Consider the following 55,538-nt stretch of genomic DNA (forward strand, 5'->3'; position numbering starts at 1 on the left):
GTATGACACGTCGACGCACGACTCGGTCACGCTGGGCGGCGCGGACGCGACCACGCCGGTGGCCTTGCACAACGTGGCGGCGGGCGCAGTCTCGGCGACGAGCTTCGACGCGGTGAACGGCTCCCAGTTGTACAACCTGGCCAGCTCGACGGCGGATTCGTTCGGCGGCGGCTCGACGGTGAACAGCGATGGCTCGATCTCGAACCCGACGTATAACGTGGGTGGAGACACCTACAACAGCGTAGGTGGTGCGATTACGAACCTCGATGGCCGCGTGACACAGAACACGACCGACATCACGAACCTGCAAGGCGACGTCACGAACATCAATGGCCAGCTGGCCGATGCAGTGATGTACGACACGTCGAAGCACAGCGCGGTCACGCTGGGCGGCACGGATGCGACCACGCCGGTGGCGCTGCACAACGTGGCAGCGGGTCAAGTCTCGGCGACGAGCTTCGACGCGGTGAACGGTGCGCAGCTATACGAGACGGTGACGTACGACACGTCGACGCACGACTCGGTGACGCTGGGCGGCGCGGTCCATGCTCCCGTCGTGCTGACGAACGTGGCGAATGCTGCGCTGAACGCCACGAGCCTCGAGGCGGTGAACGGCTCGCAGCTCTACGCACTGGGCGCGAAGACCGATGCGGCGGGCAACATCACCAACGCGTTCGTCGCGTATGACGACACGTCGCTCAATACGGTCACGTTCGGCGGCTCGGGTCATGCGCCGGTCGTTTTGCACAACGTGGCGAACGGCGTGGATGCGAACGATGCGGTGAACGTTGCCCAGCTCGAAGCGATGGGAGCGAAGATCGATCCGTCGGGCAACATCTCGAACGCGTTTGTCGCCTACGACGACACATCGCTGAACTCGGTTACGCTTGGCGGGTCGCTGGATCACACGCCGGTTGCGCTGCACAACGTAGCGAACGGTGTCGTTGCGGCAAGCAGTACGGACGCCGTGAACGGCGGCCAGCTCTACGGTGTTGCATCGAGCACGGCCAGCGCGCTGGGCGGTGGTTCGACGGTCAACCCCGATGGCTCGATCTCGGCACCGACGTACGTCGTGGGGGGCAACACTTACAACGACGTGGGTGGCGCGATCTCGAACATCGATGGCCGCGTAACGAACATCGAGCAGACGGTGACCAACATCTCTGGCCAGGTGGCGAACGCGGTCCAGTACGACTCGTCGGCACACGACAAGGTCACGCTGGGCGGCACGGATTCGACGACGCCGGTCAAGCTGACCAACCTGCAGGACGCTGAACTCTCGGCGTCGAGCACGGACGCCGTCACGGGCTCGCAGTTGTACGCCACGAACGTCGTGGTCTCGAACCTGAATCAGCAGATTCAGAACATCAGCGTCAACGGTACTGAGTATCTGTCGACCAATACGACGAGCGGCGCGGCTTCGGCCACGGGCGCCAGCTCGATCGCGGCAGGCGGCGGTGCGATTGCCTCGGGTCCGAACGCGACGGCGATTGGCGACTCGGCGAAGGCCACGGGCAACAACTCGGTAGCGCTCGGTGCAAATTCGATCGCGGACGAGGACAACACCGTGTCCGTGGGCTCCCAAGGCAACGAGCGTCGGATCGCCCATGTCGCGAATGGCGTCAACGCTACCGATGCGGTGAACATGGGGCAGCTGCAGAGCGGCTTGAATGGGCTCCAGAGCAACGTCAACTCGGTGGCGCGCAACGCCTACGGCGGTATCGCGGCGGCAACCGCGCTGACAATGATCCCGGAAGTCGATCAGGGCAAGACCGTCGCGGTCGGTATCGGCACAGCCAACTTCCAGGGCTATCAAGCAGTGGCGCTCGGCGCATCGGCGCGCATCACACAGAACCTCAAGGTGAAAGTGGGCGGCGGTTATGCATCGGCAGGCGGTGCCACGGTCGGCGGCGGTATGTCGTACCAGTGGTAAGCGTCTGAGGCTCAATCGGTTGCGGTCTGGGCCGAAATGCAGAGCGGACTCCCTCGGGAGTCCGCTTGTTTTGTTGGGCACCTTCTGGTCCGCCGTTAGCCAATCGGGTCCAGCCTTCTTCGCGCGATGATTTCCTTCGCATCTGCGAGTTTCTCAGCCAGCTCCGGACCGCGCTGCAGCGCCACCCCCACCGCGAGTATGTCGCCGATCGCGAGATGCGACGTCCGCGACGTCATCGGCGAGAAGACGTCGGTGTCTTCGTCGACATTCGCGTGCAGGCCGACGCTCGCCAGGCGCGCGAGCGGCGACGTGCCATGCGTGATGGCGATTACCTTTGCGCCGCGATCGAGCGCCGTGCGCGCGGCATCCACGATGTCGCGCGTGCGCCCCGTGTTCGAGATCGCCACCACGACATCGCCGGGGCCGAGCAGCGCCGCCGACATCAGAAACGTTTGTGGGTCCGAATACGCGACGCTAGGCATGCCGAGGCGAAAGAACTTGTGCTGCATGTCCTGTGCAGCGATGCCCGAGCCACCCGCACCATAGAACTCGATACGCGCCGCGTGCGCGAGCAGGCCAATCGCCGCGGCGAGCGAGTCCGTCGAGAGATTGTTGCGCACCTGCAGGAGCGCGCCAATGGTGCGGTCGAGCACCTTGGCCGCGACGCCCGGTACCGGCTCGTCCGGGCTCACATCGCGGTAGACGGCCGGATGTTCTGAGGGCAGATCCGCGGCAACGGCCTGCGCGAGGCGAATCTTGAACTCCCGGAATCCGGAAAATCCCAACGCATGGCAAAACCGCGCGATGGTCGGCTGGCTCACGCCTGCGCGCTCGGCAACCTCGGTCATCGACAGATCGAGCACCTCGCGAGGCGCCTGAATCACGTAATCGGCGAGCTTGCGCTCCGAAGGGCGCAACTGCTCGCGCATGGCTTTCATCTGGGACAGCAGCATCAAGAAACTCGCACTATGCTGAAAGATCCGTGGACTATAACGGATCGGACGGTGTGTACAAAAACTACAGGATCGACGTTTGCTCCTTTTCAGTTCCTGTGCGCATCAACGCGCAAGGCCTGTAAATAGTGAGACTAGGCGGTCGTTTACCGTCGCGCTCCCAGGGTCTTACCGGGATTGTCGTCGTGTAGTTTTTCTACTAACATCGCGCCATCGCTGTCTGGTGCGCCCAAGGGCGCACCAGATCTGGCCCCGAGCGTCCCCGCCGTGACAAGAAGGAAGGAGATTCGATGGTTTCCCTGCATTCTCAATTGATGAAGGTCACGCAGCGCGTGATCGAGCGCAGCAAGCCCACGCGCGAGGCCTATCTGGCGCGCATCGCGGCGGCTCAGGACCGGTTCCCGGCGCGCGGCGCGCTCTCATGCGCGAATCTTGCCCACGGTTTCGCCGGCCTCGAGGGGCGCGACAAGATCTCGATCAAGTCGATTCGCGAGCCCAATATCGGCATCGTCTCGGCATACAACGAGATGCTCTCGGCTCACGCGCCTTACAAGGATTTCCCCGACATCATCAAGAAGGCGGCCCGCGAAGGCGGCGGCGTCGCGCAGTTCGCGGGCGGCGTGCCGGCGATGTGCGATGGCGTCACGCAAGGCAACGCCGGCATGGAGCTGTCGCTCTTTTCGCGTGAAGTGATCGCGATGAGCACGGCCGTCGCGCTCACGCACAACATGTTCGATGCGGCGCTGTGCCTCGGCGTGTGCGACAAGATCGTCCCGGGCCTCCTGATCGGCGCGCTGCAATTCGGCCACCTGCCGACCATTTTCGTGCCCGCCGGCCCGATGACGAGCGGCATCACGAACGACGACAAGGCCAAGGTGCGCCAGCAGTTCGCCACGGGCCAGTGCGACCGCGCGGCGCTGCTCGAATCGGAGGCCGCCGCGTATCACGGCCACGGCACCTGCACGTTCTACGGCACGGCCAACAGCAACCAGATGCTCATGGAGATCATGGGCCTGCATCTGCCGGGTTCGGCCTTCATCCATCCGCATACGCCGTTGCGCGACGAACTCACCGCTGCGGCGGCGCGCCGCGTGCTCGAGCTCACCGTCGAGCGCGGCCACTACACGCCGATCGGCCACGTGGTCGACGAGAAGGCCGTGATCAACGGTATCGTCGCGCTGATGGCGACGGGCGGCTCGACCAACCACACGCTGCACCTCGTGGCGATGGCACGGGCGGCGGGCATCATCATCGACTGGAACGACTTCGACGTGCTGTCGGACGCCGTGCCGCTGCTCGCGCGCGTCTATCCGAACGGCAAGGCCGACGTGAATCATTTCCATGCGGCGGGCGGCATCGCCTTCCTCGTGCGCGAACTGCTCGACGGCGGGTTGCTGCACGAAGACGTGAATACCGTCGCGGGTCGTGGGCTGCGTCACTACACCGAGGAGCCGAAGCTCATCGACGGCAAGCTCACCTGGGTGCCGGCGGTCGAGAAGAGCGCCGACGAGAGCGTGCTGCGTCCGCTGCCGACGCCGTTCCAGCCGGACGGCGGGCTGCGCCTGATGCAGGGGCGTCTGGGCCGCGGCGTCATCAAGGTTTCCGCGGTCGCGCCGGAGCGCCGCAAGGTGCGTGCGCCCGCCATCGTGTTCGATTCGCAGGAAGCCGTGCAGGAAGCGTTCGACCGCGGTGAACTCGAGCGCGATTTCGTGGCCGTCGTGCGCTTCCAGGGCGCGCGCGCGAATGGCATGCCGGAGCTGCACCGCCTCACGCCGTTGCTCGGCGTGCTGCAGGACAAGGGCTTTCACGTGGCGCTCGTGACTGACGGACGCATGTCGGGCGCGTCGGGCAAGGTGCCCGCAGTCATCCACGTTTCGCCGGAAACGCTGCTGCACGGCCCGATCGGCAAGGTGCGCGACGGCGATACGATCGTGATCGACGCGGTGGAAGGCGTGCTCGACATCGAAGTCGATGCTGCCGAGTGGGACGCCCGTCCGGTCGCGCAGCCCGCGCATCAGGAACTCAATGAAGTGGGCTTTGGCCGCGAGCTGTTCGGCGTGTTCCGCGCCACCGCCGCGCCGGCGGAGCTGGGCGCCACGGTGTTCGGTCCGCTCGTGGGCGAGCAGGCCGCGCCCGCACCGGCTGTTGCAACTGCGCATGCGCCGGCCCACGCCGCGAACTCAATTCATCATCAAGGAGCCTGAACATGGCAAATCGCACAGTCGCCGACATCGTTCGCCTCGGTCCCGTCATCCCGGTGCTCGCGTTCGATACGCCGGAGCAGGGCGAGCACGTTTCCCGCGCGCTCCATGCGGGCGGCGTGAAGGTGCTCGAAATCACGCTGCGCACGAAGGCCGGCCTCGAAGCGATCGAGCGCGCCGCGAAGATCGCGCCGGACATCGTCGTGGGCGTGGGTACGATCACGAAGCCTGAGCACTGCGCGCTCGCGAAGCAGGCCGGCGCACAGTTCGGCGTTTCGCCGGGCCTCACGCGCGAGATCCATCAGGCTTCGCTCGACGCGGGCCTGCCGCTGCTGCCGGGCGTGATGACGCCGACCGACATCATCGTCGCGATGGAACTGGGCTACGAGATCGTCAAGTTCTTCCCGGCGGTTCCGGCCGGTGGCCTGAACATGCTGCAGGCCTTCCACGGCCCGTTCCCGACGCTGAAGTTCTGCCCGACGGGCGGTATCAGCGCCGAATCCGCGCCGACCTTCCTCGCGTTGCCCAACGTGGTCTGCGTGGGCGGTTCGTGGCTCACGCCGAAGGCCGCCATCGCCGCGCAGAACTGGGACGAAGTCACGCGCCTTGCGCACGCCGCGAGCGAGCTGTCGCGTCCGGTGCGCTAAAAGAACGCGTCTCTTTGATGCGCTGACGCGCGCCGCATGCTGCGGCGCAACGAAGACCGGAATGCCGCGCCCCTTCGGTACGAGGGGCGTGCAACGAGCCGCGCGAACGGCGCCTTTCAGGCGCGCGCTTTGCGCGGCTCGCGTGTCTTTCAAGCACGCTGCGCCAAAAGTCGTTATAAGCTCTACAATCCCCGGCCCGGCGACGGCCGGCTTTTGTCCCGCGCGCGCCGCTGCGGCGCTCATCCGTCGCCGCACAGGGCAAAAGGACTTCGAACAACTACCTGGAGAGGAGCCTCATGGGAGTGGCCCACGGCAGCATGCTGCTGATTTACGCGCTCGTCGCGATCGCCGCGCTGATCCTGCTGATCACGCGCTTCAAGGTTTATCCGTTTCTCGTCCTGATCATCGTTTCGCTGCTGCTCGGCCTCGCCGTCGGCATGCCGATGGATCAGATCGTCAAGTCGTTCGAAACCGGCAACGGCAACACGCTCGGCCACATCGCCATCGTGGTGGGCCTCGGCACGATGCTCGGCAAGATGATGGCGGAGTCGGGCGGCGCCGAGCGCGTTGCCACGACGCTCATTCGCTGGTTCGGCGAGAAGAACATTCACTGGGCCATGATGGTCGTTGCGATCATCGTCGGCCTGCCGGTGTTCTTCGAAGTCGGCTTCGTGTTGCTCATTCCGATCGCGTTCAACGTCGCCAAGCGCACCGGCAAGTCGCTGCTGCTGATCGGCCTGCCGATGGTGGCGGGCCTTTCGGTCGTGCACGGGCTGATTCCACCGCACCCGGCCGCGCTCCTCGCCGTGCAGGCGTATCACGCCGACATCGGCAAGACCATCGCTTACGGCCTGATGGTGGGCGTGCCCACGGCGATCATCGCCGGGCCGCTTTTCGCGCTCTTCATTCACCGCTACATCAAGCTGCCCGAGAGCAATCCGCTTTCCGAGCAGTTCGTGAGCAAGGCCGACCCCAAGCCCGATAGCGAGCTGCCGGGCTTCGGCGTCACGCTCTTCACGATCCTGCTGCCCGTGATCCTCATGCTGATCGGCAGCTGGGCCGATCTCGTGTTCGAGCCGAAAACGTTGCCCAACAACTTGTTGCACTTTATCGGCACCTCGGACGTCGCGCTGCTGATCGCCGTGCTGGTAAGCTTCTGGACCTTCGGCGCGCAACGCGGCTTCACGCGCGAGCAGATCCAGAAGTTCTGCGGCGACTGTCTCGCGCCGATCGCGGGCATCACGCTGATCGTGGGCGCGGGCGGCGGCTTTGGCCGCGTGCTGATGGACAGCGGCGTGTCGAAGCAGATCGTCGAGCTGGCGCAGAACGAACATCTGTCGCCGCTGCTGCTCGGCTGGCTCGTCGCCGCGCTGATCCGTCTCGCCACGGGCTCGGCCACGGTCGCCATGACCACGGCCTGCGGCATCGTCGCGCCGATCGCGTCGGCCAGCGCCATGACCGTGAAGCCGGAGCTGCTGGTGCTCGCCACGGGCTCGGGCTCGCTGATCTTCTCGCACGTCAACGACGGCGGATTCTGGCTGATCAAGGAGTATTTCGGCATGAGCGTCGTGCAGACGTTCAAGACATGGTCACTACTGGAGACCATTATTTCGCTGCTGGGCCTCGGGCTTACCTTCGCCCTCGCAGCGGTGGTGTAACGCGCAACTATGTTGCATGGGACCGGAGTCAGCGCTAAAGCGCTCACTCCGTTCGACAGGAGCAGTAAATGATTTTGATAGCGATGGGCGTGTCGGGCGCAGGCAAGACACGCATCGGCGAATTGCTCGCCGAGCGCCTCAAGTGCACCTTCACCGACGGCGACGCCTTCCACAGCGAAGCCAACAAGAAGAAGATGCACGACGGCATTCCCCTCACCGACGACGACCGCTGGCCGTGGCTGCGTACGATTCGTGCGGCGATCGAGGAGAAGCAGCGCGCCCACGAAACGGCCGTGTTCACCTGCTCGTCGCTCAAGCGCTCGTATCGCGACGTCTTGCGCGGCAACGACCATGACGTGTGCTTCGTCTACCTGAAGGGCTCGTTCGAAGTGCTGCACGAGCGCCTCGCTTCGCGTACCGGACACTTCTTCGACCCGTCGCTGCTGCAAAGCCAGCTCGACACGCTCGAAGAGCCGGGCGCGGACGAGGCGATCGAGGTCAGCATCGAGCTCACGCCCGAGCAGATCGTCGACGAGGTGATGAAGCAGATGCAAACGCGCGGCAATCAGGCATCCTGATCTCGCGGCTATGTACGATCACGCGATCGTGCGGCGGTAAACGAAAAAGCGCTCGATTCGATCGAGCGCTTTTTTTATGGCCCTGCGATGTCGCGATTACGAAATGCGCTTCGCCAGTTCCGCCGCCTTGCCGACGTACGACGCAGGCGTCATCTCCAGCAGACGCTTCTTCGCGTCCTCAGGAATCGCCAGACCGTTCACGAACGTCTGCAGCGCTTCGCGCGTAATGCCCTTGCCGCGCGTGAGTTCCTTCAACTGCTCGTACGGGTTCTCGATGCCGTAGCGGCGCATGACCGTCTGCACCGGCTCGGCCAGCACTTCCCACGTGGCGTCGAGGTCGTCGTTCAGGCGCTGCGGGTTCACTTCGAGCTTGTCCAGACCGCGGATCAGCGCGTCGTACGCGAGCAGCGAATAGCCGAATGCGACGCCGATGTTGCGCAGCACCGTCGAGTCGGTGAGGTCGCGCTGCCAGCGCGAGACGGGCAGCTTGTCGGCGAGGTGGCGCAGCGTGGCGTTCGCGAGGCCGAGGTTGCCTTCCGAGTTTTCGAAGTCGATCGGGTTGACCTTGTGCGGCATGGTCGACGAGCCGATTTCGCCGGCCTTCGTCTTCTGCTTGAAGTAGCCGAGCGAGATATAGCCCCAGACGTCGCGGTCGAGGTCGAGCAGGATCGTGTTCGCGCGCGCGACGGCGTCGAACAGTTCCGCCATGTAGTCGTGCGGCTCGATCTGGATCGTGTACGGGTTGAACGTGAGCTTCAGGCGCTGCTCGACGACTTCCTTCGAGAAGGCTTCCCAGTCGAATTCCGGATACGCCGAGAGATGCGCGTTGAAGTTGCCGACCGCGCCATTCATCTTGCCGAGCAGTTCGACCTTCTCGATGCGCTGGATCGCACGCGCGAGACGCGCCGCGACGTTGGCGATTTCCTTGCCGAGCGTCGTGGGACTGGCCGGCTGGCCGTGCGTGCGCGAGAGCATCGGCTGCTCGGCGTGCGTGTGCGCAAGCGCGACGAGACGCTGATGCACCGAGCGCAGCGCCGGCAGGATCACGTGCTCGCGTGCGCCCGCGAGCATCAGGCCGTGCGACGTGTTGTTGATGTCTTCCGAGGTGCAGGCGAAGTGGATGAACTCGCTTGCGCGCTCCAGTTCCGGCTGACCCTTCACCGACTCCTTGAGCCAGTACTCCACGGCCTTCACGTCGTGGTTCGTCACGCGCTCGATGTCCTTGATGCGCGCGGCGTCGTGCGCCGTGAAGTTTTCGGCGAGCTTGAGCAGGAATTGCTCCGAGGCTGCCGAAAAACGCGGCACTTCTGCGAAACCGGCTTGCGAGAGCGCGATCAGCCAGTGGATTTCCACGGTCACGCGGTTGCGCATGAACGCGGCTTCCGAGAGCCAGTCGCGCAGCGCTTCGGTTTTCGAGGCGTAGCGGCCGTCGAGCGGGGAGAGCGCGTTGAGCGCGAAGAGGGTATCGGGACGAGTGTCGGACATGATGGGGACGTAACGTGGCGCGTTACGCTCAGTTGGCAGTCGGTTGCAGTCGGATTCGAGACCGCGGGAACCCGAGATTTTATCACCTTGCCGACAGTGGCCGAGGCCGACGCTGTCAGCAACGGCAAAGCGCCGGCATGGGACGCACCCCGAGGGGTTCAGTCGTATCGGCCTGTTAACGAGATGGCACGTTTTGAGACGGATATAGAGTGCGCTCACGTCAAAAGTTTGCGCTTAATCAAATACCTGCCGCCATGACTCCCGATGCTCCCATTCTCGCTACCGGCGAGGCCGCTGACCTGGTCGAAGCCGGCCTGGCTTGCCACCGCGCGGGCCGGATCGACGACGCCCACGCTTACTATCAGTCCGCGCTCGCTGCGCACCCCGAAGATCCCGGCGCACTGCACTATCTGGGCGTGATCGCGCTCGGCCGCGGCCAACTGCGGGAAGCCGGCGCGCTGATGGATCGCGCGCTCGCGCAGAAGCCTGACAGCGCCGCATATCTGGCCAACCGTGGCGTGGTCGCGCACCGCCTTGGCGACCATGCAGGCGCCGCCGTCTTGCAGCGCAAGGCGCTGGCGCTCGCCCCCGGCTTCGCGAACGCGCACAACAATCTCGGCAATGCGCTGATGGAACTCGGCGATCTCGCGGGCGCGGCGCAGCATTATCGGCATGCGCGTTCGCTGGAGCCGCAATCCGCCCACTTCGCGTTCAACCTCGGGCGCGCGCTGGAAGCCACCGACGAAAAAGACGCCGCACTCGCGCAGTTGCGCACCGCCGCCGCGCTCGATCCCCGCGATCCGAAGACGTTAATCCACATGGGCCGGCTGCTACGCTCAATGGAGAAGCACGCCGAAGCGGCCGCCTGCTTCGAGGTCGTGATCGCGCGCGAGCCCGACAACGCGCTCGCGCTCTTCGAACTCGGCTATGCCTACGACGCGATGCACCGCTACGAAGCGGCAATCCCGCTTTACCGGCGTGCCGCGGAACTCAAGCCCGATGGGGCGGGCATCATCAACAATCTGGCCTTCGCGCTGACCGCGCTGGCGCGCTACGACGAAGCGGAGATCGGCTTTCGCCGCGCACTGGCGCTGAACCCCGACTTGCCGGAATCGCGCTTTCAACTCGGCATGCTGATGCTGCGGCGCGAAGACTACCCCGGCGGCTGGCCGCTCTTCGAGAGCCGCAAGCTCACCTCGACCGCGAGAGCCAACTACCGCAAGCTGCCGTGCCCGGAGTGGCAGGGCGAGCCGCTGCGAGGCAAGCGTTTCCTGATCTGCCGCGAGCAGGGCATGGGCGATCAGATCCAGTTCCTGCGCTATGCGAGCCTGCTGGCGCAGATGGGCGCGCGGGTTCACGCGTGGGTCGCGCCGGAACTGGCATCGCTCGCGGCGACGGTGCCGGGCGTCGCACGCGTGCTCGACGCCGCGCCGAGCGACGGCGCCATCGCCTCGCAATACGACTACTGGTGCGACGTAATGAGCCTGCCGCTGAGGTTTCCCGGCCGGCCGATCTACGCCGACACGCCATACATGCGCGCCGATCCTGTGCCGGCCGCCGCCTGGCGCGCCCGCGTGAACGCGCTGGCCGGCGCCGCGCAGCGCCGTATCGGGCTCGTCTGGGCGGGCAACCCGCGCCATCAATTCGACGCTTTCCGTTCCGTGCCGCTCAAGTCGCTTCTGCCGCTGGCCGCGCTCACCGGCAACGCCTGGTTCGCGCTCCAGAAAGGCCCTGCGGCCGCGCAACTGGAGGCGATCGCGGGTCGCTGGCCGATGGATGCGCCAGGCGACGATCTGCACGACTTCGCGGCCACGGCGGCGCTCATCGAGACGCTCGATCTCGTCGTCACGGTAGATACGTCGGTCGCGCACCTCGCCGGCGCGCTCGGCAAGCCCGTTTGGGTGCTGCTCGCCGCGCAGCCCGACTGGCGCTGGGGCAAGGATCGCGCCGATTCGGTCTGGTATCCGTCGGCGCGCGTGTTTCGCCAGTCCACGCTCGGCGACTGGCGCGGCGTGGTCGCCGAACTGGAAGCCGCGCTTTCCGGGGCTTCCCGCTAAGGCGCCCGCCCGGCGCGCCGCGCGAAATTCGCCTGTGGGCGCCCAGGCGTGCGCCCGCGGGCCTAGAATGCGGACTTCTCATCCGCTCGCTGGCCCCGCATGGAACTCAAATGGCTCGAAGACTTCGTTTCGCTCGCGGAGACGCATAGTTTCAGTCGCTCGGCCGAACTGCGCCACGTGACGCAGCCGGCTTTCTCGCGCCGCATCCAGGCGCTCGAAGCATGGCTTGGCACCGAGCTGATCGATCGTTCGGTTTATCCAACGCGCCTCACGGCTGCGGGCCAGGTCTTCTACGAGCAGGCGCTCGCGATGCTTTCGCAGTTTCACGAGGCGCGCACCCTGTTGCGCGGCCACACGGCCACGCCCGCGGCGACGATCGAGTTCGCGGTGCCGCACACGCTTTCGCTCACGTACTTTCCGCGCTGGCTGCAGCGCATCGAGGCGAAGCTCGGCCGCATCCACACGCGCCTGCGCGCGCTGAACGTGCACGACGCCGTGCTGTCACTCGTGGAAGGCGGATGCGACCTCGTGATGGGCTATCACCACCCGAGCCACCCCGTCACGCTCGACCCCGCGCGCTACGACACGCTGACGCTCGGCATCGAGTCGATCAGCCCGTACTCGGCGCCGCAGCGCGCGGGGCGTGCGCGTTACACGCTGCCCGGCACGCCCGATGCGCCCGCACCGTATCTCTCCTATACGCCGAACGCGTATCTCGGCCGCATGACCGAGGTGATCGTTGCCAACGCACCGGCGCGGCTCTATCTGGACCGCGTGTACGAAACGGACATGGCGGAAGGCCTCAAGGCGATGACGCTGGCGGGTCACGGCATCGCCTTCTTGCCGCACAGCGCGGTGGAAGACGCCGTGGCCCAGGGCGAACTGATCCGCCTCGACCGCGGCACGCGCGGCGTGCCGGAGGGCCAGTTCACGCTCGACATGGAGATCCGGCTCTATCGCGACAAGCTCGCGACGCAGGGCGACGATGCGCGCCAGGCGCTCGTGCGCGAACTGTGGGAGGCGGTCAGCGAGGAACTTGCGCAGGGCAGGCGCTGACGAAGCGCAAGCTGCACACACACAACAGCCACGCAAACAGTCTGGCTATTTCAGTCTGTAAGGCCTCAACACTAGCCGCGCGACACGTTTTTTCGACTTCGGGGATGTTATGCACGAAAAGCATAACGGGATGATCAAACGGCATTGGATTTCAAGTGGGCGTTTTCTGACAATGGCACCACTTGTTCGATCGGAGCGTTCATGTCATCCCAACTGCAGTCGGTTCCTTCCTATCTCCACGCCGACGATCTCGGCCCCTGGGGCAACTATCTTCGTCAGGTCGACCGCGTGGCGCCGTATCTCGGCTCGCTCTCGCGCTGGCTCGAAACGCTCAAGCGTCCGAAGCGTATCCTGATCGTCGACTGCCCCATCGAACTCGATAACGGCACCGTTGCGCACTTCGAAGGCTATCGTGTCCAGCACAACGTTTCGCGTGGTCCCGGCAAGGGCGGCGTGCGTTATCACCAGGACGTTACGCTCTCCGAAGTAATGGCGCTGTCCGCGTGGATGTCGGTGAAGAACGCTGCAGTGAACGTGCCGTACGGCGGCGCGAAGGGCGGTATCCGCGTCGATCCGCGCACGCTGTCGCGTGGCGAGCTCGAGCGCGTGACGCGTCGCTACACCAGCGAAATCGGCATCATCATCGGACCGAACACCGACATTCCTGCGCCGGACGTCAACACGAACGAGCAGATCATGGCGTGGATGATGGACACCTACTCGATGAACCAGGGCCAGACGGCCACGGGCGTCGTGACGGGCAAGCCCATCTCGCTCGGCGGCTCGCTCGGCCGTCGCGAAGCCACGGGCCGCGGCGTGTTCGTGGTCGGCTGCGAGGCTGCGCGCCGCACGGGTCTTTCGATTGACGGCGCACGCATTGCCGTGCAGGGCTTCGGCAACGTGGGCGGCATTGCCGCGCGCCTGTTCCAGGAAGCCGGCTCGAAGATCGTCGCAGTGCAGGACCATACCGGCTCGCTCTACAACTCGAGCGGCATGAGCGCGGAAGCGCTGCTCGAGCACGTTGCCAAGACGGGCGGCGTGGCAGGCTTTGCGGGCGCCGAAGTCATGGCGAACGACGAATTCTGGACCGTCGAAACCGACATCCTCATTCCGGCCGCGCTGGAAAACCAGATCACCGAGAAGAACGCGGGCAAGATCCGCACGAAGATCATCGTGGAAGGTGCGAACGGCCCGACCACGACGGCAGCCGACGACATCCTGCACGACAAGGGCGTGCTCGTGATCCCCGACGTGGTGGCGAACGCGGGCGGCGTGACCGTTTCGTACTTCGAGTGGGTGCAGGACTTTTCGAGCTTCTTCTGGACCGAGCACGAAATTAACGAACGTCTCGAACGCGTGATGCGCGAAGCCTTCACGGCCGTGTGGCAAGTGTCGAGCGAGCAGAAGGTCTCGATGCGTACCGCGGCGTTCATCGTGGCATGTAAGCGCATCCTGATGGCGCGCGAAATGCGCGGTTTGTATCCCTGATCGCACCCGGTCGGCAGGCGTCGCGACGCTGCAAGCCTTGCCACGCAAGGCGCGCAGCGAAGTGACGAAACCGTGACTGCACCGTGACAGGTTTTTGCGCTGCACATCAAGGCGCATAGAAGGCGGACGTCCTCCACAAGGGGGCGTCCGCTTTCGCACATTCAGGCGTTGCGCCAGGGTCACTCTTGATGCTTTCAAAAAAATTACTTTGATAAACTGGCGGCGGTTCTTGTACCGGAGAAAACAATGCAAATGAAAAAGACCGCCGCACTGCTCGCACTCCTTGGTTGCGTCGCCACCAGCGCTTTCGCGCAGGACGCGGGAACGCTCAAGAAGATCAAGGACACGGGCGTCATCTCGCTGGGGCACCGCGAGTCGTCCATTCCTTTTTCGTACTACGACGACAAGCAGAATGTGATCGGCTACTCGCAAGACTACGCGATGAAGATCGTCGAGGCCGTCAAGCAGAAGCTGAACATGCCTAACCTGAAGGTCAAGATGGTGCCCATCACGTCGCAGAACCGTATTCCGCTCGTGCAGAACGGCACGGTGGACATCGAATGCGGCTCGACCACGAACAATGCCGAACGTCAGCAGCAGGCCGCGTTCTCGAACACGATCTTCGTGATCGGCACGCGCCTCATGACGAAGAAGGATTCGGGCGTCAAGGACTTCGCCGACCTCAAGGGCAAGACCGTCGTGACGACGGCGGGCACGACGTCCGAGCGCCTGCTGCGCAAGATGAACCAGGACAAGAGCATGGGCATGAACATCATCAGCGCGAAGGACCACGGCGAGTCGTTCATGACGCTCTCCACGGGCCGCGCAGTGGCGTTCATGATGGACGACGCGCTGCTCGCGGGCGAGCGCGCCAAGTCGAACAATCCGGGCGACTTCGTGATCGTCGGCCAGCCGCAGTCGCGTGAAGCGTACGGCTGCATGATGCGCAAGAACGACCCCGAGTTCAAGAAGGTCGCCGACGACGCCATCGCCAAGGTCCAGACCTCGGGCGAAGGCGAAACGATCTACAAGAAGTGGTTCGAGTCGCCGATCCCGCCGAAGGGTCTCAACCTGAACTTCCCGATGAGCGAGGACATGAAAGCGCTGTTCAAGAATCCGAACGACAAGGCGATCGATTAACACGGCCCCGGCCGTTCGACCCGCATTTAGCGTTTAGCACGGAACGGAAGAAGCGCCGCTTCTTCCGTTCTTTTTCTTGGAGTCTCTTGATGTCCTATCACTGGAACTGGGGCATTCTGCTCAGCCCGGTCTCGACGGGCGAACCCACCACGTACCTCGGCTGGATCCTCTCCGGCCTCTGGGTGACGGTCTCGGTGTCGCTGTGCGCGTGGGTGATCGCGCTCATCGTCGGGTCGTTCTTCGGCGTGCTGCGCACGGTGCCGAACAGGTTTCTCGCGGGCGTCGGCACAGTTTATGTGGCGATCTTCCGCAATATTCCGCTTATCGCGCAGTTCTTCATCTGGTACTTCGTGCTGCCGGAAATCGTGCCGCAATCGATAGGCAATGCGTTCAAGCAATCGCCGCCGGGCGTGCAGTTCTTCTCGGCGTCGGTCGTGTGTCTCGGGCTCTTTACCGCGGCGCGTGTATGCGAACAGGTGCGCTCGGGCATCAACGCGCTGCCGCGCGGCCAGCGCGCAGCCGGCCTCGCCATGGGCTTCACGCAGTGGCAGACGTACCGCTATGTGCTGCTGCCGGTGGCGTACCGCATCATCGTGCCGCCGCTCACCTCGGAGTTCCTCAACATCTTCAAGAACTCGGCGGTCGCCTCGACGATCGGTCTGCTCGATTTGTCGGCCCAGGCGCGTCAGCTCGTCGACTACACGGCGCAGACCTATGAGTCGTTCATCGCCGTCACGCTCGCTTATGTGCTCATCAACCTCGTCGTCATGACGCTCATGCGCTGGGTCGAGGCGAAGTCGCGTCTGCCCGGCTACATCGGAGGCAAGTGATGCATCATTTCGACTGGAGCGGCATTCCGGGCGCGCTGCCCACGCTGTGGACGGGCGCGATCATCACGTTCAAGATCACGCTGTGCGCGATCGTGGTCGGCATTCTCTGGGGCACGCTGCTCGCGCTCATGCGGCTTTCCAGCGTGAAGCCGCTCGAATGGTTCGCCAAGGGCTACGTCACGGTCTTCCGCTCGATCCCGCTCGTGATGGTCCTGCTGTGGTTCTTCCTGATCGTGCCGCAGGTGCTGCAAAACGTGCTGGGCCTGTCGCCCGACATCGACATTCGCCTCGCGTCCGCGATGATCGCGTTCTCGCTGTTCGAGGCCGCGTATTATTCGGAGATCATTCGTGCGGGCATTCAGGCGGTGCCGCGCGGGCAGGTGAACGCTGCGTTCGCGCTCGGCATGCGCTACGGCCGGGCCATGCAATACGTCGTGCTGCCGCAGGCGTTCCGCGCGATGGTGCCGCTGTTGCTTACGCAGGCCATCGTGCTGTTTCAGGACACCTCGCTCGTGTACGTGATCAGCCTCGCCGACTTCTTCCGCACATCCACCAATATCGGCGACCGTGACGGGACGATGGTCGAGATGGTACTGTTCGCGGGCGCGTGTTATTTCGTGATTTGCGTGATCGCGTCGAGCCTCGTGAAAGGTCTTCAGAAAAAGGTCGCAAGATGATTTCAATTAAGAACGTTTCGAAGTGGTACGGCCAGTTCCAGGTGCTGACCGACTGCACGACGGAAGTGAAGAAGGGTGAGGTGGTGGTGGTGTGCGGGCCCTCGGGCTCGGGCAAGTCCACGCTCATCAAGACCGTCAACGGGCTCGAACCGTTCCAGCAGGGCGAGATTCTCGTGAACGGCGAGTCGGTGGGCGACAAGCGCACCAACCTCTCGAAGCTGCGCTCGAAGGTGGGCATGGTGTTTCAGCACTTCGAGCTGTTCCCGCATCTGTCGATTACGGAGAATCTCACGCTCGCGCAGATCAAGGTGCTCGGCCGCGGCAAGGACGAGGCCACGCAAAAGGGCCTGAAACTGCTCGACCGCGTGGGCCTGCGTGCGCATGCCGACAAGTTCCCGGGTCAGCTCTCGGGCGGCCAGCAGCAGCGCGTGGCGATTGCACGCGCGCTGTCGATGGACCCCATCGCCATGCTGTTCGACGAGCCAACTTCGGCGCTCGACCCCGAGATGATCAACGAGGTGCTCGACGTGATGGTGGAGCTGGCCCAGGAAGGGATGACCATGATGTGCGTGACGCACGAAATGGGCTTTGCGAAGAAGGTCGCGCACCGCGTGATCTTCATGGACAAGGGCGCCATCGTCGAGGACGACCAGAAGGAAGCCTTCTTTGCGAGCCCGAAATCGGATCGCGCGAAGGACTTTCTGGCGAAGATCCTGCACTGAGGCTTCGTACGCTTCGAAAAAAAGCCGCGCTCGAATGATGCGCGGCTTTTTTTGTTTTGGGCGTGGCCCGGCTTACTCGCCCCAGGTCTGCAGTGCGTCCACCGCTTCCGGGTCGATCTCGCGCGGCTGCCCGGCGCACGGTGCGCTGGCCGACGCGTCGAGCGACGGGTTGGCGAGCTTGTCGAGCACCTTTTGCGGCACCGGCACGCTTGTCCTGGCGATCACGTCGCCGTGCTGGAACATCAGCAGGTCGCCGGGGGCGAAGCGCGTCCAGACCTCGTTGTCGGTGAGCGGCGCGGTGGCGATCACGGCCACGCGGTCCTCGGGCGTCGTGTACTTGGCGAAGTCGATGGAGACATCGGCATCGACGAGATGGGCCGTCGAGAACGGCCAGCGTCGCACGAGATAGTAGAGATGCGTCGAACAATGCGCGAACAGCGCCTGGCCGTTCGACATCAGGAAGTTGAAGACACCGAACTGCGTGACCTCGCGCGTGAGCGACTCCAGCGCGGCGAACAGCTCGGCGAGCGGCGGCTGCGCACCGGGGAACGCCTTGCGCAAGCCTTGTAGCAGCAGGCAGAACGCGCGCTCGCTATCGGTCGTGCCAACCGGCTGGTAGACGCCCGACATCACCGGATTGAAGTCCTGAAGGTCGCCGTTGTGCGCGAAGATCCAGTGCCGGCCCCACAGCTCGCGCTGGAACGGATGACTGTTTTCGAGCGCGCAGTTGCCCTGCGTGGCCTTGCGGATGTGGGCGATGGTGTTGCGCGACTTGATGGGGTAGTGCTTGACCATCTCGGCGATCGGCGAACGCGCCGAGGCCTCGTTGTCGATGAAGAGGCGGCAGGCCTTGTCCTCGAAGAACGCGATCCCCCAGCCGTCGGCGTGGTGATCGGTGGCGCCGCCGCGCGCCGCGAATCCTGTGAAGGAGAACGTGACGTCCGTCGGCGCGGCGCAATTCATTCCGAGAAGTTGGCACATGGTGCTGATGGTGCGTAATGCGACTGGGACGGCTGAGGCGGCGGCTGCAGTGGTAGGCGGGACCCGCCGTCGACCCGTTACAATGATGATTTTCCAAGCATATCACCGGCTTGCGGGTCGCCAATACGAAATTTGTCGGATGCATTGCAGGCCTGCATAGAAGGGCGCGTGCCGGGGGCGATGCAGCGCGGATTGTCGTGTGTACGCGACGGTGCGGGCAATGCACAGGTTGGATCGGCATCGATCGTCGCCGCGTTTTTCCCCGTGATATGCCCGGAATTTCCGGCAGCCTGAGCGCGTTCCAAGCGAACTTGCCGCCGTTCATTCATACCGCTGTTGGTTCACTACCGCGCCTGACTCTTGCCATGAACGCCTCTTCCCCCTCGACTCTCACGCTCGCCCGCCCCGACGACTGGCACCTGCACGTGCGCGACGGCGCGATGCTCGCGGCCGTGCTGCCGCATACGGCGCGCCAGTTCGGCCGCGCGATCATCATGCCGAACCTCAAGCCGCCGGTCACGACGACCGAGCAGGCCGCCGCCTACCGCGAACGCATTCTCGCGGCGCTGCCGGCGGGCTCGACCTTCGAGCCGCTGATGACGCTCTATCTCACCGACAACACGCCGCCCGAGGAAATCCGCCGCGCGAAGGCGAGCGGCTTCGTGCACGGTGTGAAGCTGTATCCGGCGGGCGCGACGACGAATTCGGACGCCGGCGTGACCGACATCCGCAAGTGTGCGAAAACGCTCGAAGCCATGCAGGAAGTGGGCATGCCGCTGCTCGTGCACGGTGAAGTGACGAGCGCCGACATCGACCTGTTCGACCGCGAGAAGGTCTTCATCGACCGCGTGATGATTCCGACGCGCCGCGATTTTCCGGGTCTCAAGGTGGTGTTCGAGCACATCACGACGAAGGACGCAGTCGACTACATCCGCGCCGATCATGCCGCGCCCGGTCTACTCGGCGCGACGATCACCGCGCATCATCTGCTCTACAACCGCAACGCGATCTTCCAGGGCGGCATTCGTCCGCATTACTATTGCCTGCCCGTGCTCAAGCGCGAGACGCATCGCGTGGCGCTCGTGGACGCGGCGACCTCGGGCGATCATCGCTTCTTCCTCGGCACCGACAGCGCGCCGCACCCGAAGGGCCTGAAAGAGCACGCGTGCGGCTGCGCGGGCTGCTACACGGCGCTGCACGCGCTCGAGCTGTACGCCGAAGCGTTCGACAATGCGGGCGCGCTCGACAAGCTCGAGGGCTTCGCGAGCTTTTACGGCGCTGACTTCTACGGCCTGCCGCGCGCGACCGAAACGGTCACGCTGCGTCGCGAGAGCTGGACGCTGCCCGCCGAAGTCGAGGCCGGCGGCACGCCCGTCGTACCGCTGCGCGGCGGCGAGACGATCGGCTGGAAACTCGCTTGAACGAGGCGGGGCAGGGCGTGGCTGCGGGCGCAACGGTCGGCCCGACCGGGGCTGTCGATGCGCGCGCACCGATGCCCGCGCGCGCCCCGCGCCGGACCATGCCGCTGGGCAGTTTCAGCGACATCGACTGGGCCCGCCCGTGGTTCGCGCAACACGAAGCGCGCGGCAGGCGCTGGCAGCAGGCCGCGCTGGTGGGATACGCGGCGTATCTGGCCGAACTGAACGCCGATGCGCTGGCTGCCGCCCAAAGCACGGGCCGCGGCCGGCCGCTGCGCTTCATCGCCCAGGACGACCTGCCCGAAGGCTCGGCCTATGAGGCGCATATCGCGGCGACGGGCTGCGTGCCGACGCGTCACAACCTCCACGACTTCTTCAACGCGCTCGCCTGGTTCGCGTTCCCGCGCATCAAGGCGACGCTGAACGCGCGTCAGGCCGCGGCGATCGACGTGCTGGGCGTGGGCCCCACGCGCGGCGGCGTGCGCGACGCGCTCACGCTGTTCGACGAGAACGCGGTGCTCTTTGCCTCATCGGATGCGCCGCTGGTCGCGGCGTTGCGCGGCTTCGACTGGCGCACGCTGTTCGTGGCGCAGCGCGCTGGCTGGGAAGCGGCTTTCGGGGAGACGATCGGCGCGGCGCGCTGCGAAGTCCGCGTATTCGGCCATGCGCTGCTCGAAAAGATGATCTCGCCTTATGCGGCGTGCACGGCGCACGCATGGGTGGTCGAGGTGCCGCACGAGTATTTCACTTGGCCGCGCGCGCAACGCGACGCGTATCTGGACGAGACGGTGAGCGTCTCGCTCGCCGCCGATGCCACGCATGAAGCGCTCAATGGGCGCAGCTTTGCGCCGCTGCCGGTGCTCGGCATTCCGGGCTGGTGGGCGCATAACGAGCACCCGTCGTTCTACGACGACACCACAGTCTTTCGCGCCGGCCGCCGGACTCGCTAAATGCCAGGCAGGCGGCAATCGATCCGGCCCCCGGCGCGGCGCGCCAGCCCGTGCTAATATCGCGCCTCGCAAAGCAGGCCAGGCAGTCGCGGCTCCGAGGTTTCGGCCAAAGAGGCGAGGAAAGTCCGGACTCCACAGGGCAGGGTGATGGCTAACGGCCATCCGTGGCGACACGCGGAACAGGGCAACAGAGAACAGACCGCCGATGGCCCGATTTCGGTCGGGATCAGGTAAGGGTGAAACGGTGCGGTAAGAGCGCACCGCGTCTGCGGTGACGTAGACGGCACGGTAACCTCCACCCGGAGCAATTCCAAGTAGGCAGGCGCGCATCTTCGGGATGCAGGATGGGGCCCCCATTCCGTCTGCGGGTAGGAAGCTTGAGCGCGTCAGCAATGGCGCGCCTAGAGGAATGGCTGCCACGCGCGGCGCGTCTTCGGACGCGGCGTGTGCACAGAATCCGGCTTATCGGCCTGCTTTGCAGCCTCATTCATGCAAAAAGCCGGCGCGGTTCTTCGCAGAACCGCGCCGGCTTTTTCTTTTGCCGCCGATTTTTGCCGCCGATATCAAGCCGCGACGATCTCGAACGTATGCGTGATCTCGGCAGTCTTGCCGATCATGATCGACGCCGAGCAGTACTTGTCGTGCGAGAGGTTGATCGCGCGCTCCACGGTGGCCGGGTTCAGGTTCTTGCCGGTCACGGTGAAGTGGAAGTGGATCTTCGTGAAGACCTTGGGGTCTTCGCTCGCGCGCTCGGCCTTGAGCGTCACGCTGCAGCCGCTCACTTCCTGGCGGCTCTTCTTGAGGATCAGCACCACGTCGTAGGCCGTGCAGCCGCCCGTGCCGAGCAGCACCATTTCCATCGGCCGCGGCGCGAGGTTGTGGCCGCCGCCTTCCGGTGCGCCGTCCATGTTGACGAGATGGCCGCTGCCCGTTTCGGCTGCGAACGCCATGCCGTCCTGACCCATCCAGCTAACTTTGCATTCCATATGCGTATGCCCCTGCGCGGTTTCTTGATTCAGACGGCATTGTAGCCCGCCCCTTACTGGTATGTCCGGGGGGCACGGCGGCGCGCGCCTTATGCCACGTGCTTGAATGTTGCGTCGCGACATCCTATCGACAAGCCGGATTTCCCTGACGCAATTAGGGGTTTCGCTCTAGCTGTCCTGGATGCTTTTCGCGGGCAGGATTTTCAAGCCACTGATTTTTAAGAAATTCTCTTCCGGTACGTCGTTTCGATTGTATTTCACATTGTGGTGTTAGATTTCGCAATGCAAATGTCCTTGCGCCGCACAAGGCCCGTCCGTATAATTCGTCTCATTGGTTGTCGTGCTTCACGACACCTCAGCATGTCTCCTCCACCCTCCTCAAAAGAGTGGATTAAGCCCGAACAAACGCGTTCGGGCTTTTTTTCGTCTGCCGCCCTCGGCTTGTCCCGTCAGTAACGCGCCGCAAGCAATTTTTTGACTGGCAACTGAATTTCCCTTTATAATCGTAGGTTCTCCGCATCCATGTCCGCGCGGAGACGGGGAAACTCGAACCAGGGAGAGCCTGCGCCGACGTCAACGAGCGTCACCATATAAGCAGGACCAAAACAGGGCACAGCATTTTTTTTGGATCGATCATGAAGACTTTTTCCGCCAAGGCACATGAAGTGCAGCGCGAATGGTACGTGATTGACGCGACGGATAAGGTTCTCGGCCGTGTCGCCAGCGAAGTGGCACGCCGTCTTCGCGGCAAGCACAAGCCTGAGTTCACCCCGCACGTCGACACTGGTGATTTCATCATCATCATCAACGCCGGCAAGCTGAAGGTCACGGGCAACAAGACCACCGACAAGAAGTACTACCGTCACTCGGGTTACCCGGGCGGTATCTACGAAACGACGTTCGGCAAGATGCAGGAACGCTTCCCGGGCCGCGCGCTCGAGAAGGCCGTCAAGGGCATGCTGCCGAAGGGCCCGCTCGGCTACGCGATGATCAAGAAGCTGAAGGTCTACGCTGACGCAACGCACCCGCATTCGGCGCAACAGCCGAAGGCGCTCGAGATCTAAGGGGAGCCCACATGATCGGTAACTGGAATTACGGTACGGGCCGCCGCAAGAGCGCCGTCGCTCGTGTCTTCATCAAGTCGGGCAAGGGCGAAATCGTCGTCAACGGCAAGCCCATCGCTGACTACTTCTCGCGCGAAACGTCGCTGATGATCGTGCGTCAACCGCTGGAACTCACGAACCACGGCACGACGTTCGACATCAAGGTGAACGTGACGGGCGGCGGCGAAACCGGCCAGGCCGGCGCAGTTCGCCACGGCATCACGCGCGCGCTGATGGACTACGACGCAACGCTCAAGCCGGCACTGTCGCAAGCTGGCTTCGTGACCCGTGACGCACGTGAAGTGGAACGTAAGAAGGTCGGTTTCCACAAGGCACGTCGCCGCAAGCAGTTCTCGAAGCGTTAATTTCGTATTGGCGCTTTGCGCCTGCGCCCCTCGCGGGGTGCAGCGCAGCTGCAAAAGCCGTCCGCGCTTCGTGCGCCGGGCGGCTTTTTCGTTTGTTTTTCGTTTTCGTCGGCGCGCCGAACGTGTGGCGCGCAAGCTGCGACAAGCTGGAGAAACCCCTTGATTTCGTGGGCTTAAGCACGATATCGGGAAGAGCCCTACAATAGCGGCTAGAAGCTTTTTTGGAGAGTTCGAATGAGCGCTGTCACCGAAACTACCGCGACCGAAATGCCCGGTCCCTTCGTTTTCACCGAAGCAGCGGCTGACAAGGTCAAGCAACTGATCGACGAGGAAGGCAACCCGGAGCTGAAGCTGCGCGTATTCGTGCAGGGCGGCGGCTGCTCGGGCTTCCAGTACGGATTCACGTTTGACGAAACGGTCAACGAAGACGACACCGTAATGAACCGCAACGGCGTCCAGCTTCTGATCGACTCGATGAGCTATCAGTACCTCGTCGGCGCCGAGATCGACTACAAGGACGATCTGAACGGCGCGCAGTTCGTCATCAAGAACCCGAACGCGACCACCACGTGCGGTTGCGGCTCGTCGTTCTCGGTCTGATCGATTTGCTGTAATAAGAAACGGGGCTTCGGCCCCGTTTCTTATTGGTGCGCGCCTGCTTAGCGCGGATAGATCGCACCGAGCACGCGCTCGCCGGCAGCCCCGGTTACGGCCGCGAGATTGCCAGGTTCGCGTGCCACGCAGCGCATGGCGAGCCACGCGAAGGCGAGCGGCTCCACCTGATGCGGCGGGACGCCGAGCGCTTCGGTGGTCGTGACCGGTACGCCCGCCACACCGCCCGTTTCAAGCGCCTTTTGCAGCGCGGCCATCAATGCGGCATTGCGCGCGCCGCCGCCGCAGACATACACGGCACGGCAATCGCTTGCGTGACGCTCGATCTCGCGTGCCACGCTCACGGCGGTCAGGGCGACTAGCGTGGCCTGCACGTCGGCGGGTGTCAGCGATTCGAAGCCCTTGAGCTTGTCGTCGAGCCACTGGGCGTTGAAAAGATCGCGACCGGTGCTCTTGGGGGGCTGCTGTTCGAAGAACGGTTCGTCCAGCAGGGCATTCAGAAGCGGCTGATGCAGATTGCCGCTCGCGGCGAACTTGCCGTTCTCGTCGTAGGGCTTGCCAAGGTGCCGTTCGGCCCACAGGTCGAGCAGAGCGTTGGCCGGGCCGCAGTCGAAGCCACGCACGACGCCCGTCGACGAGAGCACCGTGATGTTGCTGATGCCGCCGAGGTTGCAGACCACGCGCGTTTCCTCCTGCGAACCGAACAGCGTCGCGTGGAACGCGGGCACGAGCGGTGCACCCTGGCCGCCCGAGGCGACGTCGCGGCTGCGGAAGTCGGCGATCACGTCGATATGCGTGAGTTCCGCAAGCAGCGCCGGGTTCTGGATCTGCACGGTGTAGCCTTTCTCCGGCCGATGCCGCACGGTCTGGCCGTGCGCGCCGATCGCGCGCACCTCGGCGGGAGGCACGGTACTTCCGCGCAGCAACTCGTGGCAGCACACCGCATAGCGGGCAGCCAGCGCGTTGCCGGCGAGCGCTTCGCGTTCGATCTCGTTCTCGCCGGGCTGCTGCAACGAAAAGAGCGCCTCGCGCAGCCCCTGTGCGAAGCCGACGAACGCCTCGGCCAGTACCACTGGCCGCTTGCCCGCCTCGAAGCGCACGGCAATGCCGTCCACGCCATCCATGCTCGTGCCCGACATCAGGCCGAAATACACGCCGTCGGCGGCGTGTGCGCTCTCGTTTCGTGCGTCGCGTGGCGCCACGTTGTGCTCCTTTATCAATGCAATTCAGTGCCCTGCGAGGCAATTATCGGCGTAATGCCTCTCGAGCGTAAGCCGAACGGCTGACTGCGCACCGGCGCGGGCGAGTCTGGCACCCAATTCCCGGTCCGAGGGCGGTGCAGCCTGGCTTCGCGCGCACAAACCGCAAACCTCGGCCCGGCGAGTCGAATCACGTAAAATTGCGGCCTAGACCCAGACTTAACGACAGAACCGATCGAAGCATGAGCAACGAGTCCACCTCCAGCAACGGCGCCAGCACCGGCGCAAAAGACGCCTTTCCGGTCACCGACGAAGTCCGTCACGCGCTCGCCGTCACGAAGCGCGGCGTGGACGAACTGCTGATCGAAGAAGAATTCGAGCAGAAGCTCGCCCGCAGCGCGGCCACCGGCAAGCCGCTGCGCATCAAGCTCGGCCTCGACCCGACCGCGCCCGACATCCACATCGGCCATACGGTCGTGCTCAACAAGATGCGCCAGCTGCAGGATCTCGGCCACAACGTGATCTTTCTGATCGGCGACTTCACTTCGCTCATCGGCGACCCGTCGGGCCGCAACGCCACGCGCCCGCCGCTCACACGCGAGCAGATCGAATCGAACGCGAAAACGTATTTCGAGCAGGCCGCGCTCGTGCTCGACCGCGAAAAGACCGAAATTCGCTACAACAGCGAATGGTCGATGCCGCTCGGCGCCGACGGCATGATCAAGCTGGCATCGCGCTACACGGTGGCGCGTATTCTCGAGCGCGAGGACTTCACCAGGCGCTTCCAGAGCGGCGTGCCCATTTCGATCCACGAATTCCTGTATCCGCTCATGCAGGGCTACGACTCGGTCGCGCTCAATGCGGACCTCGAGCTCGGCGGCACGGACCAGAAGTTCAACCTGCTCGTTGGCCGCGAACTGCAGAAGCAGTACGGCCAGGAGCAGCAGTGCATTCTCACGATGCCGCTGCTCGAAGGCCTCGACGGCGTCGAGAAGATGTCGAAGTCGAAGAACAACTACATTGGCATCAGCGAGAAGCCCAACGACATGTTCGGCAAGCTCATGAGCATTTCCGACGTGCTGATGTGGCGTTACTTCACGCTGCTCTCGTTCCGTCCGATGGACGAAATCGAAGGGTTCAAGCGCGAAATCGAAGCGGGCCGCAACCCGCGCGACTTCAAGGTGCTGCTCGCGCAGGAAATCGTCGCGCGCTTTCACTCGCAGGCCGACGCCGAGCGCGCGCTCGAAGACTTCAACCATCGCGCCAAGGGCGGCGTGCCGGACGACATTCCGTCGATCACGCTCGCGGGCGCGCCCCTCGCCATCGGCCAGTTGCTCAAGCAGGCGGGGCTCGTGCCGTCCACGAGCGAAGCGCTGCGCAACATCGAGCAGGGCGGTGTGAAGATCGACGGCGCCACCGTCTCCGACAAGGGCCTCAAGGTCGAAGCGGGCGAGTTCGTCGTGCAGGTGGGCAAGCGCCGCTTTGCGCGCGTGACGCTCACGGCATGATTGCGCTGATCCAGCGCGTGCGCCGCGCCGAAGTGCGCGTGGCGGACGGCGGCAGCGAGCGCGTGACCGGCGCGATCGGCCAGGGGCTGCTCGCGCTGGTTTGCGCGGAGCGCGGCGACACCGAGGCGAACGCCGACAAGCTGCTCGCGAAGCTTCTCGGCTACCGCGTGTTCAGCGACGCGGCGGGCAAGATGAACCTGAGCGTGCAGAATATCGACGGCAACGGCACCGCAGGCGGCCTGCTGCTCGTCTCGCAGTTCACGCTGGCGGCAGACACGAACAGCGGTCTGCGCCCGAGCTTCACGCCGGCCGCCCCGCCCGATGAGGGGCGGCGTCTGTTCGATTATTTCGTCGCCGCCGCGCGCGAGAAGCATACGAGCGTCGAGACGGGCGAGTTCGGCGCCGACATGCAGGTGTCGCTCGTCAACGACGGCCCCGTCACGTTCTGGCTGCAAGTGCGCAACTGAACCATGCGCTTTTGACTATGAACACGGAAATCCTCTTTATCCGCCACGGCGAAACGGACTGGAACCGCATCAAGCGCATCCAGGGCCATATTGACATTCCGCTCGCGGAAAGCGGCCTCGCGCAGGCGCAACAACTCGGCGCCCGGCTCGCGAACGAAGTGCAATCGGGTGCTCGGCTCGACGCAATCTGGTCGAGCGATTTGTTGCGCGCGCAACAGACGGCACAGCCCATTGCCGAAGCCCTGGGTCTGCCGATTCAACTCACCGAAGGGCTGCGCGAGCGCAACTATGGCGCGTTTCAGGGCCACGACAGCGACGAAATCGCCGAGCGCTTTCCGGACGAGTACGCGCACTGGCAAACGCGTGACCCAGGCTTTGCGCCGCCGGAAGGCGAGTCGCAGCGCGAGTTCTACCACCGTGTGCTGCACGCGCTCGAGCCGATCCTGGCCAGGCACCCGGGCGGCCGTATTGCGTGTGTCGCGCACGGCGGCGTGCTCGACTGCGTGTACCGCTTCGCGAACGGCCTCGCACTCGACGCGCCGCGTGCGTGGCCGCTCCTCAACACGAGTGTCAACGTCGTCGATTTCGAACGCGGCGAGTACGTGACGCAGGCGCGCGTCGTCGCATGGGGCGACGTGGTGCATCTGGGCGGCGTCAGCGCCGACGACGGCTTCAAGCGCACGCCCGAGGCGGGGCGCTAACCTGTCTTTTCAGGCAGCGCGGTGCCTGGCCGCGCTGTCCTGTTCTTCCTGCTATTCCCCTCCCTGCGCTGCTCCCGTGCCTCGCCAACGCTGCGGCCACATCGAATTCCTTTCCGCTTGCTTGCGGCTTCTTTCCAAAGCCCAACCAAAAAGTTAAGCGTCCTGCTAACATTTGCCCTACCTTTGGGCGCGCTGGCCACCGGGCTCCAGGCCCGGCCCTGCGTTGAAGAGGGACGCGCGCGCATGACAAGCGTGAGGCCGCGTGCCGAAGGTACGGGTATTCCAAGAAAACACGCAGGAGAAAGTTCAATGACGTTCAAGCTTCACAAGCTGCTGCCGGTGAGCGCAGCGGTCATGGCGCTCGCAGCGCTCTCGGCCAGCAACACGGCGTCGGCCGACCAGGTCGTCAAGATCGGCCACGTCGGTCCGCTCACGGGCGGTTCGGCCCACCTCGGCAAGGACAACGAGAACGGCGCGCGCCTCGCCATCGAGGAAATCAATGCCAAGGGCCTGACGATCGATGGCCAGAAGATCACGCTCGCGCTCGATGCCCAGGACGACGCCGCCGACCCGCGCCAGGCCACCCAGGTCGCGCAGAAGCTGGTAGACGACAAGGTCGTGGCGGTGATCGGCCATTTGAACTCGGGCGCATCGATCCCGGCATCGAAGATCTACAGCGACGCGGGGATCGTGCAGATCTCGCCGTCGTCGACCAATCCTTCGTACACGCAGCAGGGCTTCAAGACCACGTACCGCGTGGTCGCGACCGACGCCCAGCAAGGCCCTGCGCTCGCCGATTATGCGGCCAAGAGCCTGAACGTGAAGACCGTGGCTGTGGTCGACGACTCGACCGCCTATGGCCAGGGCCTCGCGAACGAGTTCGAGAAGACGGCGAAGTCGCTCGGCATGAAGGTGCTCTCGCACGACGCGACCAACGATAAGGCCGTCGATTTCCGCGCGATCCTCACGAAGATCAAGGGCGAGAACCCCGACGCCATCATGTACGGCGGCATGGACGCCACGGGCGGCCCGTTCGCAAAGCAGGCCCGCCAGCTCGGTCTGCGCGCGAAAGTGCTGTCGGGCGACGGCGTGTGCACGGAAAGCCTCGCGGACCTCGCGGGCGCGGCGACGGACAATATCGTCTGCTCGCAGGCCGGCATGGCGGTCGAGCGTATGAACGGCGGCGCGGCGTTCGCGGCGAAGTACCAAAAGCGCTTTGGTCACCCGATCGAATTCGATGCGCCGTTCACGTATGACGCGGTGTACATCGTCGTCGACGCGATGAAGCGCGCGAACGCCATCGACCACGCGAAGATCCTCGCGCAGATCCCGGGCACCGACTACAAGGGTGTGATTGGCGAGACGACCTTCGATTCGAAGGGCGACCTCAAGCACGGCGTGATCTCGCTCTACAACTACAAGGGCGGCAAGAAAACGCTGCTCGACGTGGTGAAGATGTAAGCACGCGGTCGCGCGCAGCCGCTTCGGCGCGCCGCACATGAAACGGCCAACCTGCGCAGGGTTGGCCGTTTTTTACTCCGTAGCGCTTATTTCGCGGCTTGCGCCGCGGCCCGCCGCCGCGCGCGTTTCGAGACGCCGTTGACGAGTGCCCAGCGCAAGACCGGCGCGACGGCGAGCATGCCGGGCTGCACCATGGCGCGGCGCGCGAAGGCGAACGAGTCGAAGCCGAGCATCTGCTGCGCAAAGGGCGGCAACAGGTCGATGCCTGCGTTCCTGATCAGCGCGCTAGCGGGGCGCATCCCCGGGCGCGGCGCGGGCGCTTGCATGAGCACGCGCACCACTTCGAACGTGCGGTCGCTCGCGACGAGTTCGGGCTGCATCGATTGCAGATACGCAGCGATTTCGGCGCGCGAGCGCGGCACCTTCGCAGCGCCGAGCAGTTCGGCAATGCGCGCGACTTCGGCGTAGTACTGATCCTGCATCCCACCGGGCAGCGCGGGATTCACGAAGCGCAAATACGCGCCGAGAAAACTCGAAACTTCGGCCACGTGCACCCAGGTCAGCAGCGCAGGATCGCTCGCGCGATAGGGACGGCCATCGGGTGCGGTGCCCGTCACGGCGAGGTGGATCCGTTTGACGCGCTCGATCAGCGCCAGCGCGTCGGCGCGGCTGCCGTAAGTGGTGCCGGCGATGAAGGTCGCGGTGCGCCGCAGCCGCCCGAGGATGTCGATGCGAAAGGTCGAATGGTCCCACACACCGGCGAGCGCGAGCGGATGCAGCGCCTGCAGCAGCAGCGCGCTGACGCCGCCCGCCATCATCGCGGCGAAATCGGCATGGACCTTCCAGCAAACGGCGTCGGGGCCGAAGAGGCCCGGGTCGCCCGGCGGATTCGAGTAATCGAGTTTCGGGCCGCTGCCCGTGGTGAGATGCGTGATGTTTTCGGCGAGCGTCATGCGCAGGCGGCGCACGAGCTGACCGGCAAGGCCGGTCGGTTCAGGCGCGTTGGGAGGAAGGCCGGCGTGATCGGACATCGTGCTCTCGCTCGCGCTGCGTTGGGGCTTGCGCGCCCTACGACGCGTCCGGTTCCCAGTCGCCGCCCGCCGACGCGTCGTCCGGCACCGTGAGGCCGAAGTGGCGGTAGCTCAGTTGCGTGGCTACGCGCCCGCGCGGCGTGCGCTGCAGATAGCCTTGCTGGATCAGGTACGGTTCGAGCACGTCCTCGATCGTGTCGCGTTCCTCGCCAATGGCGGCGGCAAGGTTGTCCACGCCCACCGGACCGCCGTCGAACTTGTGCAGGATGGCTTCGAGCAGCTTGCGGTCCATCAGGTCGAAGCCAACGGGATCGACGTCGAGCATGCGCAGCGCAGCGTCGGCGACCTTCGCGGTGATCGCGCCGTCGGCCTTCACCTCCGCGTAGTCGCGCACGCGGCGCAGCAGGCGGTTGGCGATACGCGGCGTGCCGCGCGAGCGGCGTGCGATTTCGAGCGCGCCGTCCGGGTGGATCTGCGCGCCGAGCAGCGAAGCCGAGCGCTGCACGATGCGCGAAAGCTCGCTGGCGCTGTAGAACTCGAGGCGCGAGACGATGCCGAAGCGGTCGCGCAGCGGGTTCGTGAGCATGCCCGCGCGCGTGGTCGCGCCCACCAGCGTGAACGGCTGGAGGTCGAGCTTCACGCTGCGCGCGGCCGGTCCTTCGCCGATCATGATGTCGATCTGGTAGTCCTCGAGCGCCGGATACAGGATTTCCTCGACGACCGGCGAGAGCCGGTGAATTTCATCGATGAAGAGCACGTCGTTGGCTTCGAGGTTGGTGAGCAGCGCCGCGAGATCGCCCGCGCGCTCCAGCACGGGGCCCGACGTCTGCCGCAGATTGACCCCCATTTCGCGCGCGATGATGTGCGCGAGCGTGGTCTTGCCGAGGCCCGGCGGGCCGAACAACAGCACGTGGTCGAGCGGTTCGGACCGGCGCTTCGCAGCCTCGATGAAGATCTCCAGCTGGCCGCGCACCTTTTCCTGGCCGACATATTCGTCGAGCTGGCGCGGGCGCAACGCGCGTTCGAACGCTTCCTCGTGAGTCGAGGCGGGCGTGGCGGCGATCACGCGGTCGGCGCCGGCGTGGTTGGCGGCGAGTTTGTCGGTTTCGATCATGCAGCGATTGTACCGCGCAGACTCTGCGGCGGCGGGGCCGCCCCGGGCATCACGATGGCACCGCAACTAACAGCCAGCCTCGAGCGTGCGCGAGGGCGATCAGGCCTTGGAGAGCGCCTTGAGCGCGAGCTTGATGCCTTCCGAAACGCCGGTGCCGGCGGGCACGTTCTTGATCGCGGCCAGCCCTTCCTTCTCCGAATAGCCGAGCGCAAGCAGCGCGTTGAGGATGTCGTTCGCGTGGTCGGAAGGCGAAGCGGCGGCGGCCATTGCGCCGAGGTCCGCGCCGAGCTTGCCCTTGAGTTCGAGCAGCAGGCGCTCGGCCGTTTTCTTGCCGATGCCGGGCACGCGCGTGAGACGCGCCGCGTCCTGCTGCGTGACCGCTTGCGCGAGGTCATTCACGCTCATGCCGGAAAGCACGGCGAGCGCCATGCGTGCACCGATGCCGCTGATCTTGAGCAGCTCGCGAAACGTCGAGCGCTCCTCATGCGAGCCGAAGCCGAAGAGCAGATGCGCGTCTTCGCGCACGATCATCTGCGTGAGCAACACGATTTTTTCGCCGGTGCCGGGCAGGTTGTAGAACGTGCTCATCGGCACGTCGACTTCGTAGCCGACGCCGTTGCAGTCGATGAGCAGGTGCGGCGGGTTCTTTTCCAGCAATACGCCGGCAATGCGACCGATCATGGCGGGTTCTGTGATGAGGGAAAGCTCAAGAGTGTAGCGGAGGGCAGGGCAGTCCGGAGCGCGCGGCCAGAACGTTCGCCGCCCGGCCAGGCGCATCGGCCACGTATTCAGCCTATCAACCGTCCGCGGCGTACCCGCATGCCCTTCTTCGCGAGCGCAGGCGCGAGCCCGCCGAGCGTGGCGAGCGCGTCGCCGCCGTGCGCGTGGCAGATCGCCATGCCGAGCGCGTCGGCGGCGTCGGTGCCGGGCGTGCCGGTGAGGGCGAGCAGGCGCACGACCATCTGCTGCATCTGTTCCTTGGTCGCGCGTCCGTAGCCCACCACGGCCTGCTTGAGCTGCAGCGCGGTGTACTCGGCCACCGGTACGCCGCCCGACACCAGCCCGCAGATGGCCGCGCCGCGCGCTTGCCCAAGCAGCAGGGTCGACTGCGGATTGACGTTGACGAAGACCTTTTCGATTGCGGCCTGGTCGGGCGCGTGCTGGCGGATCAGCGTGGAAACGCCCTCGAAGATGGTGCCGAGGCGCGTGGGCAGATCGGCATCGGCGGTGCGGATGACGCCGCTTGCGACGTACGTGAGCTGATGGCCGTGACGTTCGATCACGCCGAAGCCGGTGACGCGCAAGCCGGGGTCGATGCCGAGAATTCTCATGAAATGCGGGAAAGACGGATGTGCCTGCGATGGTACAACGAACGGCACAGATGCCGCGAGCCTTGAAGGCGCGGGCGAACGAGGCGCGCCGCGCAAAGAAAAAGCCCGCGAGACGCAAGTCCGGCGGGCTTTGCACAAGCGGCGCGTCACGTGCAGGTGACGCGCCGCACGCAACCAGTGCGGCGAAGATCAGTGACGGAAGTGGCGGATGCCCGTCATCACCATCGCGATGTTGTGCTCGTCGGCGGCGGCGATCACTTCGTCGTCGCGCATGGAACCGCCCGGCTGGATCACGCAGGTCGCGCCCGCGTTCACCACCACGTCGAGGCCGTCGCGGAACGGGAAGAACGCGTCCGAGGCGACTGCCGTGCCCGCGAGCTTGAGGCCCGCGTTTTCGGCCTTGATGCTGGCGATGCGCGCCGAGTCCACGCGGCTCATCTGGCCCGCGCCCACGCCCATCGTCATGCCGTTCGCGCAGAACACGATGGCGTTCGACTTCACGAACTTCGCGACGCGCCATGCGAACAGCAGGTCGTCCATTTCCTTCGGCGTCGGATGGCGCTTCGTCACCACGCGCAGTTCGTGCGGCTGCACGTTCTTCGCGTCGAGCGATTGCACGAGCAGGCCGCCGCCCACGCGCTTCAGATCGAATGCGTTATGGCCGTCGCCCAGCGCGATCTCGAGCAGACGCACGTTCTGCTTCGCGGCGAACACGGCCTTCGCGGCTTCCGAGAACGACGGCGCGATCAGCACTTCGACGAACTGCTTGGCGACAGCCTGCGCCGCGGCTTCGTCCACTTCGCGGTTGAACGCGATGATGCCGCCGAACGCCGAGGTCGGGTCGGTCTGGAACGCCTTCGAGTAGGCTTCGAGCGCGTTCGCGCCGATCGCCACGCCGCATGGATTCGCGTGCTTGATGATCACGCACGCCGGTGCGTCGAACGTCTTCACGCATTCCCATGCCGCGTCCGAGTCGGCGATGTTGTTGTACGACAGTTCCTTGCCCTGCAGTTGCGTGTAGTTCGCGAGCGCGCCGGCGGGCGTCGTGAGGTCGCGGTAGAACGCGGCGCTCTGGTGCGGGTTTTCGCCGTAGCGCAGGTCCTGGACCTTGTCGAACGCGAGGTTCAGCACGGCCGGGTAGGTGTTGCGCGACTTGTGCTCGAGCGCTTCGGTGAGGCTCGTGAGGTAATTCGTGATCGCGCCGTCGTATTGCGCCGTGTGCGAGAACACCTTGGTCGCGAGGCGGAAGTTCGTGGCATAGCTCACGCTGTTGCCGTTCGCGCGCATTTCTTCCAGCACTCTCGCGTAGTCGGCCGGGTCGACCACCACGGTCACGTCGCGATGGTTCTTCGCCGCCGAGCGCAGCATGGTCGGGCCGCCGATATCGATGTTCTCGATTGCGTCTTCGAGCGAGCACTCTTCCTTCGAGATCGTCTGGACGAACGGGTAGAGGTTCACGACGAGCAGGTCGATCGTCGGGATGTCGTGCTTTTCGAGCGCGGCCATGTGCTCGGGCAGGTCGCGGCGCGCGAGGATGCCGCCGTGCACCTTCGGGTGCAGCGTTTTCACGCGCCCATCGAGCATTTCCGGGAAGCCGGTGTAGTCGGCCACTTCGGTGACGGAAAGGCCCGCGTCCGCGAGCAGTTTCGCGGTGCCGCCGGTCGAGAGGATCTTGACGCCGAGGTCCGACAGCGACTTCGCGAAGTCGACGATGCCGGCCTTATCGGAAACGGAGATGAGCGCTTGCCTGATCATGATGGGTAACGAGGTAGATTGCCGAGAGATCGAGGGGGCTGCGCCGAAGGTCCAGAAAAACGCAGCGGCGTTACAGCAGGCCGTGCTGCTGGAGCTTCTTGCGCAGCGTGTTGCGGTTGATGCCGAGATACTCGGCGGCGAGCGACTGATTGCCGCCTGCCTGCTCGAGCACCACCTCGAGCATCGGTTTTTCGACGCACGCCATCACCATTTCGTAGACGTCGTGCGGATTGCTGCCGTCGAGGTCCTGGAAGTAGATGCCAAGGCTCTCGCGGACGGATTGTTCGATGTTGTGCTTGCTCATGCTGCCAGTCGATCGGTTGATTCGTCGCTGCCGTCGCTGTCGTTGTTCTCGTCGTCGACGTAGACGAGGCGCTCGGAGCGCGCCTTCTGTTCGTCGAAGAACTGATTGACGGCGACGAGCTGCTCGCGCGTGGTGTCCAGCGTATTCATGCGGTGCCGGAACGTATTGGCGCCACAAAGGCCGCGAGTGTACCAGCCGATATGCTTGCGCGCAGTACGCACGCCCGTAAATTCACCGTAAAAAGCGTAGTGGTCCTCCAGATGCTCGTTCATGATCGACTGGATTTCGTCTACGCGCGGGGCCGGCAGCTGCTCGCCCGTCGCCAGGAAATGCTCGATTTCGCGGAACAGCCACGGGCGCCCCTGCGCCGCGCGGCCGATCATGATGGCGTCGGCGCCCGTGAGTGCGAGGACCTCGCGCGCCTTTTGCGGCGACGTAATGTCGCCGTTCGCGACCACCGGAATGCGCGCGGCGGCCTTCACCGCGGCAATCGTTTCGTACTCCGCTTCACCGTGATAGAGATCGGCGCGCGTGCGGCCATGCACGGTGAGCATGGCAATGCCGCTTTCTTCGGCAATGCGCGCGATGGTAAGTGCGTTGCGGTTGTCGCGGTCCCAACCCGTGCGGATCTTGAGCGTGACGGGCACGGCGTCGGGACCCACGCCCACGGCGTCGACCACGGCCTTGACGATGCGCGCGACGAGCGGCTCGTTCTGCAAGAGCGCCGAGCCGGCCGCGACGTTGCAGACCTTCTTGGCCGGGCAGCCCATGTTGATGTCGATGATCTGCGCGCCGTTCGCGACGTTGTAGCGCGCGGCTTCGGCCATCATTTCCGGATCGGCCCCGGCGATCTGCACCGAAATGGGTTCCACTTCGCCCGCGTGATTGGCGCGGCGCATGGTCTTTTCGCTCTTCCAGAGCTGCGCGTTGGACGCGACCATTTCGGAGACCGCATAGCCCGCGCCGAGGCGCTTGCACAGCTGGCGGAACGGCCTGTCCGTGACACCCGCCATAGGGGCGACGAACAGGTTGTTACGCAAGGTGTGACGGCCGATAGTGAACATGACGCGCGGGCGAGGCCGGTACCGCGACCCGGATGGCAATCCGGCCGGCGCGGCGATCGGCGTGAACTTGAAAAAGGGGAAACGCATATTTTAGCGTAAGCGGGATGCGAGGTCGCGCTGCGCGGACCCTGGTCTTGTCCCGGGGCGGCGTTGCCGCGCTCAAAGAAAAGCGATGCGACCCTTAGTTCGCCTCAACTCCGCTGCCCGAACATCATCTGCCGCGCGAGCGCCGTCTTCACGGGCGGTGCGAATTCGAGCGCCGTGAGCGCGAGCCCGCGCAGCGTGGCGAGTGGGCCGAAATCGACGGTGAACAAGCGGGCGAGCGTATCCGTCGCGCCGATCGTCATGCGGCGGTCGAACGCGCGACGGCCGGCGAACTCGGCGAGTGCGCGCGGCGTGGCACCGTGCTGCGCGAGCGAATCGGCGAGCGCGTGGGCGTCGCGCAGACCGAGATTGAGACCCTGGCCCGCCACGGGATGCAGTGTTTGGGCCGCATTGCCGACCGCCGCGATGCGGCCGTGGCCGCAAACGAGGGCGTCGAGCGCGTTCAGGCCGAGCGCAAAGGCCGCGCGGCCGTGAACATGCGTGAAGCGGCCCATGCGCGCCCCGAACGCCACGCCGAGTTCGGCGAGGAAATCGGCGTCCGAAAGCTGCGCGCGGCGCTCGGCCTGCGCCGGGGAGCAGCACCACACCAGCGCGTAATCCGCGCCGCGCACGCCGCCCATCGGCAGGAGCGCGATCGGGCCTTCGCTCGTGAAGCGCTCCCACGCGACGTGCGGTTGCGGGGCAGCTAGCGTCACCACGCCGACCAGCGCCGTTTGCCCGTAGTCGCGCGTCCGTTTGGTTTCGGCGGCCGGCAGTGCGGCCTTGGCATCGGCTTCGTCGGCCTCTTCTGCATCGTCTTGCGCGTCGCGTGGCGGCGGCGTGCGATACAGGCCGCCCTCGGCGTTCACGAGGATACGCGTGCGCAGATGGCGCTCGACGCCCGCGCTCACGACCGGCAGCGTCACGCCGTCGTTCTCCACGACGGGATCGTGCGCCTGCGTGTGATGCAGCCAGTGCACCCGCGTGCCGCGCACGGCCTGCGCAAGCGCCTGAACGATCGCGCCGTAGCGCGCCACGTAGCCGAGCGCGGGCAAGTCGTAATCGTGGCGGTCGATCAGCGTGCGCCCGAAATGGCCGCGCTGCGAAACATGGATGCGCTCGATGGGCGTCGCGTCGTGCGGCCACGCGAGCGCTTCGAGCAGCGTGCGGCTGCCCTGCGAAACGGCGATGGCGCGCGGATCGCCGGCGCTGTCCTCGGGTTCGCGCGCGTCGATCAGCGCAATCGAGAGCCCTTGCGTGGCGCTGCGCCGCGCGAGCCAACCTGCGAGCGCGAGACCTACCGGCCCCGCGCCGACGATCGTCACATCGTGGTCGAATTGAGCGGGCGCGTTCGCGCCGGTGGGAGTGTCGTTCGCGCTGCCGGAAACTGCGTTCATGTCGTTTGCTTCGCTTCGTGTGGAATCTTCGCGTCTGCGTTTCCGTCTGCGTCAGGCGCCGCGTTGCGCGCCCTGCATGAGCGCTTCGATTTCATCGGCGGCAACGGGCACGCCGCGCGTGATCAGCTCGCAGCCCGTTTCGGTGACGATGGCGTCGTCCTCGATGCGGATGCCGATGTCCCAGTAGCGCTCGGGCACGTCCTCGGCCGCGCGGATGTAGAGACCCGGCTCGATCGTGAGCGTCATGCCGGCGCGCAGCGTGCGCCACGGCGGCGGGGCGTCGGGCTTGTCTGCGCTTGCCTTAACGCCACGTTCGCCGCGTTCCCTGTAGTCGCCCGCGTCGTGCACATCCATGCCGAGCCAGTGCCCGGTGCGATGCATATAGAAGCGCGCGTAGGCGCGCTCGGTAATCACGTCGTCGACGCTCGCAAAGCGCTGCCGGTCGATGATGCCGGTATCGAGCAGCCCCTGCGCGAGTACGCGCACCGCGGCATCATGCGGCGCCTCGAAATTCACGCCGGCGCGCGTGGCGTCGATCGCGGCCTGCTGCGCGGCGAGGACGATGTCGTACAGCTCGCGTTGCGCGCTCGTGAAGCGGCCGCTCGCGGGGAAGGTGCGGGTGATGTCCGAGGCATAGCCGTTCAACTCGCACGCGGCGTCGATCAGCACGAGGTCGCCTTCGCGCGCCACCGCGTTGCCCGCTGGGTAGTGCAGCACGCACGCGTTCGCGCCTGCCGCGACGATCGAGCCGTAGGCGGGCGCCTGCGCGCCGTGCTTGCGGAACGTGTAGAGCAACTCCGCCTCGATCTCGTACTCGCGCATGCCGGGCCGGCATGTCTGCATCGCGCGAACGTGCGCGAGCGCCGAAATTTTTGCGGCGCGGCGCATCGTGTCGAGTTCGTGCGCATCCTTGATCACGCGCATGTCGTCGAGCAGCGGCAGCAGGTCGTACGCGGCGGCCGGCGCCGTGACGCCGCTGCGCCCCTGCGCGCGCACCGCGTCGATCCAGCGCTTCACCTGCGCGTCGAAGCGATCGGAGGCCGCGAGCGCGTAGTGCAGCGCCGGACGGTTGGCGATGAACTGCGGGATGCGCGCATCGAGTTCGTCGGCAGGAAACGCGGCGTCGAAGCCAAACGCTTCGCGCGCGGCGTCCGGACCGAAGCGAAAGCCTTCCCACGTTTCGCGCTCAACGTTCTTCGCGCGGCAGAACAGAATGGCGGCGGGCTGGTTCTCGCCCGCGTTCGCGTCGAGCACGAGCAGCGCCTCGGGCTCGGTGAAGCCGGTGAGGTAGTAGAAGTAGCTGTCGTGCCGATACGGATAGTCCGCGTCGCGATTGCGCAGCGCTTCGGGCGCGGTCGGCACGAGCGCGACACCGCCGCCCTGCGCACGCAGCGCTGCAAGCACACGTTCGCGGCGCGCGCGATAGAGCGCCGCGCCGCCGTCGGGGCCGCGCTGCATGTCGGCTGCGTCGGCCACGCTGGCCGCAGGTTGGGCTTCGCTCGAGGCGGCCGGGGCGCTTTGCTTGAGGGTCGAGTCCATCGTGAGATTGTAGCGCTGGCTACAAAGGCGCGCGCTGGCTCGCGGTGACCCCACCCGCGCGCCGCTATGGCCGGGTGTTGTCTCTTGCTGACATCATTTGTAGGAAAAATCCTGCACTGCAACAGACGGCGCGTCAGAAAATTACGAATCCAACGTATACTTCGGCCGGATTCCAGAAAAGGCAGGTGGTATGAAACTTATCGGTTCGCTCGGCAGCCCGTATGTCCGCAAGGCGCGGATCACGCTCGCCGAAAAGAAAATCGACTACAAGCTGGTGCTCGAAAACGTGTGGGGCGAGGAAACGGCGATTCACGATTTCAACCCGCTCGGCAAGGTTCCGTGTCTCGTGATGGATGACGGCGAGGCCGTGTTCGACTCGCGCGTGATCTGCGAGTACGTCGACATGCTCTCGCCCGTGGCCAAGCTCATTCCGCCCGCAGGACGTGAGCGCATTGAAGTGCGTTGCTGGGAGGCGCTCGCCGACGGGATGCTCGACGCCACCGTGCTGATCCGCCTCGAAGGCACGCAGCGCACGCCGGAACAGCGCAACGAGGCGTGGGTGAAGCGCCAGGAGCGCAAGATCCACGAGAGCCTCGCCGCGATGGCCAAGGGGCTCGACGGCAACCCGTGGTGCGCGGGCAACCGCTACACGATCGCGGATATCGCCGTGGGCTGCGCACTCGGCTATCTCGACTTCCGCATGCCGGAGCTGAACTGGCGCGAGGCGCATCCGAATCTCGCGCGCCACTTCGAGAAGCTTTCGCAGCGTCAATCGTTCGTCGACACGGTGCCGCAAGGCTGACGTCCAGCTGATCTGCTGAGTGACTTAAACAAAACGCCCGACGGCATGGTGTGCCGTCGGGCGTTTTCGTTCAAGCCGCGGATCGTCTTCCTCAGACGATCTTTTCCTCGGCCGGCGCGAACGAATCGCTGCGTGCAACCGGCCACCACTTCTCGTACAGCTGATAGCGATAGCGGCCTTCGAGCAGATCGCCGGGCTTCAGGTACTTGAGCAGTTCCGACATCAGCTTCACTTCATACGACGACACGCGCCGCACGATGTGATGCGCGCGCAGATCCGATGGGCTCGCGAGACCCGCGGCCTGAATCAGCTCCTGCAGCGCGTGCAGCGTGTTGTGGTGGAAGTTGAAGACGCGCTCGCCCTTGTCCGGCACGTTCAGCGCGCGCTGGCGCACGGGGTCTTGCGTGGCGACGCCGGTGGGGCAGCGGTCCGAGTGGCACTTCTGCGCCTGGATGCAGCCCACGGCGAACATGAAGCCGCGCGCCGAATTCACCCAGTCCGCGCCGATTGCGAGCGTGCGCGCGATATCGAACGCCGTGATGATCTTGCCGCTCGCACCGATCCTGATCTTGTCGCGCAGGCCGATGCCCACGAGCGTGTTGTGCACGAGAAGCAGCCCTTCCTGCAGGGGCGTGCCGATGTGATCGGTGAACTCGAGCGGCGCTGCGCCCGTGCCGCCTTCCGCGCCGTCCACGACGATGAAGTCGGGCAGGATGCCGGTTTCCAGCATCGCCTTGGCGATGCCGAAAAACTCCCACGGATGGCCGATGCACAGCTTGAAGCCCGTCGGTTTGCCGCCCGAGAGCTTGCGCAGGCGCTCGATGAATTCGAGCAGGCCGCGCGGCGTGGAGAACTCCGAGTGGCGCGCAGGCGAGACGCAATCCTTGCCGATGGGAATGCCGCGCGTTTCGGCGATCTCGGGCGTGACCTTGGCCGCGAGCAGCATGCCGCCGTGGCCAGGCTTCGCGCCTTGCGAGAGCTTCACCTCGATCATCTTCACCTGCGGCTCGTTCGCGAGGCGCTGGAATTTATCGGCGCTGAAGGTGCCGTCGTCGTTGCGGCAGCCGAAGTAGCCCGAGGCGATCTCCCAGATGATGTCGCCGCCATTTTCGCGGTGATATTTCGACATCGAGCCTTCGCCGGTGTCGTGCGCGAAGCCGCCTTTCTTCGCGCCCATATTGAGCGCGCGGATGGCATTCGCGGACAGCGCGCCGAAGCTCATCGCCGAGATGTTGAAGATCGACATCGAGTACGGTTGCGCGCGGTTGGCGCCCACGAGCACGCGGAAGTCGCTGCCCGCGAGCTTCGTCGGCGCGAGCGAATGGCTGATCCACTCGTGGCCCACGGCCTTTACGTCGAGTTCGGTGCCGTACGGGCGGCTGTCCACAGCGTTCTTCGCGCGTTGGTAGACGAGGCTGCGCTGGGCGAGCGAGAACGGCCTTTCGTCGGTGTCGTCCTCGACGAAGTACTGGCGGATCTCGGGCCGCACGAACTCGAACAGGAAGCGCAGATGACCCCAGATCGGGTAGTTGCGCAGGATCGCGTGGCGCTCCTGGAACATGTCGTAGAGGCCGAGCGCGACGAGCAGCGCGGGCACGATCATGCAGTACCACGACAGGCGATGGAGCGCGGCAGCGGCGGCACAGGCCGCGAGCAGCAGCACCGCGCCCCACATGGCGAGATAACGTCGGGAAAACATTGGGGGGAACTCCTCGAACTTGATGTAATGCGCGCGCCTGCTCTCCTCTTGTGAAGGGGCGGCGCGCGTGAGCCGCGCGATTGCTGGGCGCGGCTTGCGGGAATGATGCCGCAAGTTCGTGAAACTGGCAGGCAAGCGGGCAGTGTCGTTCGAGCGGCCTGTGGGAGGCGTCGAAAGTCGGATAAAAAACGCGGCGCCCAGGGCGCCGCGCGGTGTTTTCTTACGTTTTGCCTGACGCAGCTTGCGTCACGCGGCCGTCGCCGCAGCAGGCTTCTTGCGCGGGACGCGCTTCCTTTTCTTCGGCGCTTCGGGCGGCAGCACGGCGGGCACGTGCGGCGCGAGCGTCGTTACCGCCTCGACGATGCCACCACCCAGGCAAACGTCGCCGTCGTAGAGCACCGCCGACTGGCCGGGCGTCACGGCCCACTGCGCGTCGGGAAAGCGCAGCGTGAACTGGCCCGCGCCGAATTCGTCTGCGGTATGGAACGAGCAGGGCGCATCGGCCTGGCGATAGCGCGTTTTCGCGCCGCATGCATGGTCCTGCGCCGGCGGCTCGCCCGCCACCCAGCTCACGTTGCCTGCGCGCAGCTCGTGCGCGAGCAGCCACGGATGATCGTGGCCCTGCACGACGTAGAGCGTGTTCGAGGCCATGTCCTTGCCCGCCACGAACCACGGATCGCCGCTGCCGTCCTTGCTGCCGCCAAGGCCAATGCCCTTGCGTTGCCCGAACGTGTAGAACGCGAGGCCGATATGCTCGCCGACCACCTTGCCGTCGGGCGTCATCATCGGGCCGGGTTGGGTCGGCAGATAGCGGTTGAGGAAGTCGCGGAACGGCCGCTCGCCGATGAAGCAGATTCCTGTGGAATCCTTCTTTTTCGCGTTCGGCAGGCCGATCTTTTCGGCGATCTCGCGCACCTTCGTTTTGGGGATCTCGCCGAGCGGGAACATCGTCTTCGAAAGCTGCGCCTGGTTCAGGCGATGCAGGAAGTACGACTGATCTTTCGTGTGGTCGAGCGCCTTCAGCAGTTCGAAGCTTCCGTTGCCCTCGTTCTGGCGCACGCGGGCGTAGTGGCCCGTGGCGATCGTTTCCGCGCCGAGCGACATGGCGTGGTCGAGAAAGGCCTTGAACTTGATCTCGGCGTTGCACAGCACGTCCGGGTTCGGCGTGCGCCCCGCGGAATACTCGCGCAGGAACTCCGCGAACACGCGGTCCTTGTATTCGGCGGCGAAGTTCACGGCCTCGACGTCGATGCCGATCAGGTCCGCGACCGACACCACGTCGATCCAGTCCTGACGCGTCGAGCAGTACTCGCCGTCGTCGTCGTCTTCCCAGTTCTTCATGAAGAGACCGACGACGTCGAATCCCTGCTCCTTGAGCAGCCATGCGGTAACCGACGAATCGACGCCGCCCGACATGCCTACTACGACCTTACGTTTGCTCATTTCGTTGCTGCCTTAGTTCATCCTGGGTGCTGCCTTCGGTGCCGTCGCGTGCGTCTGGATGAAATCCAGCGGCACGCGCTTGCCGGCGAGGTAATCGTCGACACAGCGCATCACGAGCGGCGTGCGATGGCGCTCGCTTGCCGCGCGCATCTCGTCAACGCTCATCCACACCGTGCAGACGATATCCGGGTCGAGCGCGCGGTCTTCCGCCTCGGCTGCGACTCTGCCGCAGTACGTGAAGCGCACGTACGTCGCGCCGCTCTCGCCGGGCTTGCCGAAGTGCGTCATGTACACGCCGACCAGCGCTTCGGGCGTGAACGCATGTGCGGTTTCCTCGAGCGTTTCGCGCACTACGGCCTCGTGCAGCGTTTCGCCGGCTTCCAGATGGCCGGCGGGCTGGTTCAGACGCAGTCCAGATGGCGTGTGCTCTTCGACGAGTAGAAAGCGCCCGTCGCGCTCGACGATCGCGGCCACGGTGACGTGGGGTGCCCAGGTTTCCTCATTCATGGGCCGGTATTTTACCGGGACGGCGCGAACGCTGCCCGGGGCCGGATCTGGCCCCAGAGGGCACTTGCCCGGCTCGCCTGGCACTGCCGACCGTCCGGTCGGACGACACGGCGTGTTGTGTGCATCGCACAAAAACGGGCAATTCCTGCTACAAAGGCGTCGCTGCTTTCGGTTAAAGTGGTGCCGTCGTTTGCCGTTGCAATGGATGCCGGCGCTTGAACGCCGTTTGTCGGCCTCCCTTCGCTCGATTCGAGCCAGAACAGCTAGAACAAGAAGGTCGAGGAGGAAACAACGATGCATATCGGAGTGCCCGCAGAGACGCGGGCGAACGAAACCCGCGTGGCCGCGACGCCGGAGACAGTCAAGAAATACGTCGCCCAGGGCCATACGGTCACGATCCAGGCCGGCGCCGGCACTGGCGCGAGCTATCCCGACGAGGCCTACACGGCCGTGGGCGCGCAGGTCGCCGATGCGGCCACGGCCTTCGGCGCGGACCTCGTGCTCAAGGTCCAGTCGCCCACCGTCAGCGAATTGCCGTTCATGAAGCGCGGCGCGGTGCTGGTCGGCATGCTCGATCCCTTTAATGCGGAAAACGCCGCGAAACTCGCCGAGGCTGGCGTGACGGCCTTCGCGCTCGAAGCTGCGCCGCGCACCACGCGCGCGCAGAGCCTCGACGTGCTGTCGTCGCAGGCCAACATCGCCGGGTACAAGGCGGTGCTCGTGGCCTCGAACCTCTATCCGCGCTTCATGCCGATGCTGATGACCGCCGCCGGCACCGTGAAAGCCGCGCGCGTGCTGATTCTCGGCGCGGGCGTGGCGGGCCTGCAGGCCATTGCGACGGCGCGGCGCCTGGGCGCGGTGATCGAGGCTTCGGACGTGCGCCCGGCCGTCAAGGAGCAGATCGAGTCGCTCGGCGGCAAATTCCTCGACGTGCCCTACGAAACCGATGAGGAGCGCGAAGCGGCCGTCGGCGTGGGCGGCTATGCCCGGCCCATGCCGCCATCATGGCTCTCGCGCCAGTCGGCGCTGGTGCACGAGCGCGCGAAGCAGGCGGACATCATCATCTCGACCGCGCTGATTCCGGGCCGCGACGCGCCGACGCTGCTGCCTTCGGAAACCGTGCAGGCGATGAAGCCGGGGTCGGTGGTGATCGACCTCGCGGCAGGACGCGGTCCCGTTGCCGACGAGGCAAGCGGCCGACGCGGCGGCAACTGCCCGCTCACGGAGGCCGACAAGGTGGTGACGCACCACGGCGTGCAGATCTGCGGCTACACGAACCTCGCCTCGATGGTCGCCGCCGACGCCTCCGCGCTCTACGCGCGCAACCTGCTCGACTTCCTGAAGCTCATCGTCACGAAGGAAGCCACGCTCAACATCGATCTCGCGGACGACATCGTCGCGGCCACGCTGTTGGCCCGCGACGGCCAGGTCACGCGCAAGGCATGACGAGGAGGAGAACAAGAATGGAAGTCATCAACCATACCGTCATCAACCTGATCATCTTCGTGCTGGCCGTGTACGTGGGCTATCACGTGGTCTGGAACGTCACGCCCGCGCTGCATACGCCGCTCATGGCCGTGACCAACGCGATTTCCGCAATCGTGATCGTCGGCGCGATGCTCGCCACGGGCCTGACCGTGGGCGGACCGGGCAAGTTCTTTGGCACCTTCGCCGTGCTGCTCGCGGCCGTGAACGTGTTCGGCGGGTTCCTCGTCACACGGCGAATGCTGGAGATGTTCCGCAAGAAGGAGCCGAAAAAGCTCTCCGCCCCTGGCGGCAAGGAGGGCGCATGATGGGGCTGAACTTCGTGAGTATGAACGTCGTTACGCTGCTTTATCTGGTGGCGTCGGTCTGCTTCATCCAGGCGCTCAAGGGGCTGTCGAATCCGAAGAGCGCGCGCGCCGGCAACGTGTTCGGCATGGTCGGTATGGCCATCGCCATTCTCACGACCCTTGCGCTGATCGTGAAGGAGTCCGCACAGTTCGGCTCGAACCTCGGCCTGGGGCTTGCGCTGTTGTTCGCGGCGCTCGTGGTGGGCGGCGGCCTCGGAGCGTACGTCGCCGCGCGCGTCGAGATGACGAAGATGCCCGAACTCGTCGCGGCCATGCACTCGCTGATCGGTCTGGCGGCGGTGTGCATCGCGTATGCGGTGGTCTCCGAACCGGCCGCGTTCGGACTGGTTGCAGAAGACGCGCCGTATCCGGGCTTCCTGCCGTACGGCAACCGTATCGAACTCTTTATCGGTACGTTCGTCGGTGCGATCACCTTCTCGGGTTCCGTGATCGCCTTCGGCAAGCTCTCCGGGAAGTACAAGTTCCGCCTGTTCCAGGGCGCGCCGGTGGTCTATCCGGGCCAGCATCTGATCAACCTGATGCTCGCGCTCGGCATGATCGGCTTCGGCGTTCTGTTCTTCCTCACGCAGTCGTGGCTGCCGTTCATCATCATGACGCTGATCGCGTTCGCGCTGGGCGTGCTGATCATCATCCCGATCGGCGGCGCGGACATGCCCGTGGTCGTGTCGATGCTGAACTCGTACTCGGGCTGGGCGGCGGCGGGCATCGGCTTCTCGCTGAACAACGCCATGCTGATCATCGCGGGGTCGCTGGTGGGTTCTTCCGGCGCGATCCTCTCGTACATCATGTGCCACGCGATGAACCGCTCGTTCTTCAACGTGCTGCTGGGCGGCTTCGGCGGCGAGGCGGGTGCGGCGGCAGCAGGCGGCTCGCAGGAACAGCGTCCGGTGAAGTCGGGCTCGGCTGACGATGCCGCGTTCATGCTCGGCAATGCGGAAAGCGTCGTGATCGTGCCGGGCTACGGTCTCGCGGTGGCGCGCGCGCAGCATGCGCTCAAGGAACTCACCGACAAGCTCGTGGAGAAGGGCGTGGACGTGCGTTACGCGATTCACCCGGTGGCGGGCCGCATGCCGGGCCACATGAACGTGCTGCTCGCGGAAGCCGAGGTGCCGTACGACATGGTGTTCGAAATGGAGGACATCAACAACGAGTTCGGCCAGACCGATGTCGTGCTGGTGCTCGGCGCGAACGACGTGGTGAACCCGGCGGCGAAGAACGATCCGAAGTCGCCGATCGCGGGCATGCCGATCATCGAGGCGTACAAGGCGCGCACGATCATCGTGAACAAGCGCTCGATGGCGGCGGGCTACGCGGGCCTCGACAACGAACTCTTCTACATGGATAAAACCATGATGGTGTTCGGCGACGCGAAGAAGGTGATCGAGGAGATGGTGAAGGCGGTGGAGTAGGCGCGGCTCGCATCAGACCCACGCGAAAGGCGCGCAGCGATGCGCGCCTTTTTCAATTGCGGCTGTGCTGAGCGCTCAGAGCGAAGGCGCATTCACGCGGCGCAGATAGTCGGCGAGGCGCCGCCCGCTCACATCGGGAAACTGCTCGAGCACTTCCACGTTCTCCATGCGCGCGATGTTGAAATTGCGGAAGTCCTCGCGCATTTCGCACCAGGCGCCCACGGTCCATTGCGCGCCCCAGTACACGAGCCCGAGCGGCCAGATGCGCCGCTGCGTATGCGCGCCGATGCGGTCGCAGTACGCGAAGCGCACGACGAGCCGCGTGTCGACGGCGCGATGCAGCGCGTCGAGCTTGTCCGAAAACGCGTGATCCATGTGATACGCGGGCGCGAACACGGCAAGCCGTTCCAGCACGGCGCGCTTTTCCGCGGGCATCGCGGCGGCGATCTTCGCCAGCGCGCCGCGTGCGCCGCTCGCGAGCGCCGCGCCGCCCCACGATTCGGCCATGCGCGCGCCCACCGCGAGCGCGGTGAGTTCGTCGGCGGTGAAGGTGAGCGGCGGCAGACTCGCGGTGCGCGCGAGCCGGTAGCCAATGCCCGCCTCGCCCTCGATCGGCACGCCCGAGAGCTGCAGGTCGCGCACGTCGCGATAAACCGTGCGCGGCGAAACTTCGAGCCATTCTGCGAGCTGCTGCGCCGTGGTGAGACGCCGGCCGCGCAGCAGTTCGGCGATGCGAAAAAGGCGGTCGGCACGGCGGGTCATGGCAGGGCAGTCGCGAAGGCGGGCGCGGTGACGGGGATAAGCACAGATGATAGCGCCGGGCGCGCGTGGCGCCCGGCCGCGGCTTAGCCGAGCTTCGGCGCGTGCAGACCGACGCGGTTGCCTTCGGTATCGATGAAGAAGCCGATATAGCCGTAATTGTTCGGCAACTCCACCGCTGGCCCTTGCTGCTTGCCGCCGGCTTTTTGCACGCGGTCGAGCACGGCGGTGACCGATGGCTGCGCGTTCAGATACACGAGCACGCCCTTCGGGTCGGGCTTGGCGTCATGCGGATTGAACACGATGCAGCCGCCGGTTTCCGTATCGGTGTGAGCGAACAGCGCCATCGGCACGCCGCCGACCACCTCGCGCTGCAGCGCGGTGTCGAAGGCGGTTTCGTAAAAACGGGCGGCACGCTCCAGGTCGTGCGCGGGAATTTCGAACCACGAGATCACACGGGACAGATCGGTAGACACGGTGCAGCTCCTCGAAGACAACGGCGGACGTTGAATGGCGGCAGCCGGGCGGCGGCAGCCTCGCCGGATGGCGTAGAAGCAGTGTGCCAGGGGGCTGCTGACAGCGTGTTGTCAGTAGGTTCGACGCACCGTGACGAGCGAGTCGAGGCGGCGGGTGGGAAGGCCACCCGCCGTGCGCGTTTGCCAATGTCAGCTGGCGTCGTCGCTGCTGGCGGCGGGGTTCGCTGGACGCTGGCGCACGCTGCCCGCGATCAGGTCGAAGCGGAACAGGCGGCATTCGAGCGCGCCGTTGTAGAGCGGCGTCTTGGCAGCTTCGCGCAGGCGCAGCTGGCCCGGCAGCTTGCGGTCCGAGGTGAGGACGAACGCGCGCCAGCCCGTGAAGCGCTGCTTCAGCGCGTCGCCGAGCGCCTGGAAGAACTCGGCGTCGGGCGCCTCGTCCTTGGCGCGGCGAAAGCCTTCGTCGTCGTCGCCGCGCAGCTCGCGCGCCGTCGGGCGCGCCTCGCCGCGCGCGTTGCGCCCGCGCACTTCGATACGCTCGCCGTACGGCGGATTCGCCACGAGAATGCCGGGCGCAGCCGACGGCGGCGTCATGTTGCGCGCGTCGAGCTGCTTGAGCGTCACGCTGCCAAAGCCCGCGCGCTTGAAGTTCGCACGCGCCTTTTCCAGCATGACATCGGAGATGTCGCTGCCGTAGATCAGCAGATCGCTGGTCTTGCCTTGGGCGAGATTGCGCGCCGTGTTCGCCTCGCTCTTGAGGTGTCGCCACGCGGCCATGTCGGCCTGCTTGAGCGACTCGAAGCCGAAGCGGCGATCGAGCCCCGGCGCGATGTCGAGCGCGACTTGCGCGGCTTCCGCGAGAAAGGTGCCGCTGCCGCACATCGGGTCGTAGAGCGGCGTGCCGGGCGTCCAGCCCGTGAGGCGCAGGATGCCCGCGGCGAGGTTCTCGCGCAGCGGGGCGGCGCCCTTGTCCAGACGCCAGCCGCGCTTGAAGAGCGGCTCGCCCGAGGTGTCGAGATAGAGCGTGCATTCGTTCGCCGTGAGGAAGGCGAAGACGCGCACATCGGGATAGGCGGTATCGACGCTCGGACGCGCACCGGCCTTGTCGCGCATGCGATCGCAGATCGCGTCCTTCACGCGCAGCGTGGCGAATTCGAGGCTGCGCAGCGGCGACTTGATCGCGGTGATGTCGATGCGGATCGTCTCGTTCGCCGAGAACCACTTCTCCCACTGCTGCTCGCGCGCGAGCGCATAGATGTCCTGTTCGCTGCGATACGGGCGCTGGGCGATCTTCAGGAGCACGCGGCTCGCAATGCGCGAATGGAGGTTGGCGGCGATGCCGCCGGCCCAGTTGCCGCGGAAATGCACGCCGCCAGGCACCTCGGCGCCGACCTGAAGTGCGCCGGGCGGCAGGCGCCGTTGCGCGGTTTCGGCCAGTTCGGCGGCGAGCGTGGCTTCGAGGCCGCGCGGGCAGGGGGCAAAGAAATCGAAAGACATGAAGGAGGATGGGACGCTGCGGGGAAGGCGCTATTGTACGCGGGTTGCGGGAGCGGCCAGGTACGGTTGCCTTTTGGCGCGCCGGGTCGGCAGCGCGGGCGTTGCGCGAGTCAGGCGGACGCCTTCGAGCCGTGCAGTTCGAGACCGAGCGCTTTCACGACTTTCAGGATGGTCGCGAAGCTTGGGTTGCCTTCGCGGGAGAGCGCTTTGTAGAGCCCCTCGCGGCTGATTCCCGTATCGCGCGCCACCTGCGCCATGCCGCGGGCACGAGCGATCACTCCCAGCGCATGGGCGATGAACGCCGGATCGTCACCCCCTTCGCGCAGGCAGGCTTCGAAGTATTCGGCGATGTCGTCTTCGGTCTGGAGATGTTCGGCAGAATCCCAGGGCCGGGTCTTGATCGTCTTCGCAGACATGGGTGCTTACTCCGTATCGAGTTCCGCGAGCATGCTGTGCGCAGCCCTGATGTCGGCTTCCTGGGTGGACTTCAGGTTGACGAACCATGTGTCGAATACCTCGGTCGTCCGGATCGTGAGACAGGGAGAAGTGTAATCCATAGTTGACTGACTGTGAACTGTGGTTCACGCGCGATGTGCCGCCGAAGCAGTTTCACCTTGCCGGTGCCGATAGCTCGACCCAACCGTCGTCGCTTCGATCGCGCATTATCGTCAGTCAAATTCCGCTACTTCATGCGTTCGCCGCCTCAGCAAAAAACGCCGCCTCAGCCGCCGGCGGCCGCCATCTGCGGACACGCGATGCTCGCCGCCGTCTTCGCACGCACACCAGTCTTCGTGCCATTCGAGGCCACACTCACGCGCGGCGCGGCCGCGAGCGCGCGCACGCCGCTCGCGATCGACTGCGAGAGCGCCTCGACCGCCTGCCGGTGGCCGATGACGAGCGCGTCGTAGCCGTCGCCCACCTTCTCGTTGAGCACGCTGCGGCAGGTCAGGACCGTTTGCGAGTCGAGCGCGCGCACGCTCCACACGGCGTCGATGAGCGCGTGCGAGCCCGGCCACGATTCGAAGCGCTGCACGTTCACGCTCACGCGATAGACGGGCACGCCCTCGGGGTGCGGCGAGCCGTACACGTCGATGGTGCCGAGCTGCTGCGTGAGGTCGCCCGAGAGCGCCCGGCGGATCTCGTCGCCGGGCATCGAGGACCAGCGCTCCTGCTCGAGTACGCGCACCTGGTTGGCGTCGGTTTGCACGACGAACTGTGCCTTTGCGACCTGCGGCGGCACGTCGACAGGCGCCAGTTCGATCAGCCATTGGGCGTTGCCCGCGCTCGGCGCGGCGGCGGCGGTGCGACCCGTGTCGTCGCTCGGGCTGAGCGTGTAGAACCGGCTGGCGGGCGAACTGCAGCCCGCCAGCGCGGCGGCTATGACCAGCGCGCCGAGCGCGGCAAGGGCGGGGACGCGTCGGAACGTCATGGCTTGTCTCCAGATTTGCCGCGCAGCAGCGATTCGGGATGGCGCTCCAGGTAATCGGAGAGCGCGTTGAGCGATTGCAGCGTACGCGTGAGTTCCTGCATCGCCTGGTGCACGTCGGACTGCAGCGGCGAATCTTGCTGCAGCGTGGACTGCGCGGCGTTGAAGGTCTTCTGCGCCTGGTCGAGCGTGCCTTGCAGCTGCGGCAGGATCTGGTCGTTCACCTTGCCGAACAGCTGGTTGGCGTTCTTGAGCGAGTCGTTCAGGTTGTTGCCGATCTTGTCGAACGGAATCTGATCGAGCTTCTTCGCAATGTCCGCGACCTGCAGCTGCAGTTCTTCGAGCGAGTTCGGCACCGTGGGCAGCTCGAGCGGGTCGTGGTTGAAGTCGACCGTCGCGGGGCCCGCCTTCGGGAAGATGTCGAGCGCGATGTAAAGCTGACCCGTGATCAGGTTGCCGGTGCGCAACTGGCCGCGCAGGCCGCGCGCGACGAGCCGCTTGATCAGCTCCTCGCTTTGCGGCGTATGCGGCGCGGGCGCTTCGCCGCGGATGCGGCGCGACAGGCGTAGCGGATAGAGGTCGATCGTCACTGGCATCGTGAAGTTGTGCTGTTTCGGGTCGTACTCGATCCCGATGTCGGTGACCTGGCCGAGCGCGATGCCGCGGAAATCGACCGCCGCACCCACCGAAAGGCCGCGCAACGACTGGTTGAAGTACATGACCACGCGTTGTGGCGCACCGTCCGGCTCGCGCATTGCCTCAGCCTCGTCGGAGGCCAGCGCGAAGGTGGCGCTGTCGGGCGCCTGGGGGCCCATGGACTGCCCGGGCGGAGCCTGGAACGCGAGGCCGCCCACCACGATCGTGGCGAGGGATTGCGTGTTGACCTTGATGCCGTTCGAATCGAGCTGCACGTTCACGCCGCTCGCGTGCCACCAGCGCGTGTTGGTGCCCACGTACTGGTCGAAGGGCGCGCTCACGAACACCTGCACCGTCACGCCGGTGCCGTCCTTGTCGAGCGAATAGCCCGTCACCTGGCCGACCTGGATGCGCCGGTAGAAGATCGGCGTGCCGATGTCGAGCGAGCCGAGCGTCGCACTGTGCAGGGTATAGCGATGGCCCTTCTCGTCGATGGTCACGGCAGGCGGCGCCTCCAGCCCGACGAAGTCGCTTTGCGACTCCTGCGAGCGGCCCGCGTCCGCGCCGATGTACGAGCCCGACAGCAGCGTGGTGAGGCCCGAAACGCCACTAGCGCCCACGCGCGGGCGCACGACCCAGAAGCGGCTGTCCTTCACGGCGAAGCGTTCTGCGTCCTTGGTGAGCTCGACCGTAACGATCACATGTGAAAGGTTGGGCGAGAGCTTGATGGCGCGCACCGAGCCGATGTCCACGTCCTTGTACTTGACCTTGGTCTTGCCGGGCTCGAGTCCTTCGGCGCTCACGAAGCTGATCGTGATGGTCGGGCCGCGCGTGGCGACCGACTTCACGACGAGCGCCACGCCGATCAGCGCCGCGACGATCGGCACGATCCAGACGAGCGAGGGCAGCCAGCGCCGCGGCTTGACGATCTCCGGCTCCGGCAGATTGGGCGGGGTCGGTCCTTTCGGACTATTCATGGGGTTGATCCTGTGTGTGTTGCGCAGGTTTGTGTTTGTCTTCGTCCACCGGATCCCAGATCAAGCGCGGATCGAACTGCATCGAGGCGATCATCGTCAGGATCACGACCGAGCCGAACGCGATCGCGCCGGGGCCCGCCGTGATGACCGCAAGGGACTGGAAGCGTACCAGCGCCACGGTTAGCGTGACAACGAACACGTCGAGCATCGACCAGCGCCCGATGAATTCGACGAGCCGGTAGAGCTTCGTGCGTTCCACGGGCCGCCAGGTCGAGCCGCGCTGCGAGGTGAACGCGAGCAGCGCGAGCACCGATAGCTTGAGCATCGGCACGAGAATACTGGCGATAAAGACGATCACGGCAAGCGGCCAGTCGCCCGAGGTCCAGAAGTAGACCACGCCGCTCATGATGGTGTCGTCCTCTTCGCCGACGAGCGAGGTCGTATGCATCACGGGCAGCAGGTTCGCGGGGATGTAGAGCAGCGCCGCGGCAATCAGGAGCGCCCACGTACGCATGATGCTGTCCGGGTTGCGCTCGTGCATGGGCGAGCCGCAGCGTGCGCAGCGCACGTGGCCCCGCGCGCGCACATGCGCCTGCACGTGCCCGCAGGCGTGGCAGGAGATGTAGCCGGCGTCGCTGGCGGTCTGGTATTTCATCGGGGCCCCTTGGGCAGCGGGCGGCCGCGCGGCGCTGCCGGGTCTTGCGCGCCTGTACCGGGCTCGCGGATCTCGGGCTCGGAGAGCGGGTGCGCCGGTGACGGCGAGGCGGGCGAATGCGGCGTGTGCGGTCCGCCCGAGCCGGCGTCGCCGGCGAGGCCGCCCGGACCCGCACTGCCCCCGCGGGCCGCGCGGGCGGCGTCGCGCAGGCCGTCGGCAATGTCCCAGAGCGTGCGCGCATCGAACGTGACGACCACGGTGAACATCAGCGTGAGCGCGCCGAAGGCGAAGAGCGCGGTTTCGGGAATCACCCGCGCGAGGCTCACCATTTTCACGATGGTGATGAGCACGCCCAGCATGAAGACCTCGAGCATGCCCCAGGGCCGCACGAACTGGATGCAGCGCAGCACGTAGTCGAAGCCCGGTGGAATGAAGCCGCGCCGCACAGGCAGCAGGACGTAAAGCAGCGCTACCATCTCCGTGAGCGGAAAGAGGATGGTTGCGCAGAACACGATCACCGCGATGACCTCCATGTCCTCGTGCCACAGCACCACGAGGGCGCCGAACAGGCTCGACTCCGTAGTGATACCGTTCGCATCGAGCTCGATGATCGGGAACGACTGGGCGATGATGAAGGTGACGAGCGCCGCGAGCGTGATGGCGCAGATGCGGTCGAGCTGGGACGCGGCGCTGCTGTAGAGCGTGGCGCCGCAGCGCGAGCAACGCGCTGACTGGCGGCCGAGCAGCCGCGGTTTGCGGTAGAGCGCGTCGCAATCGTGACACGCGATCAGTTTGTCCTGGGCCATGCGGGCAGGTGTTGCAAAACGACGTGAACGAAGGACGCGCTGCGGCGGCACACAGGCCGAAAGGTGCCGACAGCGCTTCGCGCCATGTTACCAAACGCGCCCGGCGGCGTGCCGGAACGAGCCGCGGGCCCCCGACGGGGCGGCTGCCGGAGCTGCGAACGGGCTGCGAAGTGTGCCACGTTTGTGACGTGAGCGTGTGCGAGCCCGGCGGGGACCCGGCCCTTATCTCCAGATGTTTGCAGTCACCCAATTTGGACTATCTTTCGGGCATGGAGCATGCATGGCTGCGCAAGGTGGCCGCTGCCCATCCACGAAGTCAATGACTACGCAATCAAAGCGAGACGATCATGGAAGCCTTGTCGAGGTGGATTCGTTCTTACCGGTGGCGCCCGGCGGTCGGGGCCGCGGCAGTGTGGGCCGGCGCCGCTGCGGCGCTGCTCGCGGGCGCAGCCGCGCATGCGCAGCTCGACGCGGCGAAGAGTACGATCGTCGCTGTCTCGCGCCAGATGAACGTGCCGGTCCAGGGCAGCTTCACGAAGTTCGACGCGCAGATCGCCTTCGATCCGGCCAAACCCGCGGGCGGCAGCGCGAAGATCACGGTCGACACGGCGAGCTATGATCTGGGCGACCCGACCTACAACGATTCGGTGCACGGGCCCGAATGGTTCGACGCGAAGACGTTCCCGCAGGCAACGTTCGTCTCGACGGCCATCGCGCCGACCGCAACGAACCAGTACAGCGTGAGCGGCAAACTGACGATCAAGGGGCACACGCAGAACGTGGCCGTGCCCGTCGTGCTCACGCAGCAGGGCGGGACGCAGACTTTCGACGGCACGTTGCCGATCCACCGGCTCGCCTTCGACATCGGCACCGGCGAGTGGAAGGACACCTCAATTGTGGCCGACGAAGTGCTCATCAAATTTCACATCGTCGTCGCGCACAAGTAGAGCGACGACCCCGAGGAGGCGCTTTTGAACAAGCTCGTACTGATGGCCGCAGGCTGCGCCGTGTCGCTCGCCGCTCTGATGACGCAAGCCGCGCACGCCGCCGATACTTACCAGCTCGATCCGAATCACACGTTTCCGAGCTTCGAAGCCGACCACTTCGGCGGTCTGTCCACGTGGCGCGGGAAGTTCACGAAGACCACGGGCATGGTCACGCTGGACCGCGCGGCGAAGACGGGCACCGTAGACGTGACGATCGATCCGGCGTCGATCCAGACCGGCAATCCGCAGCTCGACCAGCATCTGGTCGGCGACGACTTTCTCGATGTCGCGAAGTACCCCACGGCCACCTACAAGGGCACGCGCATCGTCTTCAATGGCGATACGCCCAAGGAGGTGATCGGCGACTTCACCCTGCACGGCGTGACGCGGCCGCTCAAGCTCGAGATCGCGTCGTTCAAATGCATGCAGCACCCCGTGCTCAAGCGCGAGGTATGCGGCGTGGAGGCCGAAGCCGCATTCAACCGCGACGACTTCGGCATGGACTCGGGCAAGAAGTACGGCTTCCAGATGAAGACCACGCTGCACATCCAGGCCGAAGGGATCAAGCAGTAGGCAAGCGCGGCGGCGCGGCGAAGACCGTTGCGTTGCGCAGGCACGAAAAAAAAGCCGGTTCGCGAGAACCGGCTTTTTTGCTGGTGCGCCGCTTACACCTGCGCGCCCGCGTTCGGATCGTTCGGATCGAACTTTTCCTTCTTGTCCTTGATGAGGTCTTCGCGTTTCACGCCGAGCCACATGGCGAGCGCCGCGGCAACGAACACCGACGAATAGATGCCGAAGAGAATACCCACCGTCAG

Annotated in this window: 54 protein-coding genes, 1 other RNA gene and 1 pseudogene (1 of these 56 running past the window's edge); 28 read left to right on the top strand and 28 right to left on the bottom strand. The window is 65.4% G+C overall.

Translation table 11 applies throughout. The annotated features are described in order from the left end of the window. The coding region (locus AB4Y36_RS18035; RefSeq protein ID WP_368683734.1) for a YadA family autotransporter adhesin at positions 1-1,933 on the top strand (1,933 nt) is incomplete at its 5' end. Positions 1,934-2,028: 95 nt separating this feature from the next. On the opposite strand, the gene AB4Y36_RS18040 is transcribed toward AB4Y36_RS18035, so the two are convergent. Next, positions 2,029-2,886, bottom strand: coding sequence for a MurR/RpiR family transcriptional regulator (locus tag AB4Y36_RS18040; RefSeq protein WP_368605678.1), 858 nt, complete (start codon positions 2,884-2,886; stop codon positions 2,029-2,031). A gap of 290 nt (positions 2,887-3,176) precedes the next feature. Between AB4Y36_RS18040 and edd the strand changes: the two genes are divergently transcribed. From edd to AB4Y36_RS18060, 4 genes are all read left to right on the top strand, one after another. Beyond that, positions 3,177-5,090, top strand: coding sequence for a phosphogluconate dehydratase (gene edd, locus AB4Y36_RS18045; protein WP_342947641.1), 1,914 nt, complete (start codon positions 3,177-3,179; stop codon positions 5,088-5,090). A 2-nt stretch (positions 5,091-5,092) separates the two neighbouring features. Further along, positions 5,093-5,734 carry a bifunctional 4-hydroxy-2-oxoglutarate aldolase/2-dehydro-3-deoxy-phosphogluconate aldolase gene (eda, locus tag AB4Y36_RS18050; protein ID WP_069268430.1) on the top strand — a complete coding sequence of 214 codons (642 nt, stop codon included), beginning with the start codon at positions 5,093-5,095 and terminating at the stop codon, positions 5,732-5,734. 296 nt (positions 5,735-6,030) lie between these two features. Then, positions 6,031-7,392 carry a GntP family permease gene (locus AB4Y36_RS18055; protein ID WP_069268431.1) on the top strand — a complete coding sequence of 454 codons (1,362 nt, stop codon included), beginning with the start codon at positions 6,031-6,033 and terminating at the stop codon, positions 7,390-7,392. A gap of 68 nt (positions 7,393-7,460) precedes the next feature. Continuing rightward, positions 7,461-7,970, top strand: coding sequence for a gluconokinase (locus AB4Y36_RS18060; RefSeq protein WP_069268432.1), 510 nt, complete (start codon positions 7,461-7,463; stop codon positions 7,968-7,970). Between the two features lie 96 nt (positions 7,971-8,066). Here the strand turns inward: AB4Y36_RS18060 and purB are convergent, their stop codons facing one another. Then, a complete protein-coding gene (gene purB, locus AB4Y36_RS18065) occupies positions 8,067-9,455 on the bottom strand; it encodes an adenylosuccinate lyase (protein WP_342947643.1) in 1,389 nt (462 codons plus the stop codon). A gap of 254 nt (positions 9,456-9,709) precedes the next feature. On the opposite strand from purB, the gene AB4Y36_RS18070 reads away from it, so the two are divergent. The 7 genes from AB4Y36_RS18070 (at position 9,710) to AB4Y36_RS18100 (ending at position 17,425) form a co-directional block, all read left to right on the top strand. Next, a complete protein-coding gene (locus AB4Y36_RS18070) occupies positions 9,710-11,512 on the top strand; it encodes a tetratricopeptide repeat protein (RefSeq protein ID WP_368683735.1) in 1,803 nt (600 codons plus the stop codon). Positions 11,513-11,611: 99 nt separating this feature from the next. Further along, positions 11,612-12,568, top strand: a complete 957-nt coding sequence (locus tag AB4Y36_RS18075; RefSeq protein WP_069268435.1) for a LysR family transcriptional regulator — start codon at positions 11,612-11,614, stop codon at positions 12,566-12,568. A 201-nt stretch (positions 12,569-12,769) separates the two neighbouring features. After that, positions 12,770-14,056 (top strand): Glu/Leu/Phe/Val dehydrogenase, encoded by a 1,287-nt coding sequence (locus tag AB4Y36_RS18080; RefSeq protein WP_069268469.1) that lies wholly within the window; start codon positions 12,770-12,772, stop codon positions 14,054-14,056. Between the two features lie 246 nt (positions 14,057-14,302). Beyond that, entirely contained in the window at positions 14,303-15,196 is an 894-nt protein-coding gene (locus tag AB4Y36_RS18085; RefSeq protein ID WP_069268436.1) for a glutamate/aspartate ABC transporter substrate-binding protein, read from the top strand. 89 nt (positions 15,197-15,285) lie between these two features. Continuing rightward, complete coding sequence (locus AB4Y36_RS18090) at positions 15,286-16,026, top strand: amino acid ABC transporter permease (protein ID WP_069268437.1); 741 nt, start codon at positions 15,286-15,288, stop codon at positions 16,024-16,026. After that, entirely contained in the window at positions 16,026-16,703 is a 678-nt protein-coding gene (gene gltK / locus AB4Y36_RS18095) for a glutamate/aspartate ABC transporter permease GltK (protein ID WP_069268438.1), read from the top strand. Before AB4Y36_RS18090 ends, gltK begins: the two co-directional genes overlap by 1 nt. Next, positions 16,700-17,425, top strand: coding sequence for an amino acid ABC transporter ATP-binding protein (locus AB4Y36_RS18100; protein ID WP_028209421.1), 726 nt, complete (start codon positions 16,700-16,702; stop codon positions 17,423-17,425). Before gltK ends, AB4Y36_RS18100 begins: the two co-directional genes overlap by 4 nt. 72 nt (positions 17,426-17,497) lie before the next feature. Here the strand turns inward: AB4Y36_RS18100 and AB4Y36_RS18105 are convergent, their stop codons facing one another. Together AB4Y36_RS18105 and AB4Y36_RS18110 are read right to left on the bottom strand one after the other, a co-directional pair. Further along, entirely contained in the window at positions 17,498-18,406 is a 909-nt protein-coding gene (locus AB4Y36_RS18105) for a class II glutamine amidotransferase (RefSeq protein ID WP_069268439.1), read from the bottom strand. A gap of 77 nt (positions 18,407-18,483) precedes the next feature. Further along, a complete protein-coding gene (locus tag AB4Y36_RS18110; RefSeq protein WP_368683736.1) occupies positions 18,484-18,711 on the bottom strand; it encodes a hypothetical protein in 228 nt (75 codons plus the stop codon). 60 nt (positions 18,712-18,771) lie between these two features. Here AB4Y36_RS18110 and pyrC point away from each other — a divergent pair, with 60 nt between their 5' ends. From pyrC to rnpB, 3 genes are all read left to right on the top strand, one after another. Beyond that, on the top strand, positions 18,772-19,827 hold the full coding sequence (gene pyrC / locus AB4Y36_RS18115) for a dihydroorotase (RefSeq protein ID WP_342947647.1): 1,056 nt from the start codon (positions 18,772-18,774) through the stop codon (positions 19,825-19,827). Positions 19,828-19,898: 71 nt separating this feature from the next. Then, on the top strand, positions 19,899-20,774 hold the full coding sequence (locus AB4Y36_RS18120; RefSeq protein WP_368683849.1) for a DUF3025 domain-containing protein: 876 nt from the start codon (positions 19,899-19,901) through the stop codon (positions 20,772-20,774). Between the two features lie 70 nt (positions 20,775-20,844). Then, positions 20,845-21,255, top strand: an RNA gene (rnpB, locus tag AB4Y36_RS18125) — RNase P RNA component class A. 82 nt (positions 21,256-21,337) lie between these two features. Here rnpB and AB4Y36_RS18130 read toward each other — a convergent pair. After that, on the bottom strand, positions 21,338-21,760 hold the full coding sequence (locus AB4Y36_RS18130; RefSeq protein WP_027795839.1) for an OsmC family protein: 423 nt from the start codon (positions 21,758-21,760) through the stop codon (positions 21,338-21,340). A 635-nt stretch (positions 21,761-22,395) separates the two neighbouring features. Between AB4Y36_RS18130 and rplM the strand changes: the two genes are divergently transcribed. The 3 genes from rplM (at position 22,396) to erpA (ending at position 23,828) form a co-directional block, all read left to right on the top strand. Next, positions 22,396-22,824: a 50S ribosomal protein L13 gene (rplM, locus tag AB4Y36_RS18135; RefSeq protein WP_027795838.1), complete on the top strand. Its 429-nt coding sequence runs from the start codon at positions 22,396-22,398 to the stop codon at positions 22,822-22,824. A gap of 11 nt (positions 22,825-22,835) precedes the next feature. After that, on the top strand, positions 22,836-23,228 hold the full coding sequence (rpsI, locus tag AB4Y36_RS18140; RefSeq protein ID WP_028209425.1) for a 30S ribosomal protein S9: 393 nt from the start codon (positions 22,836-22,838) through the stop codon (positions 23,226-23,228). Between the two features lie 234 nt (positions 23,229-23,462). Beyond that, positions 23,463-23,828, top strand: a complete 366-nt coding sequence (gene erpA, locus AB4Y36_RS18145) for an iron-sulfur cluster insertion protein ErpA (RefSeq protein WP_042262553.1) — start codon at positions 23,463-23,465, stop codon at positions 23,826-23,828. Positions 23,829-23,887: 59 nt separating this feature from the next. On the opposite strand, the gene AB4Y36_RS18150 is transcribed toward erpA, so the two are convergent. Further along, a complete protein-coding gene (locus AB4Y36_RS18150) occupies positions 23,888-25,042 on the bottom strand; it encodes an anhydro-N-acetylmuramic acid kinase (RefSeq protein ID WP_368683737.1) in 1,155 nt (384 codons plus the stop codon). A gap of 239 nt (positions 25,043-25,281) precedes the next feature. On the opposite strand from AB4Y36_RS18150, the gene tyrS reads away from it, so the two are divergent. The 4 genes from tyrS (at position 25,282) to AB4Y36_RS18170 (ending at position 29,176) form a co-directional block, all read left to right on the top strand. Then, complete coding sequence (gene tyrS, locus AB4Y36_RS18155; RefSeq protein WP_342947650.1) at positions 25,282-26,547, top strand: tyrosine--tRNA ligase; 1,266 nt, start codon at positions 25,282-25,284, stop codon at positions 26,545-26,547. Beyond that, positions 26,544-27,014 carry a D-aminoacyl-tRNA deacylase gene (gene dtd / locus AB4Y36_RS18160; RefSeq protein ID WP_342947651.1) on the top strand — a complete coding sequence of 157 codons (471 nt, stop codon included), beginning with the start codon at positions 26,544-26,546 and terminating at the stop codon, positions 27,012-27,014. Before tyrS ends, dtd begins: the two co-directional genes overlap by 4 nt. A 17-nt stretch (positions 27,015-27,031) precedes the next feature. Beyond that, positions 27,032-27,715: a histidine phosphatase family protein gene (locus AB4Y36_RS18165; RefSeq protein WP_069268443.1), complete on the top strand. Its 684-nt coding sequence runs from the start codon at positions 27,032-27,034 to the stop codon at positions 27,713-27,715. A 309-nt stretch (positions 27,716-28,024) separates the two neighbouring features. After that, positions 28,025-29,176, top strand: a complete 1,152-nt coding sequence (locus AB4Y36_RS18170; RefSeq protein ID WP_342947653.1) for a branched-chain amino acid ABC transporter substrate-binding protein — start codon at positions 28,025-28,027, stop codon at positions 29,174-29,176. 86 nt (positions 29,177-29,262) lie between these two features. Here AB4Y36_RS18170 and AB4Y36_RS18175 read toward each other — a convergent pair whose 3' ends face one another. From AB4Y36_RS18175 to AB4Y36_RS18215, 9 genes are all read right to left on the bottom strand, one after another. Next, positions 29,263-30,207 (bottom strand): oxygenase MpaB family protein, encoded by a 945-nt coding sequence (locus AB4Y36_RS18175; protein WP_368683738.1) that lies wholly within the window; start codon positions 30,205-30,207, stop codon positions 29,263-29,265. Positions 30,208-30,244: 37 nt separating this feature from the next. Further along, the gene (gene ruvB / locus AB4Y36_RS18180) at positions 30,245-31,321 is read right to left on the bottom strand and encodes a Holliday junction branch migration DNA helicase RuvB (RefSeq protein WP_368683739.1); all 1,077 of its coding nucleotides are present in this window, start codon (positions 31,319-31,321) and stop codon (positions 30,245-30,247) included. 99 nt (positions 31,322-31,420) lie between these two features. After that, the gene (gene ruvA, locus AB4Y36_RS18185) at positions 31,421-32,002 is read right to left on the bottom strand and encodes a Holliday junction branch migration protein RuvA (RefSeq protein WP_069268447.1); all 582 of its coding nucleotides are present in this window, start codon (positions 32,000-32,002) and stop codon (positions 31,421-31,423) included. A 107-nt stretch (positions 32,003-32,109) separates the two neighbouring features. Then, a complete protein-coding gene (gene ruvC / locus AB4Y36_RS18190; RefSeq protein ID WP_028201962.1) occupies positions 32,110-32,652 on the bottom strand; it encodes a crossover junction endodeoxyribonuclease RuvC in 543 nt (180 codons plus the stop codon). A 189-nt stretch (positions 32,653-32,841) separates the two neighbouring features. Then, a complete protein-coding gene (gene purH / locus AB4Y36_RS18195; RefSeq protein WP_368605670.1) occupies positions 32,842-34,407 on the bottom strand; it encodes a bifunctional phosphoribosylaminoimidazolecarboxamide formyltransferase/IMP cyclohydrolase in 1,566 nt (521 codons plus the stop codon). 70 nt (positions 34,408-34,477) lie between these two features. Further along, complete coding sequence (locus AB4Y36_RS18200; protein ID WP_028216158.1) at positions 34,478-34,711, bottom strand: Fis family transcriptional regulator; 234 nt, start codon at positions 34,709-34,711, stop codon at positions 34,478-34,480. After that, on the bottom strand, positions 34,708-35,775 hold the full coding sequence (gene dusB, locus AB4Y36_RS18205) for a tRNA dihydrouridine synthase DusB (protein ID WP_342947656.1): 1,068 nt from the start codon (positions 35,773-35,775) through the stop codon (positions 34,708-34,710). Before dusB ends, AB4Y36_RS18200 begins: the two co-directional genes overlap by 4 nt. 191 nt (positions 35,776-35,966) lie before the next feature. Beyond that, entirely contained in the window at positions 35,967-37,256 is a 1,290-nt protein-coding gene (locus AB4Y36_RS18210) for a UbiH/UbiF/VisC/COQ6 family ubiquinone biosynthesis hydroxylase (protein WP_368683740.1), read from the bottom strand. Positions 37,257-37,307: 51 nt separating this feature from the next. After that, positions 37,308-38,714, bottom strand: coding sequence for an aminopeptidase P N-terminal domain-containing protein (locus AB4Y36_RS18215; protein ID WP_069268473.1), 1,407 nt, complete (start codon positions 38,712-38,714; stop codon positions 37,308-37,310). A 271-nt stretch (positions 38,715-38,985) separates the two neighbouring features. On the opposite strand from AB4Y36_RS18215, the gene AB4Y36_RS18220 reads away from it, so the two are divergent. Further along, positions 38,986-39,597, top strand: coding sequence for a glutathione S-transferase C-terminal domain-containing protein (locus AB4Y36_RS18220; protein ID WP_069268450.1), 612 nt, complete (start codon positions 38,986-38,988; stop codon positions 39,595-39,597). A 91-nt stretch (positions 39,598-39,688) separates the two neighbouring features. Here the strand turns inward: AB4Y36_RS18220 and AB4Y36_RS18225 are convergent, their stop codons facing one another. The 3 genes from AB4Y36_RS18225 to AB4Y36_RS18235 form a co-directional block, all read right to left on the bottom strand. Continuing rightward, positions 39,689-41,296 (bottom strand): FMN-binding glutamate synthase family protein, encoded by a 1,608-nt coding sequence (locus AB4Y36_RS18225; protein WP_368683741.1) that lies wholly within the window; start codon positions 41,294-41,296, stop codon positions 39,689-39,691. A 246-nt stretch (positions 41,297-41,542) separates the two neighbouring features. Then, the gene (gene mnmA / locus AB4Y36_RS18230) at positions 41,543-42,739 is read right to left on the bottom strand and encodes a tRNA 2-thiouridine(34) synthase MnmA (protein ID WP_368683742.1); all 1,197 of its coding nucleotides are present in this window, start codon (positions 42,737-42,739) and stop codon (positions 41,543-41,545) included. A 12-nt stretch (positions 42,740-42,751) separates the two neighbouring features. Beyond that, positions 42,752-43,246 carry an NUDIX hydrolase gene (locus tag AB4Y36_RS18235; protein ID WP_368605668.1) on the bottom strand — a complete coding sequence of 165 codons (495 nt, stop codon included), beginning with the start codon at positions 43,244-43,246 and terminating at the stop codon, positions 42,752-42,754. 294 nt (positions 43,247-43,540) lie between these two features. Here AB4Y36_RS18235 and AB4Y36_RS18240 point away from each other — a divergent pair, with 294 nt between their 5' ends. The 3 genes from AB4Y36_RS18240 to AB4Y36_RS18250 are packed head-to-tail and all read left to right on the top strand — an operon-like array spanning position 43,541 to position 46,508. Beyond that, positions 43,541-44,692 (top strand): Re/Si-specific NAD(P)(+) transhydrogenase subunit alpha, encoded by a 1,152-nt coding sequence (locus AB4Y36_RS18240; protein WP_368605667.1) that lies wholly within the window; start codon positions 43,541-43,543, stop codon positions 44,690-44,692. Between the two features lie 17 nt (positions 44,693-44,709). Beyond that, positions 44,710-45,039, top strand: coding sequence for an NAD(P) transhydrogenase subunit alpha (locus tag AB4Y36_RS18245; RefSeq protein ID WP_342947662.1), 330 nt, complete (start codon positions 44,710-44,712; stop codon positions 45,037-45,039). A 14-nt stretch (positions 45,040-45,053) separates the two neighbouring features. After that, complete coding sequence (locus AB4Y36_RS18250; RefSeq protein WP_368683850.1) at positions 45,054-46,508, top strand: NAD(P)(+) transhydrogenase (Re/Si-specific) subunit beta; 1,455 nt, start codon at positions 45,054-45,056, stop codon at positions 46,506-46,508. A 75-nt stretch (positions 46,509-46,583) separates the two neighbouring features. Here AB4Y36_RS18250 and AB4Y36_RS18255 read toward each other — a convergent pair. From AB4Y36_RS18255 to AB4Y36_RS18295, 9 genes and pseudogenes are all read right to left on the bottom strand, one after another. Further along, positions 46,584-47,276 (bottom strand): annotated as a pseudogene (locus tag AB4Y36_RS18255) (helix-turn-helix transcriptional regulator); the annotation flags it as partial. Positions 47,277-47,353: 77 nt separating this feature from the next. Next, positions 47,354-47,743 (bottom strand): VOC family protein, encoded by a 390-nt coding sequence (locus tag AB4Y36_RS18260; protein WP_028201975.1) that lies wholly within the window; start codon positions 47,741-47,743, stop codon positions 47,354-47,356. Between the two features lie 189 nt (positions 47,744-47,932). After that, the gene (locus AB4Y36_RS18265; RefSeq protein WP_069268455.1) at positions 47,933-49,237 is read right to left on the bottom strand and encodes a class I SAM-dependent RNA methyltransferase; all 1,305 of its coding nucleotides are present in this window, start codon (positions 49,235-49,237) and stop codon (positions 47,933-47,935) included. 110 nt (positions 49,238-49,347) lie between these two features. Then, on the bottom strand, positions 49,348-49,653 hold the full coding sequence (locus AB4Y36_RS18270) for an addiction module antidote protein (RefSeq protein ID WP_342947663.1): 306 nt from the start codon (positions 49,651-49,653) through the stop codon (positions 49,348-49,350). 6 nt (positions 49,654-49,659) lie between these two features. Then, positions 49,660-49,794, bottom strand: a complete 135-nt coding sequence (locus tag AB4Y36_RS18275; RefSeq protein WP_256095015.1) for a hypothetical protein — start codon at positions 49,792-49,794, stop codon at positions 49,660-49,662. A gap of 164 nt (positions 49,795-49,958) precedes the next feature. After that, complete coding sequence (locus AB4Y36_RS18280; protein ID WP_368683743.1) at positions 49,959-50,666, bottom strand: membrane integrity-associated transporter subunit PqiC; 708 nt, start codon at positions 50,664-50,666, stop codon at positions 49,959-49,961. Beyond that, positions 50,663-52,276, bottom strand: a complete 1,614-nt coding sequence (locus AB4Y36_RS18285) for an intermembrane transport protein PqiB (RefSeq protein WP_069268458.1) — start codon at positions 52,274-52,276, stop codon at positions 50,663-50,665. The genes AB4Y36_RS18280 and AB4Y36_RS18285 overlap by 4 nt, the downstream gene beginning before the upstream one ends. After that, positions 52,269-52,931, bottom strand: coding sequence for a paraquat-inducible protein A (locus tag AB4Y36_RS18290; RefSeq protein ID WP_069268459.1), 663 nt, complete (start codon positions 52,929-52,931; stop codon positions 52,269-52,271). Before AB4Y36_RS18290 ends, AB4Y36_RS18285 begins: the two co-directional genes overlap by 8 nt. Next, positions 52,928-53,737, bottom strand: coding sequence for a paraquat-inducible protein A (locus AB4Y36_RS18295; RefSeq protein ID WP_083245607.1), 810 nt, complete (start codon positions 53,735-53,737; stop codon positions 52,928-52,930). Before AB4Y36_RS18295 ends, AB4Y36_RS18290 begins: the two co-directional genes overlap by 4 nt. Before the next feature lie 347 nt (positions 53,738-54,084). On the opposite strand from AB4Y36_RS18295, the gene AB4Y36_RS18300 reads away from it, so the two are divergent. After that, entirely contained in the window at positions 54,085-54,684 is a 600-nt protein-coding gene (locus tag AB4Y36_RS18300) for a YceI family protein (protein ID WP_342947666.1), read from the top strand. 42 nt (positions 54,685-54,726) lie between these two features. Next, positions 54,727-55,296, top strand: coding sequence for a YceI family protein (locus AB4Y36_RS18305; protein WP_368683851.1), 570 nt, complete (start codon positions 54,727-54,729; stop codon positions 55,294-55,296). A gap of 92 nt (positions 55,297-55,388) precedes the next feature. Here AB4Y36_RS18305 and secF read toward each other — a convergent pair whose 3' ends face one another. Next, on the bottom strand, positions 55,389-55,538 hold the 3' end of the coding sequence (gene secF / locus AB4Y36_RS18310; RefSeq protein WP_069268461.1) for a protein translocase subunit SecF. Its footprint extends 801 nt past the window's final position; the window shows 150 of its 951 coding nt (coding positions 802-951); the start codon falls outside the window, past its right edge; its stop codon occupies positions 55,389-55,391.

Origin of the sequence: Paraburkholderia sp. BR10936 (assembly GCF_040965735.1) — a bacterium.
In the GTDB taxonomy this organism is placed as follows: Bacteria; Pseudomonadota; Gammaproteobacteria; order Burkholderiales; family Burkholderiaceae; genus Paraburkholderia; species Paraburkholderia nodosa_A.

Excerpts from the sequence above, each read along its gene's own strand:
- AB4Y36_RS18075 (WP_069268435.1), top strand. The coding sequence starts at position 11,612 with ATGGAACTCAAATGGCTCGAAGACTTCGTTTCGCTCGCGGAGACGCAT.
- ruvA (WP_069268447.1), bottom strand. The coding sequence starts at position 32,002 with ATGATCGGTCGCATTGCCGGCGTATTGCTGGAAAAGAACCCGCCGCAC.
- erpA (WP_042262553.1), top strand. The coding sequence starts at position 23,463 with ATGAGCGCTGTCACCGAAACTACCGCGACCGAAATGCCCGGTCCCTTC.
- AB4Y36_RS18130 (WP_027795839.1), bottom strand. The coding sequence starts at position 21,760 with ATGGAATGCAAAGTTAGCTGGATGGGTCAGGACGGCATGGCGTTCGCA.
- AB4Y36_RS18305 (WP_368683851.1), top strand. The coding sequence starts at position 54,727 with ATGGCCGCAGGCTGCGCCGTGTCGCTCGCCGCTCTGATGACGCAAGCC.
- AB4Y36_RS18235 (WP_368605668.1), bottom strand. The coding sequence starts at position 43,246 with ATGAATGAGGAAACCTGGGCACCCCACGTCACCGTGGCCGCGATCGTC.
- mnmA (WP_368683742.1), bottom strand. The coding sequence starts at position 42,739 with ATGAGCAAACGTAAGGTCGTAGTAGGCATGTCGGGCGGCGTCGATTCG.
- AB4Y36_RS18280 (WP_368683743.1), bottom strand. The coding sequence starts at position 50,666 with ATGACGTTCCGACGCGTCCCCGCCCTTGCCGCGCTCGGCGCGCTGGTC.
- AB4Y36_RS18040 (WP_368605678.1), bottom strand. The coding sequence starts at position 2,886 with ATGCTGCTGTCCCAGATGAAAGCCATGCGCGAGCAGTTGCGCCCTTCG.
- AB4Y36_RS18090 (WP_069268437.1), top strand. The coding sequence starts at position 15,286 with ATGTCCTATCACTGGAACTGGGGCATTCTGCTCAGCCCGGTCTCGACG.
- AB4Y36_RS18215 (WP_069268473.1), bottom strand. The coding sequence starts at position 38,714 with ATGCAGCGCGGCCCCGACGGCGGCGCGGCGCTCTATCGCGCGCGCCGC.
- dusB (WP_342947656.1), bottom strand. The coding sequence starts at position 35,775 with ATGTTCACTATCGGCCGTCACACCTTGCGTAACAACCTGTTCGTCGCC.
- rpsI (WP_028209425.1), top strand. The coding sequence starts at position 22,836 with ATGATCGGTAACTGGAATTACGGTACGGGCCGCCGCAAGAGCGCCGTC.
- AB4Y36_RS18105 (WP_069268439.1), bottom strand. The coding sequence starts at position 18,406 with ATGTGCCAACTTCTCGGAATGAATTGCGCCGCGCCGACGGACGTCACG.
- AB4Y36_RS18270 (WP_342947663.1), bottom strand. The coding sequence starts at position 49,653 with ATGTCTGCGAAGACGATCAAGACCCGGCCCTGGGATTCTGCCGAACAT.
- AB4Y36_RS18225 (WP_368683741.1), bottom strand. The coding sequence starts at position 41,296 with ATGTTTTCCCGACGTTATCTCGCCATGTGGGGCGCGGTGCTGCTGCTC.
- purH (WP_368605670.1), bottom strand. The coding sequence starts at position 34,407 with ATGATCAGGCAAGCGCTCATCTCCGTTTCCGATAAGGCCGGCATCGTC.
- rplM (WP_027795838.1), top strand. The coding sequence starts at position 22,396 with ATGAAGACTTTTTCCGCCAAGGCACATGAAGTGCAGCGCGAATGGTAC.
- ruvB (WP_368683739.1), bottom strand. The coding sequence starts at position 31,321 with ATGATCGAAACCGACAAACTCGCCGCCAACCACGCCGGCGCCGACCGC.
- AB4Y36_RS18265 (WP_069268455.1), bottom strand. The coding sequence starts at position 49,237 with ATGTCTTTCGATTTCTTTGCCCCCTGCCCGCGCGGCCTCGAAGCCACG.
- AB4Y36_RS18200 (WP_028216158.1), bottom strand. The coding sequence starts at position 34,711 with ATGAGCAAGCACAACATCGAACAATCCGTCCGCGAGAGCCTTGGCATC.
- AB4Y36_RS18080 (WP_069268469.1), top strand. The coding sequence starts at position 12,770 with ATGTCATCCCAACTGCAGTCGGTTCCTTCCTATCTCCACGCCGACGAT.
- AB4Y36_RS18295 (WP_083245607.1), bottom strand. The coding sequence starts at position 53,737 with ATGGCCCAGGACAAACTGATCGCGTGTCACGATTGCGACGCGCTCTAC.
- AB4Y36_RS18070 (WP_368683735.1), top strand. The coding sequence starts at position 9,710 with ATGACTCCCGATGCTCCCATTCTCGCTACCGGCGAGGCCGCTGACCTG.
- AB4Y36_RS18210 (WP_368683740.1), bottom strand. The coding sequence starts at position 37,256 with ATGAACGCAGTTTCCGGCAGCGCGAACGACACTCCCACCGGCGCGAAC.
- AB4Y36_RS18120 (WP_368683849.1), top strand. The coding sequence starts at position 19,899 with ATGCCCGCGCGCGCCCCGCGCCGGACCATGCCGCTGGGCAGTTTCAGC.
- AB4Y36_RS18300 (WP_342947666.1), top strand. The coding sequence starts at position 54,085 with ATGGAAGCCTTGTCGAGGTGGATTCGTTCTTACCGGTGGCGCCCGGCG.
- AB4Y36_RS18165 (WP_069268443.1), top strand. The coding sequence starts at position 27,032 with ATGAACACGGAAATCCTCTTTATCCGCCACGGCGAAACGGACTGGAAC.
- AB4Y36_RS18175 (WP_368683738.1), bottom strand. The coding sequence starts at position 30,207 with ATGTCCGATCACGCCGGCCTTCCTCCCAACGCGCCTGAACCGACCGGC.
- AB4Y36_RS18245 (WP_342947662.1), top strand. The coding sequence starts at position 44,710 with ATGGAAGTCATCAACCATACCGTCATCAACCTGATCATCTTCGTGCTG.
- AB4Y36_RS18100 (WP_028209421.1), top strand. The coding sequence starts at position 16,700 with ATGATTTCAATTAAGAACGTTTCGAAGTGGTACGGCCAGTTCCAGGTG.
- AB4Y36_RS18060 (WP_069268432.1), top strand. The coding sequence starts at position 7,461 with ATGATTTTGATAGCGATGGGCGTGTCGGGCGCAGGCAAGACACGCATC.
- AB4Y36_RS18170 (WP_342947653.1), top strand. The coding sequence starts at position 28,025 with ATGACGTTCAAGCTTCACAAGCTGCTGCCGGTGAGCGCAGCGGTCATG.
- AB4Y36_RS18290 (WP_069268459.1), bottom strand. The coding sequence starts at position 52,931 with ATGAAATACCAGACCGCCAGCGACGCCGGCTACATCTCCTGCCACGCC.
- eda (WP_069268430.1), top strand. The coding sequence starts at position 5,093 with ATGGCAAATCGCACAGTCGCCGACATCGTTCGCCTCGGTCCCGTCATC.
- AB4Y36_RS18275 (WP_256095015.1), bottom strand. The coding sequence starts at position 49,794 with ATGGATTACACTTCTCCCTGTCTCACGATCCGGACGACCGAGGTATTC.
- AB4Y36_RS18220 (WP_069268450.1), top strand. The coding sequence starts at position 38,986 with ATGAAACTTATCGGTTCGCTCGGCAGCCCGTATGTCCGCAAGGCGCGG.
- AB4Y36_RS18055 (WP_069268431.1), top strand. The coding sequence starts at position 6,031 with ATGGGAGTGGCCCACGGCAGCATGCTGCTGATTTACGCGCTCGTCGCG.
- tyrS (WP_342947650.1), top strand. The coding sequence starts at position 25,282 with ATGAGCAACGAGTCCACCTCCAGCAACGGCGCCAGCACCGGCGCAAAA.
- ruvC (WP_028201962.1), bottom strand. The coding sequence starts at position 32,652 with ATGAGAATTCTCGGCATCGACCCCGGCTTGCGCGTCACCGGCTTCGGC.
- dtd (WP_342947651.1), top strand. The coding sequence starts at position 26,544 with ATGATTGCGCTGATCCAGCGCGTGCGCCGCGCCGAAGTGCGCGTGGCG.
- AB4Y36_RS18085 (WP_069268436.1), top strand. The coding sequence starts at position 14,303 with ATGCAAATGAAAAAGACCGCCGCACTGCTCGCACTCCTTGGTTGCGTC.
- edd (WP_342947641.1), top strand. The coding sequence starts at position 3,177 with ATGGTTTCCCTGCATTCTCAATTGATGAAGGTCACGCAGCGCGTGATC.
- gltK (WP_069268438.1), top strand. The coding sequence starts at position 16,026 with ATGCATCATTTCGACTGGAGCGGCATTCCGGGCGCGCTGCCCACGCTG.
- AB4Y36_RS18240 (WP_368605667.1), top strand. The coding sequence starts at position 43,541 with ATGCATATCGGAGTGCCCGCAGAGACGCGGGCGAACGAAACCCGCGTG.
- AB4Y36_RS18285 (WP_069268458.1), bottom strand. The coding sequence starts at position 52,276 with ATGAATAGTCCGAAAGGACCGACCCCGCCCAATCTGCCGGAGCCGGAG.
- pyrC (WP_342947647.1), top strand. The coding sequence starts at position 18,772 with ATGAACGCCTCTTCCCCCTCGACTCTCACGCTCGCCCGCCCCGACGAC.
- purB (WP_342947643.1), bottom strand. The coding sequence starts at position 9,455 with ATGTCCGACACTCGTCCCGATACCCTCTTCGCGCTCAACGCGCTCTCC.